Genomic DNA, 56695 nt, shown 5'->3' with positions numbered 1-56695 from the left:
GCCGTCGTCGGCGTTTCCGGGTTCGCTGCCGGCGTTCCTCTGCTCGGAATCATCGCCACTGCGGCCGCTCTGGTGGCGGCCTTCCTCAACGCCGCCTTCGGCATCTGCCTGGGCTGCCAGCTCTACCCGCTCGTGACGCACCTGCGTAACCAACCGAAAGGATCCACACCATGGCACGCTCCGACGTCCTAGTCTCGACTGACTGGGCCGAGAGCAATCTCGACGCCGCTAACACCGTCTTCGTCGAAGTAGACGAAGACACCAGCGCCTACGACACCGGTCATATCGCCGGCGCGGTCAAGCTGGACTGGCGCGACGATTTGCAAGACCCGGTCCGGCGCGACTTCGTCGACGCCCAGCAGTTCTCCAAGCTGCTGAGTGACCGCGGTATCTCCAACGACGACACCGTAATCCTCTACGGCGGCAACAACAACTGGTTCGCCGCCTACGCCTACTGGTACTTCAAGCTGTACGGCCACGACAAGGTCAAGCTGCTCGACGGGGGTCGCAAGAAATGGGAGCTCGACGGTCGTCCGTTGACCGCCGACGCCGTGAAGCGTCCCGCAACGTCCTACACCGCCAAGGCCCCCGACAACTCGATCCGGGCGTTCCGCGACGAGGTCATCGACGCCATCAACGCCAAGAACTTGGTCGACGTCCGTTCCCCCGACGAGTTCTCCGGCAAGATCCTGGCGCCGGCCCACCTGCCACAGGAACAAAGCCAGCGGCCCGGGCACATCCCGAGTGCGATCAACGTGCCGTGGAGCAAGGCGGCCAACGAGGACGGCACCTTCAAGTCCGACGAGGACTTGGCCAAGCTCTACGCCGACGCCGGCCTGGACGGGTCGAAGGAGACCATCGCCTACTGCCGGATCGGTGAGCGGTCATCGCACACCTGGTTCGTGCTGCAGGAATTGCTCGGACATCAAAACGTCAAGAACTACGACGGCAGTTGGACAGAATACGGCTCCCTGGTTGGGGCCCCGATCGAGTTGGGAAGCTGATATGTGCTCTGCACCGAAGCAAGGACAGACGTTGCCGGCCAGCGTCGACCTGGAGAAGGAGACGGTGATCACCGGTCGCGTCGTGGACGGCTCCGGACAGGCGGTGGGCGGCGCGTTCGTGCGTCTGCTGGACTCCTCTGACGAGTTCACCGCCGAGGTTGTCGCATCTGCCACCGGTGACTTCCGGTTCTTCGCCGCACCCGGATCCTGGACGCTGCGTGCGCTCTCGGCTGCCGGCAACGGCGACGCGGTGGTGACGCCGTCGGGCGCGGGCATCCACGAGGTCGACATCAAGATCGCCTGACGCCCCTTATTTTCCTGGGCGAGCGTGCGTGTTCCAGTGGCACGCGGATAATCACCGGGTTTGCGCACGCTCGGCGCGCGGGCGGACTCCCCGCCAGTCGGGGCGCACGGAAGAACTAGACTCGTCGCCGTGGTGCTGTTCTTCGAGATCATGTTGGTCACGGCCGTCGTGGTCATCACCTGGTTCGCGCTCTATGCGCTGTATCGGCTGATCACCGACGAGTCGTGAGCGATCGGGCCGGCTCGGGTGACCGTGCGGTAGCCGCGGCCGCCGAACGCGCCAAAGTGACCGCGTCGCGCAACATTCCCGTCTTCGACGACCTGCCCGCGCCGGCCGACACCGCCAACTTGCGCGAAGGCGCCAATCTGCACGATGCGTTGCTGGCGCTGCTGCCGCTGGTTGGCGTGTGGCGTGGTGAAGGTGAGGGTCGCGGAACCCAGGGTGACTATCGCTTCGGCCAACAAATCGTGGTGTCCCACGACGGGGGCGACTATCTGAACTGGGAGGCCCGATCTTGGCGGTTGACCGACTCCGGTGACTACGCCGGACATGACCTGCGAGAGACCGGTTTTTGGCGCTTCGTCGACGACCCCGGCGATCCCAGCGAATCGCAGGCCATCGAGTTGCTGTTGGCCCACTCCGCGGGCTACGTCGAGTTGTTCTACGGGCGGCCGCGCACCCAGTCGTCGTGGGAGTTAGTCACGGATGCGCTGGCACGCAGTAAGTCGGGCATGCTGGTCGGCGGCGCTAAACGGCTTTACGGCATCGTCGAGGGCGGTGACCTGGCCTACGTCGAAGAACGGGTCGATGCCGACGGCGGATTGGTGCCGCATTTGTCCGCCCGGCTCTCCCGGTTCGCGGGCTGAGCTGATGCTGACGCCCAGCGTCACGCTGGAGTGACAGTCGCCACGAGTCCAGAGATGGGACGGCCCCCGAGCCGTAGTTCCAGGTTGGACTGACCGGAGGCTCGGGGGCCGGGTGACTGCGGGGAATTCGCCAGCGCGCGCCGAAGATTCCTCGCCTGTGCGCTGCTTAGCGCGCAGCCACCTCACATGTCCATGACGCTATCAATTCGCGGACCACCTCCTTCCTTGTGTACGGCCGACGCTACCTGTTAATCGGCCGGGGAGACAACCGAATTCACCGGTCGCTGACGATGGCGGCGTCGACCAGCCCGGTGAATTCCGCGGCCATCGGCGAACGCCGCAAGGCCTTGCCGTCCAACGTGTGCACGCGCGCGGCCAATGTCATGCTCGACACGAGCCAAACCCCCTGCGCGGCAAGCAGGTCCGCCACCCGCAGGGCACGGTAGTCGCAGTCGTAACCCTTGGCCCGGGCGACCTCGAAGAGAGCCTGCTGGGTGGTGCCGCGCAGGATCGGATACCACGGCGGCGGCGTCAGCAGGCACCGATCGTCGGTGGCGATCACCACGGTCGAGCGCGGCCCCTCCAGGATGTAGTCATCGGAGCTGACGAAGATGACGTCGCCGGCACCTTGCCGGGCGGCATGCCGCAGCGCGGCCATGTTGAGCGCGTACGACAGCGTCTTGGCGCCGGCCAGCAGCCACGGCATCGCATCCACGCCGGTGGCGGGCAGCCCGCGCGGCAGCGTCACCGCGGCCACCCCATCGCGGCGGGCGTAGGCCACACGGTCGGCAACTGCGTTGACGGTCACATACGCCGTCGGCGCCGAGCCGCTTTCGCGGCCGCGGCTGTAGACCAGTCGCAGCGCGCCCTCGTCGGTGGTATCGGCCGTCCACTGCCGCGCCGCGATATCGATTGCGCGTCGCCAGGCCGGCAGATCGGGCTGCGCCAGGTCCATCAATAGCGCCGAGTGGGTCAATCGGCCCAGATGCGCCTCGACCAGGCAAGCCCTGCCATCGCGAACCAGCAACGTCTCAAAGACGCCGTCGCCGCGCACCGCGGCGAGGTCATCGGCGAACAGCAGCGGTGCCTCTGACGCATGTATCTCGCCGTCGAGCGTGACGACCACACCCGGGTGGCGTGCCATGGACGAAGAGCCTAGCTAATCGCCTGAGTGTGAAGCCAGGTTCACCTTCGGCGGCGAGCGTGAACCTGGTTTCACTTTGGGCGAGGTAGCTGGCCTCGCAACCGGACGTAGAGTTGACACGTGACTGCAGTTCCCGCTCCCGCGACGGGCCCGGATGCCGGCGCGATCTGGCATTACGGCGACCCCCTGGGCGAGCAGCGCGCAGCAGAAACCGACGCCGTGGTGGTGGACCGGTCGCACCGCGCGGTACTGACCCTGACGGGTGCCGATCGACAAACCTGGCTGCACACCGTCTCGACTCAACATGTCAGCGAGTTGCCCGAAGCCGCGTGCACCGAAAACCTCGTCCTGGACGGGCAGGGTCGCGTCGAGGATCACTGGATCCAGACCGAACTGGGCGCAGTGACATATCTGGACACCGAGCCGTGGCGCGGCGAAGCGCTACTGAACTACCTGCGCAAGATGGTGTTCTGGTCGCAGGTCAGCCCCGCTGCCGCGGATTTGGCCGTGCTGTCGCTGCTGGGCCCACGGCTGGCTGACCAACCAGTGCTCGACGTGATCGGCGTCGACGAGTTGCCCGCCGACATGACGGCGATGCCGGTGCCCGGCGGCGGCTTCATCCGCCGGATGGCCGGCGCACCGGAGGACCCGATCGAGCTCGACCTGCTCGTCCCGCGCGATCAGGCCGCCGATTGGCAGCGCCGTTTGACCCAAACCGGAATTCGTCCGGCAGGAGTGTGGACCTACGAAGCCCACCGGGTGGCCGTCGTACGGCCGCGGCTCGGTGTCGACACCGACGAGCGCACGATCCCGCACGAAGTGGGCTGGATCGGCGGTCCGGGATCCGGCGCCGTGCACCTGGACAAAGGCTGCTACCGCGGGCAGGAGACGGTCGCGCGGGTGCACAACCTGGGTAAACCGCCCAGGATGCTGGTGTTACTCCAGCTGGACGGCTCCGTCGATCGGCCCGCGACAGGTGATGCGGTGCTGGCCAACGGTCGCTCGGTGGGCCGACTGGGAACCGTCGTCGACCATGTCGATCTGGGCGCGGTGGCCCTGGCACTGCTCAAGCGCGGGTTGCCGGCTGACACCGCCTTGGTTACCGGTGGGAACGCCGACGTCGCCGCCGTCATCGACGCCGATTCGGTACCGCCTCCCGACGCGGTTGGGGCCGGGCGGGCAGCAGTGGAACGGCTGCGCGGCACCACCCGATGACCACGCTCACAGCGGACAGGCCAGGCCGACATGCCATGACCGGGCACGGTAAACTGTCGGCAGGACAATAAATTCACTGACAGATCGGAGCCGCCTACTCATAGGCCGCTCCGTTATTGCGCGAGGGGGTTCCCCCATGGGCCGCGGCCGGGCTAAGGCGAAGCAGACCAAGGTTGCTCGAGAACTGAAGTACAGCTCCCCTCAAACCGATTTCGAGCGGCTTCAGCGCGAGTTGTCCGGGTCGAGCGCTGACGACTCCGACCAGCTGGACGACGACGACCAGCTTCCCGACGACACGTGGGGCGACGAAGGCGCGTGGCGTCGCTGAGGTTCAGAACCGGGGGTGCTGCCCGACCAGCTTGGCTCGGGGGCTTTCTTTTCCGCCCTTGCTGACGGTGCCCAGCACCCAGCAGTCCAGGTGCCGCGCGGTCAGGATGGCCAAGGCACGATCGGTGTCCTCCGGAGCGACGACGGCGACCATCCCGACACCCATGTTGAAGGTTTTCTCCATCTCGACCCGCGTTACCCGGCCACGCTGCGCGATCATCGCGAAGATCGGCGCGGGCGTCCAGGTTCCGCGGTCGACCTCGGCCACCAGACCCTGCGGGATAACGCGTTCCAAATTGCCGGCCAACCCACCGCCGGTGATGTGGCAAAACGTGCGGACATGGGTTTCGGCGGCCAGCGCCAAACAGTCCTTGGCATAGATGCGGGTCGGCTCTAGTAGCTCCTCGCCCAGGGTGCGGCCGAACTCTTCGACATAGCCGGCCAGGTTCATCCGGTCGATTTCCAGCAGGACGGCGCGGACCAGAGAGTATCCGTTGGAATGCAGGCCGGAGGAGCCCATCGCAATGATGACGTCGCCGGGCTTCACCCGTTCGGGCCCGAGCACATCGTCGGCCTCGATGACGCCGACGGCCGTGGCCGAGATGTCGTAGTGGTCCGGCTCGATCAGACCGGGGTGTTCGGCGGTTTCGCCGCCGAGCAGTGCACAGCCCGCCCGCATGCACCCGTCGGCGATGCCGGCGACGATCGCGCTGAGCCGTTCGGGCACGATTCGGCCCAACGCGATGTAATCCAGGAGAAACAGCGGCTCCGCACCGCAGACCACCAGGTCGTCGACCACCATTGCGACCAGATCCAGTCCGACGGTGTCGTGCTTGTCCATTGCCTGGGCGACGGCCAGCTTGGTGCCCACCCCGTCGCTGGACGCGGCCAGCAGCGGCTCGCGGTAGTCGCCGCGCAGAGCGAACAGTCCGGCGAATCCACCGAGCTTGCTGCGTACCTCGGGTCTGGTGGCCTTGGATGCCAACGGCTTGAACAGCTCTACGGCTCGGTCACCGGCTTCGATGTCCACTCCGGCCGATGCATATGTGACACCCTGATTGCCCGGGTCTTTTCCGGAGTCTTTCCCGCGCTCGGTCATCGCGATAAAGGCTACCGGTCGATGCCGAGCCCCGGGCTAGGGATGCCGCAGAACGGAGGCCTGCTCCTCCTCCGCAGACACCTCCGGGGCCGAAAGCTCGGTTGGCACACCGGCGCCGCGCGCCGCGTTGGCCAGCATGTGCTCGATGACGTTCTTACCCAGCGCGGTCTCGCTGGGCAGCTCGATCGGATACTTGCCGTCAAAGCAGGCAGCACACAGCCGGGAGGCGGGCTGCTCGGTGGCCGCGATCAGACCCCGCAGCGAGATGTAGCCCAGCGTGTCGGCGTTGATGGCATGGCGCACCGCTTCGAGCATCTCGCCCTCGTCCTCGACAGCGTTGGCGATCAGCTCGGCCGGGGACGGGAAGTCGATGCCGTAGAAGCAGGGCCACTTCACCGGTGGCGACGCGATGCGCACGTGCACCTCGACGGCGCCGGCCTCCCGCAGCATCCGGACCAGGGCACGCTGGGTATTGCCGCGGACGATCGAGTCGTCGACGACGATGAGCCGCTTGCCCCGGATGACTTCTTTGAGCGGGTTGAGCTTGAGCCGAATGCCCAGCTGGCGGATGGTCTGTGAGGGCTGGATGAAGGTACGTCCGACGTAAGCGTTCTTCATCAGGCCCTGCCCGTAGGGAATGCCGGATTCCTGGGCATAACCGACTGCGGCCGGAGTCCCAGATTCGGGAACCCCGATCACCAGGTCGGCGTCGATCGGGCATTCGCGGGCCAGCCGACGACCAATCTCCACCCGGGCGCCGTGCACCGACCGACCGGCGATCGTGCTATCCGGGCGGGCCAGGTAGACGTACTCGAAGATGCAGCCCTTCGGGGTCGGGTTGGCGAAGCGGGTCGACCGCACGCCGTCGGCGTCGATCGCCAGGAGTTCGCCCGGCTCGATGTCGCGCACGAACGAGGCGCCGACGATGTCCAGTGCGGCGGTTTCCGAGGCAACCACCCAGCCGCGGTCCAACCGGCCCAAAGACAGCGGCCGCACCCCGTGCGGGTCGCGGCATGCGTAGAGGGTGTTCTCGTCCATGAAGGTCAGGCAGAACGCTCCCCGCACCGTCGGCAGCAGCTCCAGCGCGGCCTGTTCCAGGCTGGAATCGGCGGCGCCGTGGGCCAGCAATGCGCCCAGGATGTCGGAATCGGTGGTGGCCGCGCCGGGCAACCTGGGATTAATCAGCCCCGCCTCGCGGGCCCGCGTGACCAGTGCGGCGCTGTTGACCAGGTTGCCGTTGTGGCCCAACGCGACACCTGTGCCGGCGGCGGTGGTACGGAACACGGGTTGGGCATTTTCCCAGGTGGTATTGCCGGTGGTCGAATAGCGGCAGTGCCCGATGGCAACATGACCCTCCATGGCCGCCAGCGTCTGCTCGTCGAACACCTGGCTGACCAGACCGAGATCTTTGAACACCAGCACCTGCGAACCATCGGCGACGGCGATGCCGGCGGCTTCCTGGCCTCGGTGCTGCAATGCGTAAAGGCCGTAGTAGCTGAGCTTGGCAACATCCTCGCCGGGAGCCCAGACGCCGAACACCCCGCACTCTTCGCGGGGCGGGTTTTCCTGAACCTCGAGGGGTTGCGGCTGCTGCACGGTCACGATGGGCGGCTCCCTGTGGGCGCGAGTGGTGACGGTAACGGAGTCTACGGAAACGACGGTCAAGACGCCGAATCGGGCAAGCGTGTTGCGTACACGGGCAACAGTTTTTGACCCGCCATCATTCCCACTGGAGTTCAGCATTCACGCAGGTCACAGAAGCCACTCCAGTCACCCCATTCGGGTACCGGCCGCCGCCAGATCGTCGAGGACCAGGTACCCAGCGTTGTACCCCGGCGTGAAGGTGATGCCGGGCCCGCCGTGACACCCCGCGCCCGCGGGGTTGCGGGCGTCAACCGGTCAAGCTCACCAGTGGGAGCCACATCTCGATCTCGCCTGCCCGCGAGCCCGAAAGCTGCAGCGCTCCAACGGATATGGCGTCAGCGAGCTGCATCAGTCCGGTAGCCAACAACAACCAGGTGCGCGGATCGGTTTCGATGACGTTGGGCGGGGTGCCCCTGGTGTGCCGCGGCCCCGAAACACATTGGACGGCAACGAATGGTGGAATGCGGACTTCGACGCTGGAACCGGGCGCTTGCCCGGCCAACGTGCGAGCGGTGAGCCGGACTGCGGCCGCCAATTGGGCGCGGTCGGGAGGAGGACAGGTCTCGTCGCGCAGCCATTCCTCGACGGCCAGCACCGCCGCGCGGGTCTGAGCCGCATCAGCACTCTGCCGGGCGGCCATGCTTAGCCGAACCGCCGCTTGATCGTCAGCGCCGCCACCGCGCCGGTCTCGTTGATCGCCAGGTGCGCCAGCATCGGCGCCGCCAAGCTGCCGGATTGCTCAGCCAGCCAACGAAATACCCAGCCGGCGACACCCGTGGCCAACACAGTCGGCACTACCGGTTCGCCGGTGGCCCGGGCGTCAGCGATGTGGGAGAGACCGAAGGCGGCGGCTTGCAGCAGTCGACCGCCGGAGTCGCCGAACGCGGAGGTGGCGACGGTGGCCAATGCCGCACGGTACGCCGCTTCCTCGCTCCATACCGTGCCCAGCGGTATCCGCCACAACAACCAGACCGGCGCGGGAGCCGGCAATTCACGGATCGACATCGAGAACCGCACCACGGGCACGGCTGTCGTCGCCGCTACGGCCGCTGCCACGGCGGCACCCGCCGCCAGCCCGAGCCGCAACCCCGTCCACAACCGCGGCGGACGCAGACCCAACTGTGCCCCAGTCAGCAGCACCAGCAGCCGGGCCAGTCCGGCCTGCACCGGCGCCCGCCACGGCATCGGGATACCGGTACTGACAAAGCTCCAGCCGACCAACGATGCGGCCAGCGCAGCCGCCGACGCCTGACGAAACATCCTGTGCCGCATCAATGCTCAGGTCCGTCAGCGCCCTCGGTGTGTTTCAGCGCAACCCGTATGCGCTCAGTGTCGTCGGCTGTCCACCCGTCGGGTGGAGCGACGGCGGCCCAGCCGTCTAGCACCATGTCGCCGTAGTTGTGGCCATGTCCGCCCGGCATGCCCTCGGCGTTGGTCAGGTCAGCGCTGACCTGCCAGAACGTGACGATTGGATACCAGCGCATCGACGCGCTGCGATCCTGGCCGGGCGGTTCAACCAGCCAGTCCGGGCGGCTGAACAACAAGTCCGGTGACCACCAGACCACCGGGTCGGACGGATGCTGCAGAAACAGCACCCGGGCCCCGTCCCACGGCGGCGCGGCAATACGGGAGATGTCGGCCGGCGTCACCGCTTCGGAGAACCGAACGGTTCGCCCGTTGTCGTAGCGCGGCTGCACCGCAGGAGTGCCCGGATCACGCCGCACCAGCAGCGCATGCCATAGCGAGCTGTCCTGCGGCGGGCCGACCCACAGCACGCCGCTGAAGCCCAGCCGGGAAATGTCGGGCAGATAGTCGAAGGCGCTTTGCCCGGCCATCGAGCCCAGGCTCTCGCCGTAGAGCATCAGCTTCGGCCGCTGACCCGGTTCCAGCTGCTGCCAACGGTCGTGGATTGTGTCGATCAGCAACCGCCCGGAATCCATCGACTTCTGCTTGTCGGCCAGAAAGGAGATCCAACTCGGCAGATAGGAGTACTGCACGCCGACCATCGCGGTGTCGCCGTTGTACATCATCTCGATCGCACGCGCCGCCACCGGGTTGATCCAGCCGGTGCCGGTGGTGGGGACGATGATCAACACCTTGCGGCTGAATGCCTGGGTGCGCTCCAGTTCGTGAATCAGCACCTTCATCCGCCCCTCGTCGTCGTCGGCGGTATGCAGCCCGGCGTACACCCGAATGGGCTCCCTGGCGAGCCGGCCGTTGACCCGGGTCAGCTCGGCGGCGTGCGGGCCGGTGGCGACGAAGTTGCGACCCTGATAACCCAGGGAATCCCAGGGCGCCAACGATTCTGGGCTGCCGGACCTCTCGGGCAACAGCGGTTGGCTAATCCCGGCGCGAGTTTCGCTGTTCTGCGGTTGGAAGGCGGCGTTTGCCCCGGCGAAGAATCCGCGGATCAGCACGCCGTTGATCAAGGTGACCAACACCACCACCACGATCGCGGTGCCGATGAACAGCGCCGTCTCGCTGTGCAGGCGCCACCGCCTGATCAGCATCCGCGCCACCAGCTTGATGGCGTCGATGAGCACCCGGAAGACCGACACCACCAGCGCGCTGACCGCGACTGCGACAAGCAGCGTGCGCAGGTAGGACCCTGTGCTCGGTCCGTCGATACCCATCAGTGCCGAGACCTGCCGCTGCCAGGAGGCGGCCGGGATGAGCATCAGTACACACGCCGTCGGAGCGGTAGCCACCACGGCCGCCTTCACCCAGAACAGCGGCCGCGCCGGCGGGGGCCACCAGGCGGCGTTGCGAAGGACGAAGCGGTGCACGGCCTTTCCGATCACCACACCCAGGCCGTACCCGAATGCGGCGTTCACACCGCCGATCAAGCCTTGAAACAGCCAGTCATGCGGTAACAGCGAGGGCGTCAGCGACAGACAGAAGAACAACGCACCGAACGCAGTCCCGACGAAGTTCAGCCGCAGCAAGCTCCATGCCCAAATCAGCAGCGGGTGGTGGCCGCGGGTCGCGGTCTGTGGCGGGGCCGACTCACCGGTGACGTCGTCGACGGGGGTGCTCATGTCCCTATCCGAAGAGCCGCGGCAACACACCCTCAAAGGTGCTGCGCAGTTCGTCCAGGGACACCGTGAACAAACCCTGTACCTCCACCGAATCCGAACCTTGGTCGACGACACCGATGCGGGTAGCAGGCAGCCCCCGCGCTTCACACATCGAGACGAACCGGCTCTCCTCGGTGCGCGGTATCGCCACCAATACTCGGCCCGCCGATTCGGAGAACAACATGGCAAATGGGTCAGCATCGTCGGGAAGCACTATGCGGCAACCTGTTTCGCCCGTCAGCGCCGATTCCACCACGGCCTGGGCCAGCCCGCCTTCGGACAGGTCGTGGGCCGCGGATACCAGACCGTCTCGCGAGGCGGCGCTCAACACATCGGCCAGCAGCTTTTCACGGGCCAGGTCCACCGCAGGGGGTAATCCGCCCAAGTGGTCGGCGGTCACCTGCGCCCAGATGGAGCCGTCGAATTCGTCCCGGGTGTCACCCAGCAGCAGCAACGTCTCCCCCGGCTCGGTGCCCATGCCGGTGGGCAGGCGCCGACCCACGTCGTCTATGACGCCCAAAACACCGACGACCGGGGTTGGCAGGATGGCCGTCGACCCGGTCTGGTTGTAGAAGCTGACATTGCCGCCGGTCACTGGAATACCCAGTGCTGCACAGCCATCCGCGAGCCCGCGGACCGCCTGCGCGAATTGCCACATCACGCCCGGGTCTTCCGGTGAGCCGAAGTTCAGGCAGTTGGTCACCGCAACCGGCGTGGCGCCGGTGGCCGCCACGTTGCGGTAGGCCTCGGCCAGCGCCAGTTGGGCACCGGTATAAGGATCCAGCAGGGTGTAGCGCCCCGACGCATCGGTCGATACCGCGATGCCGCGGCCGGTGGCCTCGTCGACGCGCAGCATGCCACCGTCGGCGTACTCGGCCAGCACGGTGTTGCCGCGCACGTAGCGGTCGTACTGCTCGGTGATGAATGCCCGGCTGCACAGGTGCGGACTGCCCAGCATCGTGAGCAACGTCGCGCGTAATTCGTCGCCGGTGGCCGGACGGAGCAGCGTGCTGGACCGGTCGGCGTTGAGCGCATCCTGTGACTCCGGGCGGGCGACCGGACGCTGGTACACCGGACCTTCGTGGGCCACCGTGCGGGGCGGCACCTCGACGACGGTCTCGCCGTGCCAGGTGATCTTCAGCCGGTCGCCGTCGGTGACCTCGCCGATCACGGTGGCCAGCACCTCCCATTTACGGCACACCGCCAAAAATGCGTCGACGTTCTCCGGCGCGACCACCGCGCACATCCGCTCCTGGGACTCGCTGCAGAGCACCTCGGCCGGGGTCATGTTCTTGGCCCGAAGTGGAACCGAGTCCAGTTCAACGGTCATGCCGCCATCACCTGCGGATGCTAATTCCGAGGTGGCACACGCTAATCCGGCTCCACCAAGATCCTGGATGCCCACCACCAAGCCGGCGGCGTACAGCTCCAGGCAACACTCGATGAGCACCTTCTCCATGAACGGATCGCCGACTTGCACCGAGGGCAATTTCTTTCTGTTCTTGCTGCCGTTACCCGACTCGTCGCCGCCGAAGGTCTCCGAGGCCAGTACCGACACCCCGCCGATACCGTCGAGCCCGGTCCGCGCACCGAACAGGATGATCTTGTTCCCAACGCCCGAGGCAAACGCCAGATGCAGGTCCTCTTGCCGCAGCACCCCCACACACATCGCGTTCACCAGCGGGTTACCCGCGTAGCAGGCATCGAAGACGGTTTCACCGCCGATATTCGGCAAGCCCAGCGAGTTGCCGTAGCCGCCGATACCGCGCACCACCCCGTCAAGGACGCGGCGCGTGTCGGGCGCGTCGGCCGCGCCGAAGCGCAACTGGTCCATCACCGCGACCGGTCGAGCGCCCATCGCCATGATGTCGCGCACGATGCCGCCGACCCCGGTGGCCGCGCCCTGATAGGGCTCGACGTAGGACGGGTGATTGTGTGACTCAACCTTGAACGTGACCGCCCAACCATCGCCGATGTCGACGACACCGGCGTTCTCCCCGATGCCGGCCAACATTCCGGTCCGCATCTGCTCGGTGGTGGTCTCACCGAAGTAGCGCAGGTGAACCTTCGACGACTTGTAGGAGCAGTGCTCACTCCACATCACCGAGTACATGGCCAGCTCCGCGTCGGTGGGCCGACGCCCGAGAATGTCACGGATCCGCTGGTATTCGTCGTCTTTGAGACCCAGCTCGCGGAACGGTTGAGGCAGATCAGGGGTGGCTGCGGCCTGCTCGACGGTATCCACCGCTTGGGTGAGCCCGGATGTCACGCAGACAGTCTAGATTCCGCGCTCCTGCCAGACCCTTGGAGCGCGCGTCCAGACTGCGGTCATGGCGCCGAGACTGCGCCCAGATCGTTGACCAACATGATTTCTCGCACTGGCCGCAGTGTCGATCAACCAGGAGACAAGAACGCTTGAAGCGCCGCGGCGTAGGCGGGCAAGTCGTGGGCGCCCATCAGTTCACGCGCCGAGTGCATCGCCAGCTGCGGGGCGCCGACGTCGACAGTCGGGATGCCGGTCCGCGCCGACGTCATCGGGCCGATGGTCGAGCCGCACGGCAGGTCAGCGCGATGCTCGTAACGCTGTAGCGGCACCCCAGCCTGTCGGCAGGCCAGCGCGAATGCGGCGGCCGTGCGGCCGTCGGTGGCGTAGCGCAGGTTGGGCTGGACCTTGAGCACCGGCCCACCATTGATCGCGATGAGGTGGCCGGGCTCGTGGCGGTCCGGATAGTTCGGGTGCGTGGCGTGCGCCATGTCGCCCGACGCCACCATTGACCCGGCAAGGCGGCGCAGCAAATCCTCGCGACCACCGCGTGCGGCCAACACGATCCGTTCCAACGTGGTCAACAGCAGTTCGGAGTTGGCGCCGTGATCGGAGGTGGAACCAACTTCCTCGTGGTCGAACAGCGCCAGCACTGGTACGTACTCGCGTGGTTGGGCGGCCAGGAATGCTTCGGTCCCCGCATAGCAGGTCGCCTGGTTGTCCAGCCGCGCGGCGCTGACGAACTGGCCGCCGACACCCGACAGTGTCGACGGTGTCAGGTCGTGGGTCATCAGGTCGAAGCCGAGCACGCTACGGGCATCGACGCCGGACTGGTCGGCGACGTAGTCCAGAAACGAGCCGGCAATCTCGCCGGCTGCCCACACCGCGTTGACGTGGCGTTGCGGGTCCAGCGCGACCGCCTTGCGGTCCTCGGCCAGGTGAATGGCCAGCTGCGGCACCCGCAGAATCGGCTCGTCGATGCGGACCAACCGGTGAGCAACGCCAGCGCAGTCGGCCACCGACAGCCGTCCGCTGATGCCCAGGTCGCGATCCAGCCACGAGTTCAGCCAGGCGCCGCCGTACGGCTGTAGCGCCACCACCTGCCACCCCGCCACCTGGCGGTCGGGGTATTGCTTGACACGCAAATTCGGGCTGTCGGTGTGGCCGCCGACGATCCGAAACGGCCGTTCCGTGTCACCGCTGCTGTCCCAGGCCACCAGCGAGCCGGCCCGGACCGTGAAGAACTTGCCGCCGGTGCTCGGCCAGACATCGACCTCGGCGAGTTCGGAGTAGCCGGCACTGCGCAGCCTTGCCGCCACGGTGGCGCAGACGTGAAACGGCGACGGAGATGCGTCGATGAACTCGCACAGGCCTTGTGCCGTGGCCGCCATGCCACTCATCTTTTCATCACCGCGACGGCTGGCACGTTAGGGTCGAAACCGTGACCGATGTCCAGCCACAACCGGTTCTCGCGCCGTTGACACCGGCCGCGATCTTTTTGGTGGTCACCATCGACAAGGGCGGCGAGGCGACTGTGCACGAGGCGCTGACCGACGTCTCCGGGCTGGTACGCGCGATCGGATTTCGGGATCCCACCAAACGCTTGTCGGTGATCGCCTCGATCGGATCCGACGCTTGGGACCGATTGTTCAGCGGAACCCGGCCCGTCGATCTGCATCCATTCGCGGAGCTTTGCGGGCCGCGGCACGCCGCCCCGGCCACTCCCGGCGACGTGTTATTCCACATCCGCGCCGAGACGATGGATGTCTGCTTCGAGCTGGCCACCCGACTGGTCGACGCGATGGCCGATGCGATCACCGTCGTCGACGAAGTGCATGGGTTCCGGTTCTTCGACAACCGCGATCTGATGGGATTCGTCGACGGCACCGAGAATCCCGACGGGCCAGTGGCCGTGAGCTCCACCCAGATCGGCGACGAGGACCCCGTGTTTGCCGGCGGGTGCTATGTGCACGTGCAGAAATACGTCCACGACATGGCCGGGTGGAATGCGTTGTCGGTTACGGAGCAGGAACGAGCCTTCGGGCGAACCAAGCTGGAAGACATCGAATTCGACGACGACGACAAGCCGGCCAACTCGCACCTCACGCTTAATGTCATCGAAGACGACGAGGGCAACGAGCTCAAGATCGTGCGTCACAACATGCCGTTCGGCGAGGTCGGCAAGGGCGAATACGGGACGTATTTCATTGGCTACTCGCGTAATCCGGCCGTCACCGAGGAGATGCTGCGCAATATGTTCCTCGGCGACCCGCCTGGGGTCACCGACCGCATCCTTGACTTCTCCACCGCGATCACCGGCGGAATGTTCTTTTCCCCTACCGTTGACTTCCTCGACGATCCGCCGCCGCTGCCGGATTCACCGCCGGCAGCGCCGGCAACGGATGCGGCACCCGGAGACGGATCATTGGCGATCGGCAGTCTGAAAGGAAAATCCTGATGAACAACCTCTACCGCGACCTAGCGCCGATCACCGAAGAAGCTTGGGCTGAAATCGAATTGGAGGCGACGCGGACTTTCAAGCGTCATATCGCCGGGCGTCGGGTGGTCGATGTCAGCGAGCCCGGCGGGCCGGTGGCGGCGGCGGTCAGCACCGGTCGACTAACCGATGTGACGGCGCCCACCGATGGAGTGGAGGCGCACCTGCGTGACAGCAGACCTCTTGTGCGGCTCCGGGTTCCGTTCACACTGTCGCGTTCGGAGATCGATGACGTGGAACGCGGCGCGCAAGACGCCGACTGGGATCCGGTCAAGGTAGCGGCCAAGAAGCTGGCGTTCGTGGAAGACCGGGCGATCTTCGAGGGCTATCCGGAAGCGTCGATCGAGGGCATCCGCAGTGCGAGCTCCAACCCTGCGCTGACCCTGCCCGAGGATGCCCGCGACTTCCCGGACGTGATCACCCAGGCGCTTTCGGGCCTGCGGTTGGCCGGTGTCGATGGCCCCTATTCCGTGCTGCTGTCGGCCGACGCATACACGAAAGTCAGCGAGACCACCGAACACGGCTATCCGATCCGCGAGCATCTGCACCGGCTGGTCGACGGCGACATCATCTGGGCCCCGGCGATCGACGGCGCATTCGTATTGACCACTCGCGGCGGCGACTTCGATCTGCAGCTGGGTACCGACGTAGCGATCGGCTACCTATCCCACGACGCCGACACCGTGCAGTTGTACATGCAAGAGACCATGACGTTCCTGTGCTACACCGGCGAAGCCGCGGTCTGCCTCGGGACATAACCCCTCCGCGCGAGCGTGCGTGTCCCCGGGCGACACGCCGAGCGTGTCGCCGGATCCACGCACGCTCGCGGCCATCGCTATGTTGCTTGCTGCCTAGCGAAGACGGTCTCAGCCAACATGCGCCGACACCATGTCCTATAAGCGTCCGTGCTCCACCCGTCGCGGTGAGTGATCCGCAAGTACGTTTCGACACTGCAGAGCACCCCGCAGGTCTCGACAATCTCGTCGAACGGAACATCAACACGAAGCCATCCACGCTCACTGAACACGCTTAGGACTCGCCGGGCCTGCGCGTTGATCCCGGCGATGAACTCGTTCAGGTACCGATCCAGGTCCGGGTCGGAAGCGGCGCCGCCGAACAGCGCAGGGGCCAATTTCGCCGTCCGCTGGTGCACGTCCGTCACGGCCGTGACAAGGAAGTCGAGCGACTCCTGAGGGTCGGCGATCAGTTGACGGCCGACATCCAGGTTGAGCAGATTTTCTTCGCCGCTCACCCCCAGCCCCGCGTATTCGATCGCGGCGATCAGCAGCACGGCCTTGGGCCCTTGACTCTGGACGGTTTCGGCGGACACACCGGCCGCAGCGGCGATCTTGGCCAGCGTGGTGCGTGCATAACCCTGGGCGGCGAAAAGCTCCGCCGCAGTTGCCACGACTCGCGACCGGGTCGCCTCCGCCTGCTGCTGACGTAACTCGGACCGATATGCCCGCGGCCGACGGACTATTGACTTGGGTGACACAGTAATGAATACTACATTACCAAGATAGACTGCGGGTCGCGGGAGGCGCAATGTCATCAATCCTGATCGCCAGCGTCCCTGCGCCCGGTCATGTGACGCCATTGCTAGCAGTTGCGGAAAACTTCGTCATGCGCGGTGACGACGTACGATTCATCACCGGTTCTCTGTTCGCCGAGAAGGTCGCCGCAACCGGCGCGTCGTATCTGCCGCTGCCCGCCGAAGCCGATTTAGACCACCGAACTCATCTGCAGAACTTTCCCGAGCGCGCAAAGCTGAAGGGCGTCAAGGCGATCGCTTTCGACGTCGAACACGTCTTTGCCCGCCCCGCCAAGGCGCAATACGACACGATCGTCGCTGCGCTTGCAGCGCATCCCGCCGATGCGGTGCTCGCCGAGCCCGTTTTTCTCGGCGCTGCGTTCCTGCTCGAGCACCCGCGTTCGGCGCGTCCGCCAGTCGTCATGTGCGGAGTCGTTCCATTGGCCATCGAGAGCCGCGACACCGCGCCATTCGGCATGGGACTGCCGCCCGCCCGGTTCCTCAACCGCCCGCGCAACGTCGCGCTGACTGCTCTGAATCGTCGAGTCCTGCAGCGCGCCAACCAAGCAGTCAACGACCTGCACCGGGACGTGCACGGCAACGATATGCCGTGCACGATGGCGGGCTGGGGTCGCCGGGCAGATGCGCTCGTACAGTTCGGTGTTCCCTCCTTCGAATACCCGTTGTCCGATGCGCCGCCCGGCCTTTACTTCGCCGGGCCGCTCTCGGCTGCCGGCTCGCAGGCCCCACTACCGGAGTGGTGGTCTGATCTCGACACAACCCTGCCCGTCATCCACGTCACCCAGGGCACGGTTGCCAACACCGACTATGAGCAGCTCATCGCGCCGACGCTGCGTGCGCTCGCCGACGAGGATGTTCTGATCGTGGTGGCGACGGGCGGTCGCCCGCTGGAAACGCTGCCCCCGCTGCCGGCGAACGCCCGGGCGGCGATGTACCTGCCCTACGACGAATTGCTGTCGCGCACTGCGGTTTACGTGACCAATGGCGGCTACGGCGGCGTGCAGTACGCCTTGCGCTACGGCGTGCCGGTCGTCGCCACCGGCGGCAAGGAATACAAGCCCGAGGTCGGTGCTCGCGTCGCCTGGTCCGGCGTCGGTCGCCGGATTCGAAGTGAGCGACCAACACCACGTGCGCTGCGCCGCGACATTCTCGCTGTGCTGAATCAACCGAGATACCGCCATGCCAGTCAGCGGGTGGCAGCCGATATGGCTGCGGCTCCCGGCTTCGCCGGCCTGGCCGGCATCGTTGACGGATTGGCCGCCGGCTCAGCAGGAGTGGCTGCCTACCCGGCAAACTCGAAATTGCACTGAGGATCGTGGTTTTCGCGATATCACAACCGTCAGCGCAATCTGAATGTCCGCAACCGCGTACCGCCGATGGTGTCCATGAAAACATCACCGGAGCCAGTCAACATGACGAACGAGGCGTCTTGTTATGCAGGTTTCCGATAGCGCCCATAATCGAGTGCAAATATCGCTGCCGCGAACACGCTGCGCACCAACAGCTTTGTCAGACTTATGTACGATAACGGGGTGGCGCGCGTCGATACGCATCGCTGATGGCGACGATAAGCTCTATCGATAGTCGAACGGGCGAGGCTTGGTAATGGAATTGCGGAGCTCACTGCTTTCGTCGCAGTCATCGAAGAACAATGCATGTCGGCTTTGCATCTCAGCCGGTCGGCGCTGTCACGGACAATCAGCGCCACTCGAGCGAAAGCCCGGAGCCAAGCTGGTAGTGCGTAGCAGCGTCGGCGTCAGTCCGACTGCGGCGGGAGAGGCGTTGCCGAAACCCTATCGAGATTTGCAGCCGACTGCCCCGATGCGCGAATTGTGCCGCATCGCCTGTACACCGCCGCACAGGTCGCCGCGTTGCGTACGACGAACTCGATATCGGTCTGGTGCGGGAGGGTCAGGTTGAACCTGAGTTCGACGCAATGGGAGGCTGGGCGTTCTTATCAGTGCTGAAGTTGCGGACAGGTTTCGCGGCCCGCATGGTCTTGCACTCGACGCGCTGGCGGGACGGATTGGCTCGGATTTCCCCGCACCGGGTCCTACGCCTGGTACGACGAGTTGACCGCGGTCCTTCGCGGCGCACGAGATCAACGTCGGCCACCTCGTGGCCACCTTTGAGGTCGCCGATGTCTAGGCTAAGCACTTCTGTTCTAGTAGACCGGAATTGTCCAGCGGACATCGCATAACTGGGTAACCGAAGAGAGGGTCTGGGGACATGGCACCACCTGAAACAGCTCCTGCGCCAATGCAGAAGACGAATCCAGCCAACAATTCCTATGACGTTATCGTGCTCGGAGCCGGGCCGGTTGGGCAGAATGTCGCAGAGCGGGCGCGCGCGGCCGGCCTCGGTGTCGCGGTAGTCGAGCGGGAACTTGTCGGCGGCGAATGTTCGTACTGGGCCTGCGTTCCCAGCAAGGCGCTGCTGCGTCCCGTTATCGCCGTCGCCGATGCCCGCCGCGTCGACGGTGCGCGTGAAGCCGTCACTGGTGTTATCAGCGCCGCGAGAGTTTTCGGCCGACGCGACCGCTATGTGAGCAACTGGGACGACGCCGGCCAGGCCGACTGGGTCGCCGGTATCGGGGCGACCCTGGTACGTGGCCATGGGCGGCTGGACGGGACCCGTCACGTCGCTGTCAGCACACCGACCGGCGAGGTGGCGGTACTCGGTGCCCGACATGCGGTTGTGGTGTGCACCGGAAGCCGTGCGGTCCTTCCCGATTTACCCGGTATCGGCGAAGCCCGGCCGTGGACCAACCGCAAAGCCACCGACAGCAGTTCGGTGCCTGACCGCCTCGCCGTCGTGGGTGCTGGTGGCGTCGGCGTAGAGATGGCTACCGCCTGGCAAGGGTTGGGCGCGTCGGTGACATTGCTGGCGCGGGGATCCGGCTTGCTGCCGCGAATGGAGCCGTTCGTCGGCGAAGTGGTCGAGCGCGGTCTCGGCGACCTCGGCGTAGCTGTGCGCGTTGGCGTCTCGGTCACCAAGCTGCGCCGCCCCAGCGCTGACGGACCGGTGACACTTGAACTGGACGACGGCAACGAATTGGAAGTTGACGAGGTGCTGTTCGCGACCGGCCGGGCGCCACTCACTGACGACATCGGCCTGGACAAGGTGGGTTTGTCGCCGGGTAGCTGGTTGGATGTCGACGACACCTGCCGGGTGCGCAACATCGACGACGGCTGGCTCTATGCATGCGGTGACAGCAACCACCGAGCCTTACTCACACACGAAGGCAAATATCAAGCACGGATCGCGGGCGCCGCGATCGCGGCGCGTGCGGCGGGCCGGTCGCTGGACACCTCGCCGTGGGGTGCACACGCGACCACCGCAGACCACCACGCGGTGCCGCAGGTCTTTTTCACCGACCCGGAAGCCGCCGCAGTCGGGATGACGGCCGAGCAGGCCAAGCAGGCCGGCCACCGGGTGCGGGCGGTCGATGTCGAATTCGGTGACACGGTCATGGGAGCTAAGCTCCACGCCGACGGCTACACCGGCCGGGCCCGGATGGTGGTCGATCTCGATCACGGATACCTCCGGGGCGTGACATTCGTCGGTCCGGGTGTTGCCGAGTTGCTGCACTCAGCAACCATCGCCGTCGCCGGGCAGGTTCGAATCGACCGGTTGTGGCACGCTGTGCCCTGCTTTCCGACGATCAGCGAGGTATGGCTACGACTTCTGGAGGCCTATCGAGACTCCGACGGAGCTCAGGCCGTGAGAACAGAATCCAACGCGGAATAGAAAAGACCCAACCCGTCGTCAGAGGGGCCGGTCAGTGCTTCGATGGCATGCTCGGGATGCGGCATCAGCCCGACGACGCGACCGTCGGCCGAGCTGATTCCGGCGATATTGCGCAACGAGCCATTGATGTTGTCGTGGTAGCGAAACGCTACTCGCCCTTCGCCTTCCAACTCGTCGAGCACATCCGCCGAGGCTACATAGCGGCCCTCGCCGGACTTCAACGGAACCAGCAGATCAGCCTGCGGCTCGAAACGCGACGTCCATGCCGTCGTCGTCGACTCCACCCGCAGCCACACATCACGGCAGACAAAATGCAACCCGGCGTTGCGAGTCAGCGCACCGGGCAACAAGCCTGCTTCACACAGCACCTGAAAACCGTTGCAAATCCCCAGAACCGGCAGACCGCGGCGCGCTGTGGCCACGACTTCACCCATCACCGGTGCGAACCGCGCGATCGCGCCGGCCCGCAGGTAGTCGCCGTAGGAGAACCCACCAGGCACCACCACCGCATCAACGCTCTTGAGATCAGCGTCGGCGTGCCACAGGTTGACCACCTCGGCGCCGACAAAGCGAGCCGCCCGGGCCGCGTCGACGTCGTCGAGTGTCCCGGGAAAGGTGATGATCCCGATCCGCGCCTTCACTGCGCCTCCCGGCTCACGGTCCAATCCTCGATCACCGTGTTGGCCAACAGCGACTCCGCAATCTCGGCGAGCTGCGAGTCATCGATGGTGTCGTCGACTTCCAGCTCAAATCGCTTGCCCTGCCGCACATCTGAGACGCCGACATGGCCGAGACGCCCCAATGCGCCGACAATCGCCTGACCTTGCGGGTCAAGAATCTCGGCCTTGGGCATCACATGCACAACCACCCGGGCCACCGGCGGTCCTCCTTAGCGTTGTTTGCTCGACGCCAACTCTACCGGTGCTACCTCACCCACAGGATCCGATATAGGCGGCGCACAGCGGTGCGGTCATCGCGTCCAGAACCTGATCGTCGGAGATCACCGGCCATGGCAGCTGTGGAGGGGCCGCCGCCCAGAGGGTGAGTTCGCTGATGGTGCTGCTCTGCGGGTGAGCGACCAGATAGGTGCGCATGATCACCGGGCCGCTGATCACTGCGGCCAGCCGGTTGGGCCCCTCGGCCGTCACCGACGGCGACTGCGCCGGTGAGCCCAGTTGACAGCCGCGCAGCGCGGCGGCAGCGATGTGGAACACCGAGGAGGCGTTCTGGCCGCCGCGTGCGGTGTCGCCGCGCCAGTGCAGAATTTGGGCCTGCAGCTGCCATTGACCCTGCGGGTTGAGCACGGTCGCGCGGCTGGCGACGGTGGAGTCCCGGCTGTCCTGCGGGAACGGCGGGGTGGCGCACAACTCTTCGAACCGGAAGCGTGGCGTTGTACCCGTCAAGGGCACCGCGATACCGGCAAGTGACGGCCAGCGATAGGTGGTGTGCAGCGGCACGGCGCGGGTTTGGATCCAGGCGGTATCGGGGATCGTGTCGCACACCGGCGGGCAGGTCTCGGGATCCGCATGTGCGGTTCCCGCCGGCCCCGGGCCAACAACGAGACCGCCTGCCAGCAGCATCGTCGCCAGGATCACCCGCACAGCACATACCCCCTGCGCGCACAATCGTAGGCATGGAACTCACGCATTTCGGCCATTCCTGTCTGCTTGCCGACTTCGGCCATACCACTGTGTTATTCGACCCGGGTAATTTCTCGCATGGTTTTGAGGGAATCACCGGCTTATCGGCCATCGTGATCACTCACCAACATCCCGATCACGTCGACCACACCCGTTTGCCCGCGCTGTGCGAAGCCAATCCGGATGCCGCGCTATACGCCGACCCGCAAACCGCCGCGCAACTCGGTGAGCCGTGCACGGTGGTGCAAGTCGGTGACGAGCTGTCCGTTGGCGAACTGACCATCCGGGCCCTCGGCGGTCAGCATGCGGTCATCCACCCGGAAATACCCGTTATCGACAACATCTCGTATCTAGTGGGCGACGGCGACCATCCCGCGCGGCTGATGCACCCCGGCGATGCGTTGTTCGTCCCCGACGAGCCGGTGGACGTACTGGCCACCCCGGCGGCGGCGCCGTGGATGAAGGTTTCCGAGGCGGTGGACTATCTGCGGGCCGTGGCGCCGGCCCGCGCGGTGCCCGTCCACCAGGGCATCATCGCGCCCAACGCCCGAGGCATCTACTACGGCCGGCTCAGCGAGATGACCGACACCGACTTTCAGGTGCTGCCCGAAGAAAGCGCAGTCACCTTCTAGGCACCCCGCCACCGGCGAGCGTGAAGTTACGTTCACGTTCGTCGCCGAGAGTGAACCTAACTTCACGCTCGCGGCCACGGGCGAACTAGGCGATGTCACCGGCGGCGCCGCGCCCCGCGGCACGTCCCGAGAAGATGCAGCCGCCCAGGAACGTTCCCTCCAGCGCCCGGTAGCCGTGCACGCCGCCGCCGCCGAAGCCGGCTACCTCGCCGGCCGCATACAACCCGTCGAACGGGCTGCCGTCGGCTTTGATCACGCGCGAGTCGAGGTCTGTCTCCAACCCGCCCAACGTTTTTCGGGTGAGGATGTGCAGCTTGACCGCGATCATCGGCCCGGCTTTGGGGTCGGCCAGGCGGTGTGGGGCCACCACCCGGCCCAACCGGTCGCCTAGGTAGCTGCGGGCAGCACGTATCGCGGTGATCTGACTGTCCTTGCTGAATCGATTGGCCACCTCGCGGTCGCGCGCGGTGACTTCATCGGCGACAGTCGAGTAATCCAGCGGCAGCACGTCCGGAAGGTGGTTCATGGCGGACACCAACGCACGCAACGATTTCGCGCTGACGAAATCCACGCCCCGGTCGACAAAGGCCTGCACGGGGCCCGGTGGCCCCGACCGCGCCCGCGATACCAGCAACTCGCGCACGCTACGACCGGTCAGATCAGGGTTTTGCTCCTGCCCCGAGAGTGCGAACTCCTTCTCGATGATCTTGGCGTTCAAGATGAACCAGGTGTAGTCGGAGCCGGATTGGGCGATGTACTCCAGCGTGCCCAGAGTGTCGAAGCCCGGATACAGCGGCGCCGGCAGCCGCTTGCCCTTGGCGTCCAGCCACAGCGACGACGGTCCGGGAATGATCCGAATACCGTGCCGTGGCCAGACCGAGTCATAGTTGGTGATGCCTTCGGTGTAGTGCCACATCCGGTCGCGGTTGATGACCCGGGCCCCGGCCTGCTCGGTGATGCCGATCATCCGGCCGTCGACGTGGGCCGGCACTCCGCTGAGCAGTTGATCGGGTACCCGACCCATCCGCTTGGGCCAGTTCGCCCGCACCATATCGTGGTTGCCGCCGATCCCGCCGCTGGTGACAATCACCGCCGAAGCCCGGAACTCGAACTGCGACACCACCTCTCGTGTCGATGCCACGCCGCGTGGTTCTGCGGACGGTGCCAGCACGCTGCCGCGAACGCCGGTGACGGCGTCGTTGTCGACGATCAACTCGTCGACTTGATGGCGGTGCGCAAAACGCACAGACGACCGGTCCCGCAACCGCCGCGCGAAGATCTCGACCAGTGCGGGCCCGGTGCCCCAGGTGATGTGAAAGCGTGGCACTGAATTGCCGTGTCCCCGCGCGTCGTAGCCACCGCGCTCGGCCCAGCCCACTAACGGAAAGATCTGCAAGCCCCGGGCGCGCAGCCAGCTGCGCTTCTCCCCGGCTGCGAAATCGACGTAGGCATGCGCCCATTGCCTCGGCCAGTAATCCTCGGGCCGGTCGAATGCGGCAGTGCCGAGCCAGTCCTGCAGCGCCAGTTCATGGCTGTCGCGCACACCCAGGCGGCGTTGTTCGGGACTGTCGACAAAGAACAGGCCGCCGAACGACCAGAATGCCTGCCCGCCGAGATTGGCGCTGTTCTCCTGGTCCAGGATCAGCACCCGCATGCCGCGATCGACCACCTCGCAGGCGGCCACCAGGCCAGCCAGTCCCGCTCCGACGATGATGACGTCAGCGTCCATGGCGCTAAAGAGTAGCGACCCGGGGTGGTCAGGCCGCGCCGAGTATCACCCGATCCGGTCGCCACCGATACATCGACGGTTCGCAGCCGTGCAGCAACGCCAGGTCCGCGGCATCCAGCATCGCCTGTAATGGCCCGGGCTTGCGCAGTTGGCGACCGTCTACCGCAAGCCGCACAACGCCGTCGCGCCGCGCGATGCGCTCAGCCGACAGCACCAACATCCGGCACCACCACGGTTCGGTCAGGAAACCTTCGCCGATCCCGAGAACCCGCGCCCGCTCGGTGGTGTGGCGGACCAAGTCGGTGACTCCGTGCAAGTCGGCCAGCAGTCGAAAGCCATTGCGCGGCAACGCGGTGACGGCCCCCTGCGAGACGGCCCACCCGGGCGCGGCGAACAACCGCGTGCGTAGTCCGAGGTGCTCGAGCACCCGGTCCGCCGCCATCAAGCGCAGGTTGGCTTCGTGGGCGGGCAGTGTCGCAAATTCGCCGCGGCGCTTCTTGGTGGCCGCCTCGTCATAACCGTGCAACACGATCGCATCGCCGCAGGCGCGCCGGCCGGCTAGCCATTCCACGGTGTGCGGATCGCGGTCGAGACGGTAGTCACCCTTGAGGCGTGGGGACACCAGCAACGACACCGGCACCCCGCGGGAATCCATCTGCCCACAGAATGCCGCGACGTCGGCCAACGTGCGGTCTCCGATCCCGGAGACCGAAACGATCAGCTTTCCAGACACACCGTCAGTGTGCCGATCGCAGGTGTCCAGACGGTGAAGTCCACGCAGCTAACGGGCATCGATCCAGCTGACCAGCTAATTGGGCAGCACAGACTCGATGGCGGCGACGACTTCCGGCGCATCGGGCGCCGTGCGTGGCCGAAACCGATTGACCACGGCTCCGCCGGGCGCGATGAGGAACTTCTCGAAGTTCCACTGCACATCGCCCGCCTCACCGGCGGCGTCGGACGTCTTGGTCAGTTCGGCATACAGCGGATGCCGGCCAGGACCGTTGACCTCGGTTTTGGCGAGCAGCGGAAACGTCACACCGTAGTTGGTGGAGCAAAAGGTTTGGATTTCCCCGGCGGTGCCGGGTTCTTGGCCCATGAACTGGTTGCAGGGCACCCCGATCACGGTCAGTCCGCGCTCGGCGTAGTCCTGAGCCAGTTTTTGAAGCGCGCTGTATTGCGGCGTCAAGCCGCATTTCGAGGCAACGTTGACGACGAGCACGGCGCGATCGGCATAGTCGGCCAGCGACGTGGGGCGATCGTCGAGAGTGGTCAACGGGATTTCGGTCAGCGTCATGCTGCGAGACTACGTCAGCATCCGCAAAGTAGGTTGGTCATCTAGCTAGTTGTCGTTACGCTGGTGTCCGTGCTGCGCTCCCGCCAGTCGACCAGCAACGAACCCAGCTATCCGGACAGGCTCGACCCGGGCCTGCTGCGGATAGCCGGTGTGTGCGCCGTGGCCGTGGTGATGGCGATCATGGACGCCACAGTCGTCGGAGTCGCGCAGCGCACGTTCATCACCGCGTTCGGGTCCACCCAGGCCGTTGTCGCCTGGACGATGACCGGCTACACGCTGGCGCTGGCCACGGTGATCCCGCTGGCCGGCTGGGCCGCCGACCGATTCGGCACTAAGCGGCCATTCATGGCGTCCGTACTGGCATTCACAGTGGGCTCATTGTTGTGTGCACTGGCGCCAAACATCAGTGTTCTTATCGTATTTCGAGTGCTACAAGGTCTCGGCGGCGGCATGTTGATGCCGCTGGCCGTGACCATCTTGAGCCGCGAAGCAGGTCCAAAGCGGATCGGCCGTCTGATGGCGGTGTTGGGTATTCCGATGCTGCTCGGCCCGATCGCCGGACCGATTCTCGGTGGGTGGCTGATCGACACTTACAGCTGGGAGTGGATTTTCGGGATCAACGTGCCGATCGGTGTGGCCGCATTCGCTCTGGCCGCGATGGTCTTTCCACCGGATCGCGCGACCCCGTCCGAGGCATTCGACGTCATCGGCATGCTGCTGCTATCGCCGGGTCTGGCCGCGCTGCTGTACGGGGTGTCGTCCATCCCGGGTCGCGGCACGGTCGTCGACGAGCACGTGTGGATACCGGTAGCGGGCGGCCTAGTGATGATCACTGGGTTCGTTCTGCATGCGCTGTACCGGGCGGACCACCCGCTGATCGATCTGCGGCTGCTCAAGAATCGCGAGGTCACCGCTGCCAACTCAACGTTGTTGTTCACCGCGGCAGCTCTTTTCGGCGCCGGACTGCTCCTGCCGAGCTGCTTTCAGCAGATGTTGCTCCAGACGCCGCTGCAGTCGGGAGTGCACATGATCCCCGAGCGGCTCGGTGCGCTGATCGCCATGCCCGTCGCCGGAGTGTTGCTGGACAAGCGCGGCCCGCACAAGATCGTGCTGGCCGGCATCACGCTGATCGGCGCCGGCATGGCCGTCTTCGCCTATGGCGTCTCGACGCAGGCCAGCTACCTGCCCGTGCTGCTGACGGCACTGACGCTGATGGGCATGGGGCTGGGTTGCACGACGATGCCGCTCGTGGCCGCGGCCGTACAGTGCCTGGCCCCCCATCAGATCGCGCGCGGTTCGGCGCTCGTGCACGTCAATCTCCAAGTGGCAGCGTCGATCAGCACCGCACTGATGTCGGTGATCCTCACCAACCAATTCAACGACAGCGATAACATTTCACACGCCTACACCGCGGTGTTCGTCGTGGCCGCCGCGATGGCTTTGTTGGCGTATATCCCCGCGGCGTTTCTGCCCAAGAAGCCGATCGCCGCGGTAGCCGACCGGCCGCCGACGATGGCCCACTGACCTCGGCTAACTGCCCGCGTCGCACCCGTCTACCCGCGCGTACCGCTGAGCAGGTCGTCTACCTGACCGCTGCCATAGTGGTCATGATCTGCGGCAGCCAGCAGCCAGGCGTACTGGAATGCGACTTCCTTCCACCGCTCGTAACGACCGCTGATACCGCCGTGGCCGGCGCTCATCTGAGTTTTCAGCAACACCGGATTGCCGTCGGACTTGGCGTGCCGCAACGCCGCAACCCATTTCGCCGGCTCCACGTAATAGACCCGGGTGTCGTTCAGCGAAGTCATCGCGAGGATGGCCGGGTACTTCCTTTTGTCGACGTTTTCGTACGGAGAGTAGGCCTTCATATACGAGTAGACGGCTTTGTCCTGCAACGGGTTTCCCCATTCATCCCACTCGGTGACAGTCAGCGGCAACGACGGGTCCAACATGGTCGTCAGCGGGTCGACAAAAGGCACCACTGCCAGGATGCCGGCAAACAGATCCGGTTCCTGATTGGCCACCGCGCCCATCAGCAGACCACCTGCGCTGCCGCCCATTGCCACCAGGCTCTGCGGTTGAGTCAGCCCGGAGCCAACCAGATGTCTGGCCACCGCGGCGAAGTCGGTGAAGGTGTTCTTCTTTTGCAGCAGCTTGCCGTGCTCGTACCACAGCCGGCCCATCTCACCACCGCCGCGGACATGGGCGACGGCGAACACCATGCCCCGGTCCAGTAGCGACAGCCGCGCGATCCCAAACTGCGGATCCTGACAGATCTCGTAGGCGCCGTACCCGTACAGCACTGTTGCAGCCGGGAATTCGATGCCGGCCCGGTGCACGATCGACACGGGAATTCGGGTGCCGTCGTCCGCCAGTGCCCAGTCGCGTCGTTCGACGTAATCCTCGCGCCGGAAGTCGCCGAGCACGGGTTGCTCGCGCAGCAATGTGCGCTCCCCGGTGGCCAGGTCGAGGTCGTAGATCTGCACCGGCGTGACAAACGATCCCGCACCGACACGCAGCTTCGGCGAATTCCACGTCGGGTTGGGTCCAAGACCTGATGACATCAGCTCCGAGTCGAACGAAATCTCTTCGGGACTGCCATAAACGCCGTCGTCGCCGATGGGCCACAGCTGGATCCGCGGCAGCGCTTCGCGTCGATAGCTGAGCACCAAATGGCGTTCCAACGCATCCACGGCGTCGAGTCGCACGTCATCGCGGTGGCCGACGAGCGTACGCATCGTGGCTGGATCACTGACCGGCGTTTCGACGAGCGTAAAGTTCACCGCGCCCTCGTTGTGCAGGATCAAAAACCGATCCTCACCGCCGACGACGGCGTGCTCCACCGAGTATTCGACGCCGTCTCGGCGCGGCCACACGGTCACGAATTCGGCTTCAGGATCGGCGGCATCGGCGTAGCGGACCTCCGATGTGATCGCCGATCCGGCGGCAATCAACACGTAAGCATCGCTGCGGGTGCGGCCCACCGCCAGCCAGAACCGTTCGTCCGCTTCGTGATAGACCTTCGCGGCGGGCAGGCCCGAACCGATTCGATGCCGCCACACCGTGTCCGGACGCCAGGCCGCATCCACGGTGACGTAGTACACGGTGCGGTTATCAGTCGCCCAAGTCGCTCCGGCGCCGATTCCGACGATCTCGTCGGAATACCGATCGCCTGTGCGTAAATCTTTGAATCGCAAGGTATAGCGCTCGTCGCCGACGATATCGACGGAATACGCCAGGACGTTGCCGTCGGGGCTGACACTGGCGGCACCCAACGCGAAGAAGTCGTGGCCGTCGGCCTCGACGTTCTCGTCGAGCAATATTTGCTCGCCCGGAATCTCGGTGTGCTCGTCGAACACCGGCGGCGTCCAGTCGTCCGGATCGGTGACCGGGCAACGGCAGTGCACGCCGTATTGCTTACCTTCGAAGCTGCGGGCGTAATACCACCACTGGCCACGCCGGGTAGGCACCGATAGATCGGTCTCTTTGGTACGTGCCTTGATCTCGTCGAAAATGCGCTGCCGCAATGGCTCCAGCTGGGCGGTCGACTGGTCGGCGTAGTCGTTCTCCGCCTCCAGGTAGGAAATCACGTCTGGATTGGCCTTGTCCCGCAGCCATTCGTATGGATCGACGAACACGTCGCCGTGGAATTCCCGTCGACTCTCGACCCGTTTGGCGACCGGCGGCGCAGGCGTAGCGGTCACGCTCCCGGCCCGATCCAGTCGTCGAACCGCAGTCCGGAAATCCGTTGGTAGGCATCGACGTAGCGGGCGCGGGTGGCGTCGATGATGTCGTCCGGTAGCGGCGGCGGTGGCTGCGAACCCGCGCGGTCCCAGCCGGACTCGGGGCCGGTGAGCCAGTTGCGGACGAATTGCTTGTCGAAGCTAGTCTGCACTACCCCCGGCCGGTAGTTGTCAGCCGGCCAATAACGTGACGAATCCGGAGTGAAAACCTCGTCGGCGAGCACCAGGTCGCCCTGATTGTCGATACCGAACTCGAACTTGGTGTCGGCGATGATGATTCCCTTCGTCAGGGCGTGGTCGGCGGCCTGCACATAGGTCTGCAGCGTACGGTCGCGCAGTTGGTTGGCCTGCACCGCACCCACCATCTCGGTCACCCGTGCGAACGAGATGTTCTCGTCATGCTGGCCCAGCTCGGCCTTGGTCGCCGGGGTGAACAACGGCGTGGGAAACTTGCTGGCCTCCACCAAACCCGGTGGCAGCGCGATACCGCAGAGGCTGCCGCTGACCTGGTAGTCCAGCAAGCCCGAGCCGGTCAGGTAACCGCGGGCCACACACTCCACCGGAAGCATCTTCAACTCGCGCACCACCAACGCGCGGCCGAGAACCTCGTCGGGAATCCGCGGATCGTCCGGCGGTCCGGCCAGGTGATTGGGCGCCTCGACGAAGTCGAAGAAGAACACGCTCATTGCGGTCAGGATGCGACCCTTGTCCGGAATCGTGCTGTCGAGCACGTAGTCGAACGCCGAAATCCGGTCGGTCGCGACGAACAACAGGTGCTCGGCGTCGATGCGGTAGAGCTCGCGGACTTTGCCGCTGGCCAGATGCCGGTAGTCGGACAGGGCGGGACGCATCGGGTCAGCTTAATGGCGATCGCAAGCGCGGCGGAGCCGGGCGCACTACGCCGGCGCGCGATTATCGGGCAGCTGAGCACTGCTGCTGTGCTGGGATCAGGGCTATGAAATCGAGGTTCGTACCTTACGCCACTACTCCTGCGCGACTGTTGGGGCAGTTGTTCAGCGATGCCGTCGTCGTTGTGTGGACTGCCGTATGGGTATTCGTCGGCTTGGCCGTGCACAGTGCGGTGTCGACGATCGCCGAGGTGGGACGGCAGGTCGACGGCGGCGCGCGCGGCATCGCCGGCAACCTGTCGTCCGCAGGGCATAACGCCGACCGCGTACCGCTTATCGGAGACGCCCTCAGCAAGCCGCTCACCGCGGCCAGCAAGCCGGCCCTGGAGATTGCCGAGGCCGGGCACAACCTGGACACCACCGCCAGCTGGTTGGCCGTCGTCTTGGCGCTGGCAGTTGCGGCGCCACCGATTTTCGCGGTGGTGATGCCTTGGCTGGTGTTGCGGTTGCGGTTCTTCCGTCGCAAATTGACCGTGACCGCGCTGGCTGCCACACCGGCCGGCGAACAGCTACTGGCGTTGCGGGCATTGGCGAATCGGCCGCTGCGGCGGCTCAGCGCTGTCAGCGCCGATCCGGTCAGCGCGTGGCGGCGTGAGGATCCCGCGGCCATTCGCGGCCTGGCCGCCCTTGAGCTGCGGTCGGCGGGCCTCATCCGTTGGAGATCGGGCCCTTAGTCGGCGAGCTGCGTCTGCTGGTAGAGCGCCAGCTTCCAGCCGTCCTCGGTGCGGTGGTACATGCTCGACATCGCGCCGACGAAAGTCGGCTCGTCCCCGGCACGGTATCCAGTGCCGATATACACCAGGGCTGCGTTGTTGTCGTCGATGCTGATCAACCGCACCTTGGCGATGTCGTAGGTGCGCCAGGGCGGCGACTCCGACAGAGCCGAAACCACGGTGTCGCGGTCCATCACCATGCCGTTGGCGAGCACCATGACAGCGTCGGGCAGCATCACGCCGCCGTAAAACCGCGCACCCCTACCCGAACAGAGCGAATCCCACCCCGCGCGTTCGAGTTGCAGCAAGAGATCGAGCACAAGGTTGTCGGTCATGCGAAATCAGGTACCCGTTTTTGTGTCTGTTGACGACCGGATCCGTCGCCAAATTCGCAGCAGCCCGGCGACGACCACAATTACCCACGCCGCCAACGCGTCCCAGAAGAACACCAACGAAATCGTATGCAAGGATCGCAGACCGAGCTCGACCGCCATCGCGTCAGTGGCGGCGGAGTACATGCCCAGTGGAAATACCAGCGTCCACCACACCCCGGTGAATTGCAGGACCTCCGGACGCTGACTAATGCGATGCAAGCCGAAATAGATCAGCGGCGGTATCCACAGCGTGGCCGCCACCCAGGTGACCACCGTGACAGTGCGGACGCCGCCGGCCAGCCAATGCGGGGCCTGTTGATGGATGTAATCGCCGGCCAGCGTTGCGATCGCCAACCCGCCCATCAGGATCCAGGTGTCGGGCTCGAACCCGTCGCGATCCTGTCGTTCGGCAATCGCGCGCCAAAGCATCAGCCAGGTCATCAAGCAGTAGATGGCGATCGCCGCCAGCCAAATCGGTAGGGCAACCATCAACCACCAGCGGTGGCCGGTGTGGTGAGCCGCCTGAGCGGCAACAATCGCCAATCCGGACGACCCGACGCTGGCCAGCTCCCACGCGCCGTGCACTCGGTCGCGTAGGGCTGCCCAGCCGTGCCCGGTCATATTCCGCGCGGTGAGCACGATCAACACCAGCCACGACACCGAGGCGATCGCGCCGAGTACTCGCACCACAATTGGATGGGCCACCAGCCGGGAGTCCAGCACCGCGCACGCCGCGACGAACGTGAACAATCGCAGGGTGATATCCGGATCGCGCAGATCCCACGGCAGGATCCGGCGTTTGGCGACGACGCCGGTGATAACCAGCATGACGAGGACCAGCAGGCCGAGCGACGCGAGGATGCCCAATGTTCCGCTGACCCACGGGTAGTGGTGGTTCCGTGCGGCGATCGACACGATCCCAGTAGCCATCACCGCCGAGAAGACGTCCGGCGTCAGCGTGACGGCACTGAGTCGAATCCTCACCCCGCACCGAGTAGTTTCACCACGAGGTGGCGGATACCGGTGTGGCGGTTGCTGCGAGTCCATTCGACGGGTGCGACGAGCTGCACGCCGTCGAAGCGCGTCAGCAGTTCCTCGAACAACACTCGCAGTTCCAGCCGGGCCAGGTTGGTCCCCAGACAATAATGAACACCCTGGCCAAAGCCTAAGTGCGGATTGGGTTTACGCGTGATATCGAATTGGTCAGCGTGGTCGAATACGGCGGCGTCGCGGTTGGCCGAACCCTCCCAGATCTGAACTTTCTGACCGGCCGAGATCGACTGTTCGCCGAGTGTGACGTCGCAGGTGGCTGTGCGTCGTTTTGACGGCGACGGTGACGTCCATCGAATTATCTCCTCCACCGCCGTCGGCAGCATGCCCAGATCTGCACGCAGTGCCTGCAATTGGTTCGGGTGATCGGCCAGCGCCAGCAACCCACCGGCGACCGCGTTGCGCGTCGTCTCTGCGCCCGCGCTGAACAGCAGACTGAAGAACAAATACACCTCGAGGTCCGATAGAGCCGGCCCCCCTTCAGGTTCGTCCAGCTCTGCGTTGGCCACCACCGACAACATGTCGTCGGTCGGCTGGGCGCGTTTCGAGGCGATCAACTCCTGCCCATAGGTGTACATCCGCGACCCGGCCTCCTCGACCGAGAGCTGCGAAAGGGACGCTTTGCGAGCACCGCCGAAGTCGAACTGCGGCTCGATCGCCTCGAAGAGCCAATGCCGGTCGGACTCAGGCACTCCCAGCAGGATGCAGATCATCTGCATGGGCAGTTCGGCAGCGATGTCCACCACGAAGTCGAACGGTTCTCCCGGTACGACGGCGTCCAGCAGCCGGCGCGCCCGGCCGCGCAGGTCGTCCTCGACGCGACGGATCATCCGGGGCGTCAAACCGGAGCTGACGAGTCGCCGGATCTGCGAATGCCGCGGGTCATCCATCATGTTGAGCACTTGGCCCGCGATGGCCAGGTCCTGCAGCAGCGTGCCGCCGAACGGCCGGTCGCCGCCAGTGACAGACGAGTACGACTCCGGATCTTTCAGTACCTCAAGCGTTTCCGGGTAAGTCGCCACCGACCAAAAGCCCTCGCCGTCGGGGGTGTGCTCGGTGGGCTCATGCCAGTACACCGGCGCTTCTCGCCGGTGGACAGCGAACATTTCGTGCGGAAAGCCGTTCGCGAAGTTGTCCAGATCGGTGAAGTCGATTCCCGAGAGGGCGTCGGCGAGGGTCATAGGATCGCACCGGGCGTGTATTTGCCCGCCTCCGGGTAGCGCGCCACCAAGGCGTCCACCGCTGCGACCACCGCGTCGACCTGGTCGCCGGCCGCGCCGGTGAACGCTTGTTTGTCGGCCAGCGCTGCGTCGATAGCGGCGCGGTCCAGCGGCAACCGCGGGTCTGCCGCCAACCGCGCGAGCAGATCGGGGTCGGCGCCTTCCCGCATCGCCAGCGCGGCCGCCACTGCGTGCTCGCGGATCACCTCATGCGCGGCTTCTCTACCCATCCCGGCGCGCACCGCCGCGATCAGCACCTTGGTCGTGGCCAGGAACGGCAGATAGCGGTCCAATTCCCGGCCGATCACCGCCGGGTACGCGCCGAACTCGTCGAGCACGGTCAGCAATGTCTCGATCTGCCCGTCGACGGCGAAGAAGCTGTCCGGCAACGCCACTCGGCGCACCACCGAGCAGAACACGTCACCCTCGTTCCACTGCGCGCCGGCGAGTTCGGCGGCCATCGACGCGTAGCCGCGCAGCACCACTTGCAGGCCGTTGACCCGTTCACAACTGCGGGTGTTCATTTTGTGTGGCATCGCCGAGGATCCGACCTGCCCCGGCGCAAAGCCCTCGGTGACCAGGTCATGCCCCGCCATCAACCGAATGGTGTGCGCCAGCGACGACGGGCCCGCGCCGAGCTGTACCAGCGCCGAGACCACGTCGTGGTCCAACGACCGCGGATACACCTGGCCGACACTGCTCAACACCGTTGTGAATCCGAGGTATTCGGCGATGCGCTGTTCGAGTGTGGCCAGTTTCGCTCGGTCCCCGAGCAAATCGAGCATGTCCTGGGCAGTGCCCATCGGGCCCTTGATGCCGCGCAGCGGATAACGGTCGATCAGCTCACGCAGCCTCGTCAACGCCAGCAGTGTCTCCTGTGCGGCCGAGGCGAACCGTTTGCCCAATGTGGTCGCCTGGGCGGCGACGTTGTGGCTGCGTCCGGCCATCACCAGGTCGCGGTAGGCCACCGCCCGCTCGGCCAGCCGCGCCACCACCGCCACGCCGTGGCAGAACACGAGTTCCATCGACCTGCGGATCTGGAGTTGCTCGACGTTCTCGGTCAGGTCACGGCTGGTCATGCCCTTGTGCACGTGCTCATGGCCTGCCAGCGCGTTGAACTCCTCGATGCGGGCTTTGACATCGTGGCGGGTCACCCGCTCGCGGGCCGCGATGGAGCCCAGGTCGACGTCGTCGAGCACCCGTTCGTAGTCGGCGAGCGCCTGTTCGGGGACCGGCACGCCCAGCTCTGCCTGGGCTCGCAGCACCGCCAGCCACAGCCTCCGCTCGGCGACAACCTTGGCCTCCGGCGACCAGATCGACACCATCTCGGCGCTGGCATACCGGGCGGCCAGCACATTCGGGATGTTCACAACGTCACAGCTTACGGTCGCAATGCGGCAAGCTGAGCGGATGTACTTCGTCGGTGTCGACCTTGCCTGGGGCGAAATCAACCAGAGCGGTGTCGCGGTCGTCGACGCCGACGGCCGGCTTCTGCATGTCGGGGTAGCGCAGGACGACGCCAGCATCGACAACGCGCTGTCGCCCTACACCAGCAACGAATGCCTGGTCGCCATCGATGCGCCGCTGATCGTGAAGAACCCGACCGGACACCGCCCGTGTGAGAAAGCGCTCAACCGCGATTTCCAGAAGTTCGAAGCGGGTGCGCGGCCGGCGTACACCGGCAGGCCGGAGTTCGCCCGGGGCCCCCGTGGCGCAAGGCTGGCCGACGTGCTCGCCCTCGATATGGACCCGCGCACCCAAGCGAGCCGGCGAGCCATCGAGGTGTACCCACATCCGGCGACCGTGGTGCTTTTCGGCCTGGATCGCACGCTGAAGTACAAACGCGGCGCCTTCGACAGTCGCCAGCGCGCGTTGCTGCAGCTGATGACGCTGATCGAAGGGCTAGACGAGGCGACGCCGCGACTGCGGGTCAACCACCACGTGGCCTGGGTCGAGCTGCGCAATAGGGTGACCGCGGCAACTCGACCGGTACAGCTGGATGGGGCCGAGGATGCCATCGACGCCGTCGTCTGTGCCTACATCGCGCTGTACTGGTACCAGTGCCCTGAGGACGTGACGATCTACGGCGATTTCACGACCGGCTACATCGTCACACCGTCGCTTCCGCCTGAACTCGCCGCGCCGGAGCGGCCGCCTGACCCCGACGACGTGGAACAGCGGCTCGCGCGCGTCAGCGCCCTGCTCGAGGAAGCACAACTCGAGTTGGCGGCCCTTCGCGCACTGTCCGGTGACCGGCACCCGTAATTGGAGTAGCGCACTACCCTACTCGATGCAGAATTGCCGCTATGAGTGTTGTTTTGGTGCATGGCAACCCAGAGACCGCGGCAATCTGGGGCCCGCTGATCGCTGCCCTCGGCCGCGACGACGTGGTGTGCCTGTCACCGCCCGGGTTCGGCGCTGCGCTACCCGACGAGTTTCCGGCGACCTACCTCGCATACCGCGACTGGCTCGAAGACCAGCTGGCCGAATTCGACGAACCGGTCGATCTGGTCGGGCACGACTGGGGTGGCGGCCATGTGATGAATGTGGTGATGCACCGGCCCGAGCTGGTGCGCAGCTGGGCCAGCGATGTCGTCGGGCTCTTCGATCCCGACTACGTCTGGCATGACCTGGCCCAGGTGTGGCAGACCGCGGAGGAGGGCGAGAAGCTGGTCGACACCATGCTCGGCAGCACCGTGCACGAACGGATCGACCAACTCGCCGCGCTCGGCATACCGTGCGACATCGCCAGCTCCATCGCGGCCGCCCAGGATGAACAGATGGGTCGGGCGATCCTGCTGCTGTACCGTTCGGCGCGCCAGCCGGTGCTGGCCGAGGCCGGGCGCGGGCTGGAAGCGGCCGCTGCCCGGCCGGGACTGTCGCTGCTGGCCACCGAACTTTAATCCGGCGCGTCGGCCAGGTGCGCGGCGTCGGTGATGCCGGCATCGCGAATGTCGAACTGACGCTTGATGACAACGGTGAGCAGCGACAGCACGACCCCGCTCATGACCAGAATGCCGGCCAGCAGGTACTCCTGACCTTCCCGGCCGGACAGCGGCGTCACCAGAAATAGCGAGGCCGCAAATCCGATGACTGGCAATGCAGTCGGCGTCTTGAAGTGGCGCCGATTTCGGCGGACATCGCGGCGCAGCACCAGCACCGCGACATTGACCGTGGCGAACACCGCCAGCAACAGCAGCGACGTAGTGCCGCCGAGGACCTCGATCGCGTCGGTGTTGGCGACCGCGGTGACATAGAGGATCAGCGCGAAGGCGACCGCGGTGGTGAACAGGATCGCCACCCACGGCGCCCGCTTGGTCGGGCTCACGACGCCCAGCACGGGGGGCAAAACCTGCTGCCGCGACATCCCGTAGATCAACCGGCTGGCCATGAGCATGCTGATCAGCGCAGTGTTGGACACCGCGATCATCGAGATGAACGGCAGGATGGTTTTGATCGGCAGCCCCGGCGCCCCGATACCGACGACATCGATCAGCGGAGTATCGCTGACTTTCAGCTCCCCGACCGGCACCAACGCCACGGAGATGATCGCCACGAAGATGTAGACGATGCCCGCGATGCTCAGCGCGGAGAGCAGGACCTTCGGGAAAGTTCGCACCGGGTTCTTGATTTCTTCGGCCATGTTGACCGAATCCTCGAAGCCCGTCATCGCGAAAAACGCCAACGATGTCGCGGTCGTGACGGCCAGAAACACGTTCTTGTCGGCGGCGGTGTCGAACGCGACCACCCGCGCGAAGTCGACATGCTGGCCCACACCGAACGCCCACAGGCCGACGAGGATCACCAGAACCAGCCCGGTGATTTCGATGCTGGCCAACACGACGTTGAGCTTGACGCTTTCTCCCACGCCGCGCAGGTTCACCGCGGCCAGCGTCGCCATGAAGAGCAACGCGACCACGACGACGCCCACCGAACCCCAGCCGATATGGAATGCGACCACAAAGTTGGCGGCGAAAAACCGCGATGCCATCGATGCGGACGTAATTCCCGCACACATCACGACGAAGGCCACCAGAAACGTCACGAACTGATTGCCGAACGCCTTTTGCGCATACAGCGCCGCACCCGCGGCCTGCGGATATTTGGTCACCAACTCCAGATAGCTCAAGGCGGTCACGGCGGCGATCAAGAATGCCAGCAGAAACGGAACCCACGCTGCCCCACCGACTTCGGCTGCCACATCGCCGATCAGCGCATACACCCCGGCGCCCAAGATGTCACCCAGAATGAAGAACAGCAGCTGCGGCGGCCCCATCACCCGGCGCAAGCGGGGCTGGCGCCCGTAAGCCGCAGGCACGTCTGCGGCGCCTCCCGGAAACCGGCCGGCCACCGAAACCGGTGCAGGATCAGATCTGCACTGGCCGAAGTTCGAACGGCGCCAGCACATCGATGACGTCCATCACGGTCGCCCTGGCGGCAGCCCGCGGGTCCTGCTGGTCGTCAACCAGCGCGGAGACCACAGCACCGTCGACGGCGCAAATCAACGCCGAGACCAGCTCGAGTCGCACCAAACGTCCCGACCGTTCGATGGCGTCCGCGACCGCGTCGACGCGTTGACGCAGGTTTCGGCGCTGGATATCGCGCAGCGCCGGGAGCCGGGCGCAGGCGATGTAGCGCTCATACCGCGAGATCAGCTGTTCGATCAGCCGCGGGCCGGTTTCGTCGCCGACGAGCAGATCGACGAGGACGTCGGCGGTGGTCTCCGGGCCGCGGCGACGCCGGGACAGGCTCGCCACCCGGGAACGCAACTGGGCCACCTCCAGCATCCCGACATGGGAGACCGCGCTGGCGATCAGGTCGTCGAGGCAGGAGAAGTAGTAGGTGGTCGATGCCAGCGGCAGGCCCGCCCGCTGCGCCACAGCCCGGTGCCGCACCGCTTCAAACCCGCCTTCGCACAGCAGCTCGGCGGCCGCGCTGATCAGCGCGTACCGCCGGCGTTCCCCCTTAGGAGTGACTGCTGCCGTCACGTTTGACATGCTGCCAGGCAGGCAGGGGCAGTATTGCCCTTTCGGACAAACGACCGCCCCGTTGACATCGCGCCGACGTCGAGGAGCGGCGCACTTTATCGCGCCGGCGACGATGCAGAGCGAGCGATGCGATGAGGAGGAGCGGCGCACTTTATGATGTCCGGCATGCCGGACCTGAGCCGTCGTGCGGTGCTGCGCCTCGGGGCCAACGTGGTCGCCGGCGCCGTCGGTGCCTCTGCGTTGGGCACGCTGTTTCCGGCACAGCCGTCGGAGGCCGCACCGGCGCCGATGACCGGTCGCGGCGTTCCGTTGGTTCCGCCGCCACTGGAACCGGCGCCCGCGCCGGTCGCCGCCCCGACGATGGCGACCGGTTCGTTCGTGTCAGCGGCGCGCGGAGGGGTGACGACCAACTGGGCGATCGCACGTCCGCCGGGCCAGACCAAGGCCCTGCGACCGGTGATCGCGCTGCACGGCAAGGGCAGTGATGCCGCCACCGTGATGGCCGGCGGGGTCGAGCAGGGCCTGGCGCAAGCCGTCGACGCCGGCCTCCCACCGTTTGCGGTGGTCGCCGTCGACGGCGGCGGAAGTTATTGGCACAAGAGGGCTTCCGGCGAAGACTCGGGCGCCATGGTGTTGAACGAACTCATCCCGATGCTGGATAAGCAGGGGTTGGATACCTCACGCGTGGCGTTCCTGGGCTGGTCGATGGGAGGCTATGGCGCGCTGCTGCTCGGCGGCCGGCTCGGGCCGGGGCGTACCGCGGCGATCTGCGCGGTGAGCCCGGCACTGTGGCTCTCGCCGGGGGCGACCGCACCGGGCGCCTTCGACGGCGCCGACGACTGGTCGGCCAATTCGGTGTTCGGAATGCCTGCGCTGGCGTCGATTCCGATCCGGGTGGACTGCGGCAACAGCGATCCGTTCTATGCAGCTACCAAGCAGTTCGTGGCGCAGTTGCCCAATCCGCCGGCGGGCGGCTTCTCGCCGGGCGGGCACGACGCATCGTTCTGGAGCGCGCAATTACCCGCCGAGCTGACCTGGATGGCACCGCTACTGACGGCGTAGCCGGATTACACCTCGATGACGACCGCGCCGCCCTGGCCACCGCCCGCGCACATCGCGGCCACCCCGATCCCGCCACCGCGGCGGCCTAATTCGTGTACCAGCGTGGTCAGCATCCGCGCGCCAGTGGCCGCGATCGGATGGCCCAGGCTGCACCCGCTGCCGTAGATGTTGACCCGATCCTCGTCGAGACCGTACTCACGGCACGCGGCGATCGGAACTGACGCGAACGCCTCGTTGATCTCCCACAGCGTGACGTCGGCGGGCGACAGCCCGGCGCGGTCGAGCACTTTGCCGATCACCCGGACCGCCCCCAGTCCGGTGTCCCGGGGTTCGACGCCGACCGATGCCCACGTCTTGACCGTCCCCAGCACGGTCAGCCCGGCCGAGCGGGCAAAGCCGTCGTCGGCCAGGGTCAAAGCGGCTGCTGCGTCGTTGGTGCCGCTGCTGTTACCGGCGGTGACGGAGAAACCCTCGATCTCGGGGTGCAACACCTTCAGTGACGCCAACTTCTCCAGGCTCGTGTCGCGGCGCGGATGCTCATCGACACTGAACTCCACGAGCGCATCCTGAGGTCCTTGAATTTTCAGCGGCACGATCTCGTCGACGAACGCGCCACCGTCGATCGCCGCGACCGCACGCTGGTGTGACCGCAGCGCCCAGGCGTCCATCTCTTCGCGGGTGATGCCGACAGCTTGTGCGGTGTTCCAGCCCACCGTGATGGACATGTCGCGGGTGGGCGCATCGGGCGTCTCCACGTGGGTCGGCGGCATCCACCGCTCTTCGAACTCCAGGGTCGGACCCGGGATGCGCCAGTTCATCAGCGGACCCGTCGACAACGACTGCACTCCGCCGCCCACCACTACCCGCTCGACGCCCGAACCGATGTGGGCGGCGGCGTTTGCGACCGCTGTCAGACTGCCTGCGCAATGCCGGTTGACGGCCTGGCCGGGCACCGAAACCATATCCGAGGCTGCAGCTGCGTAACGTGCCAAATCGCCACCGCCATAATGCGACTCAGCAAAGATCACGTCATCGATGACACCTGGCTCGACACCGGATCGCCGGACCGCTTCGGCCAGCACGGTGGTGGCGAGCGCTTCCGCGGGAGTGTTGACCAGCGAGCCTTTGAACGACGTTCCGATTGCGGTCCGGACGGCACTGACGATGACGGGCGTGGGCATGTGGTCAACCTTCGGTCGCGAATTCGAAGCCAGCGTAGAAAGACTAATCGTATCAACTACCGTAGTGGCGACGATAACCTGGGCACCACCGTGAGGCTTACGATCCCACAGTGACCGTGCCCTTCGATTGGGACTTGCCTTACGACTGGCCGCGCAAGCCTGTTCTGGCGCGCAACGCGGTGTGCACATCACAGCCGCTGGCCGCGCAGGCCGGACTTCGGATGCTGGCCGACGGCGGTAGCGCCGTAGACGCGGCCGTCGCCGCGGCCATCAGCCTCACCGTGGTGGAACCGGTATCCAACGGCGTCGGATCGGACGCCTTCGCGATCGTCTGGGACGGCCGGCGGCTGCACGGATTGAACGGGTCGGGCCGCTCTCCTGCAGCGTGGACGCCGGAATACTTCGGCGGCAACGGTGTGCCCGCATTCGGCTGGAACTCGGTGACCGTCCCCGGGGCGGTGTCAGCCTGGACCGAATTGCACGCCCAGTTCGGGAAACTACCGTTTGGCCGGCTCTTCGAGCCGGCAATCTCCTACGCCCGCGAAGGTTTTCTGGTGTCGCCGACGGTGGCTGCACACTGGGCGATGCAGCTCCCATTCTTCAAGTCCCAGCCTGGGTTTGCCCAGTACTTCATGCCCGGAGGCCGCGCACCGGGCCCCGGTGAAGTTGTCAGCTTTCCCGATCTTGCGGCCACGCTGGAGAAGATCGCGGCCAGCAATGGCGAGGCGTTCTATCGCGGAGAACTGGCGGCTCAACTCGAGGCGCATTCGAGCGCTCACGGTGGCGCAATGCGAGTCAGCGACCTGGCCGCCCACCGGGCCGATTGGGTGGGCACCATCGGCCGCGACTACCGCGGCTACACCATCCACGAGATCCCGCCCAACAGTCAGGGGATCGCCGCATTGATCGCGCTCGGCATCCTCGAGCAGTTCGACATGACCGCCTTGCCAGTAGATTCCGCCGACAGCGTGCATTTGCAGATCGAAGCGATGAAGCTCGCCTTCGCCGATGCTCAGGCCTACGTCGGCGACATCGACCACATGCCGTTGCGCCCCGAGAACCTCCTCGACGAGGAGTATCTGAAGGAGCGGGCGAAGAGGATCGATCTCAAGCATGCACAGCCTGTCACCGCCGGCGCGCCGAACGGCGGCACAGTGTATCTCGCCGCAGCCGACACCGCAGGGATGATGGTATCGATGATCCAGTCGAACTACGTGGGATTCGGGTCCGGTGTGGTGGTGCCCGGCACTGGGATCTCGTTGCAGAACCGCGGCGTGGGATTCGTTGTGACGCCGGGACATCCGAACCGAGTCGGGCCGAATAAGCGTCCCTACCACACGATTATCCCCGCCTTTATGACCAAAAACGGTGCTCCGGTCATGAGCTTCGGCGTCATGGGCGGAACCATGCAGCCGCAGGGTCACCTGCAACTTGTGGTGCGCATCGTCGACCACGGCCAGAACCCCCAGGCGGCGTGCGATGGCCCCCGGTTCCGCTGGCTGCAGGGCAGGCAGGTGAGCTGCGAGCAAGGGTTTCCGCCGTCCACCCTCAATGAACTGCAGCGGCGTGGCCACGAGTTGGCGGTCGTTGACGACTACAACCAGTTCGGCAGCTGCCAAGCCATCTGGCGACTCGACGACGGCTATCTGGCGGTGAGCGATCCGCGCCGCGACGGCCAGGCGGCAGGGTTTTAGGCGCGGACCTTATCAATCTCGCAGCTGGTGGCACTGCCGCGGGTGGACAAACACTGCTGTCCGCTCACATCACGTGGGCACCGCAACATGTCGGAGGCCTGGCCGCAGCCAACGGGAACGACCTGCATAGGCGGGAACGTCACGTCAGCATTCTCGCGGGTCGGGTTGGGACGAAACGTCCGATGCATGGCGTGGTTGTGCAAGGACTGACCTTAAAGCTGTCGCAACAACATCGCCGTCGTGCCGCTGTTCGCCGCACCGACCCCGACGGCGGCCAGGGCCGCACCGTCGACCTGCCGGGCGCCTGCTTCGCCGCGTATCTGAAGACACGCTTCGTGCAGATGCCCGAAGCCGTGCAGGCGTCCGCCGGAAAGCTGTCCACCCGCGGTGTTGATCGGCAGCTCGCCACCAAGCGAAATGCGTGCGCGATCGGCGACGAATTCACCGGACTCGCCGACCTTGCAGAACCCGAAGTCCTCCAGCCAGCACAGCACGAACACGCTGAACCCGTCATACAGTGAGGCGTAATCAACGTCGGCGACGGTGAAGTCGGTGCGGTCCCAGATCGTCGACCAGCGTGAGCTGATGCGGGTGATGTCTTCGCCGGCCTCCCAGAGGAACCGGTCGTGGTGGGCGCAATCCAACGCTTCGACGGTGACGGCCGGATGATCCAGGGCACTCGCGTGATCGCCACGGGATACCACGAACGCGGTCGCCGCGTCACAGGCGATGTCGCAGTCGTACATGCACAGCGGGTCGGACACCATCCGTGCCCCCAGATAGGCGTCCAAATCGAGTGGCTCGGAGTAGATCGCCGACGGGTTGAGGGCTGCGTGCGCGCGCTGCGTTATCGCGACGGACGAAAGCTGTTCGCGGGTAAGCCCGTAACGCAGCATCCGAGCGCGGATCTGTAAGGCCGCCAGGTTTGCCGCGGTGGCTCCGTATGGTAACTGCCAGGCAAGTTGCCCGCCTGGGCGCCCGTCCGGCGCGCCGTAGCCCTTGCGCCTGCCGGACCCTTGGGCGCTGCCCTCCCAGATGCTGCGCCATACCAGCACATGGTTGGCCAGGCCACCCGCGACGGCCAGCATGGCGTCGACGACCGCCCCCAGCTGACCGGCCAACTCGACTCCGCCGGCGACCCAGTTCGGCTTGATGCCCAGCAGGTCGTGGATCTCGCGCAGCGACGCGCCAGAAAAGCCCGGTCCTGCCGATGACGCCCCGGGATAGGTCGTCAAGCCGTCGATGTCGGCGAGGGTGAGGCCGGCGTCTCCGACGGCGGCAATGCATGCATCGGCGGTGAGCTGCAACGGATCCCGGTCCAGCCGTCTGCCGATTTCTGACTGTCCGACACCACTGATCACGATCGAACCGGCGAGGGAAGCGGTCATCACAGTTCCGGCTCGAAGAGTGGAACAAATATCTCGTCGTCGCCGTCGACACACCTTTCGAAGGTGACCCGGACTCCCATCGCCGGGGTGACGTCGTCGGGATCGACGTTCACCAAGTTGGTCAGCACGCGAACGCGAGCGTCTTCGATCGGATTGACGAAGGCGATGACGTACGGCGGCGTGAAGCCGGGGAACCAGGGATGCTCATTGGTGGTCCAGGACTCCACCCGCCCCCGGCCGCTGAGCGCCACGTACGTCGGCACGCCGTGGTCGTAGGGGCAGCGCAGCGCGGGTGGATGAACGAGCCGCTCGCAGGCCGCGCACTGCTGCATGCGCAGCACCCCGTCGGCGCCCGAAGTCCAGAACTTCCGGTTGACAGCGGTAAGCAGCGGGAGCGGCCGCGCGGCGTCGCTCACCGGTCGTCGATACCGAAGAGGAACCGGTCAGCGATCCGATGCTCGTTACGGATCGACATCTCTTGAGCCGTGTTGAGCCACAAGCCATCAAAGCCCTTCGAATGCATGCCGGCGTGGATGGCACCGATATTCTTCAGATCCTGGGTCGGCAGCTCACCCCAGCCGTCGTGGTCCTGCCAGCGCTCGAACTCCTGCCAGCTCGTCTCCGGCACCTCGCCGGGAGCGAAGTGCTCCAGCGAGAACATCTCGAACGTGCACCAATTGGGGTCATCGGCGTGCGGCAGCATCCGATAACCCAGCAGGCACGACTTCTCGACCAGAATCACCAGCGTCGGAAAGACATGCCAATCACCGTTACCCGCGAAGTACTGCTCCATCGACATCCGTGGGAAGTCGACACCTTCGGCACGGGCAAGTTCCTCACACATCTGGTGGTAACGGACGAACGGCGGAACCTCGCTCGGCTCCATCGTGGCCAGCGCCAGAGCCGCCCGATAATCCCGCTCGGTGACCAGCGATCCGACCTCGAGGTAGTTGTACTGCATTGAGCTGGCGAATACTTCGGGCCGGGCCGCCTGTTGCTGGCGAGCACTGTCCCGGTCGGCCGTGTCGGGACGTTGGGTGTAGACGAACCGGGAGTGATTCTGGTACGTGATCGTCGGGGTGTAGGGGGCGTAGATATATTCCTGCGGCTGCGCGGGTTCCGCCGAGGGCCGCGGCCCCTGCGTGGCCCGCATGGTCTGCGGGTGGGTGCCTGGGGTGTGGTAGCCCTCGATGAATGCGTCGACCACGGTTTTGTAGTTGGCGGGCAGGCAGGTTCGCTTGCGCCATCGGTAGCGCATGTCCTGCAGGCGGAACGGCTCCAGCGCGGTGGGCATCGGTTCGAGCCATTCCAGCAGGTCCGGCGGATCGTCGGCCATTGTGATGAACACCCAGCCACCCCACGTGCCGACCTTGATCGGGGTGAGTCCCCACTTTTCGCTGGGCCGCGGGGCGAACTCGTCACGGCACGGCACAAAAGACGAGCGTCCGTCCAACTTGTAACGCCAGCCGTGGAATTCGCATCGCAGGGTTCCGTCGGAGGCGCAGCCGGTCCCGCGCACGACCTTCATTCCGCGGTGGGCGCAGGTGTTGTAGAAGGCTTTGATACCGCCGTCTTTCTGGCGCACCACTACTAGCGACTGACGACCGACCGAGTACTCGCAGTAACACCCCGGATCGGGAATCTCTTCTTCGCGGCAGGCGGCCTGCCACACCTGAGTGAACAACCGATCGAGTTCGATTTGAAGGAATTCCGGGTCGATGTAGCGGCTCTTGGGAACGAAAGTCTCACCGCAGGCGAATTTTTCGGGCACCCGCTGCGTCGCTAGTTCGGACACTTTCACCTCGCTGCTCTGATCAGCCGGCAGGTGGCTTGTCGAAGATGTTCGGCCACAGCACCGCTTCCTTGAACGCCGTTTCGATCTCGGCGAATGCGGTGGGAATGTCCCAAGTGCCAGAAGCAGATACGATCTCGCGCTCGACGACCGGATTCGACATCAAGCTGATCCGGCCGTTGCCCGCGAAGATGACCCGACGGTTAAGCCAATCAGACTGAGCGCTGGCCAGATAGACCACCGGGGGCACGCAGTTCTTCGGCGCAAGACGGACGTTGGCATCCGAGTAGTCCATGCTTCCACCGCCCTTGATGCCTTGCGTCATACGGGTTCCCGCGATCGGCGCGATGGCGTTGGACCGCACCCCGTAGCCTTTGAGCGCGTTCGCGCAGGAGAACGTCAACCCGACGACGCCCATCTTCGCCGCGGCGTAGTTCGGCTGGCTGGGGGCACCTTGCAGGCCCGACATCGACGTGAAGTTGATGAGTCGGTACTGGCCGCCGCGATTCTCCCGCCACCATCCGGCGGCATGGCGAGTGATGTTGAACGTGCCCTTGAGGTGCACTGCCACCACCGCGTCCCAGTCTTGCTCGCTCATCTTGAACACCATGCCGTCGCGCAGAATCCCCGCCGCGTTAACCACGGCATCGAGACCGCCCAAGGTCTGTGCGGCCCGGCCGATCAAGTCGGCGCAGGCGGCGAAATCGGTGATATCGGTGCCGTCGGGAAATGCTTTGCCGCCGCGTTCGTTGATCGCCGAGGCAACCGTTTCGGCCGGACCGCTGTCATGCCCCGTACCGTCGACGCTGACACCGGCGTCGGACACCATAACCGTGGCGCCTTCGGCGGCTAACCCCTCGGCAACCGCCGCCCCGATGCCGCGACCCGCGCCTGTCACCAGCGCGGTACGTCCGTCCAGCACACCCATCGTCTCTCGCTTTCGTACCGGTTACACGCCCAGCATACAGAACAAACGTACAATGACTGTATACTTGTATTATCTACTCAAATCCCCACTCGGCATAACGGCGCTCGAGTTCCGCCAACGTTTCGCGCCCCCCGCGCGCGCTGCGCTCCTTCATGAAGTTGAACTCGTCGTCACGCCAGGACAAATTGCTGAACACGCTGTGCGCCATCGGAACCCAGTCCCCGAACTGCGCCATTCCTACCGCGTGCCAGAACGTGATGAGCGCATGCTTGCCGATCATCAAGCCATCGGCGGAATGGTGCGCGATCGCCCTGGCGTACCGCAGCGCCTCATCGTGCAATCCTTCGGCCGGTACAACCGATGCGGCCACTCCCCAGTCCCGCAACTCGGCGGCCGGCACCTTGCGACCGGTGATCATCGCCTCATAACCGCGGTTGGGTCCCAGTTTGAGCAGCGCCAGCGGCATCGCAGTGGAGAAGCCGGCGAAGCCGATCCGGGCTTGTGGCCGGGCCAGATACATGTCGTCGGAGACAACGAGGATGTCCGCGGCGAGAGCCAGGTTCATCCCGGCCCCTAACGTCGCACCTTGGCACGCGGCGATCACCGTTTTGGGAAACTCCAGCCAATTCGCCAGGTGGCGGTGTAGCCGGCGCGCGTTGCCGAGCCGAGCCGTCTGCGGCAACCGCTTGCCCTTCTTGAGGCCGGCCGCCTCGACCGGCAACCGACGAACGTCGTCGCCGCTGCAGAAATTCTTGCCCTCGGCGGCGAGCACGACGACCTTCACGTCGTCGTCCTCTTCGGCCCGGTCGAGGCGATCCTTCAACAGCACATGCATATCCGGCGATAGGATCGCGTTGCGGCGGTCCGGCCGGTTGATGGTGATCTGCGCGATGTGCGGTTCGATGACGGCGTAGCGGACCCAATCCTCGTCGACCTCGATGTCGAGGCCGGCCTGCTCGTCGGTGCTCATGTCACCTCTGTTTCGGTGCCCTCAGCGACGGCACATAAGAACACTTGCCGATCAATTGTTACACGAGATGGTACGTTCGCTGCATGGCCACGATGACCGTCAGCAAGCGTATTGCCGCGCCGGCAGAAGCCGTGTGGGCGATCCTGGCCGATTTCGGCAGCGTCGGCTGGATCCCTGTCGCGGGCGACGTTCAGGTCGAGCGCGAGGGCCCTGGTATGCGGCGCATCATCGGTGGCAGCGGGGGAACACCCACCGTCGAGACGCTGATATGGGTCAAGCCCGAGCAGAATGCGCTGTCGTATGAGATAACGGACTCCCCGCTGCCGGTGAGCCGGTTTCGGGCCGTCGTCACGGTGACGAACGACGGCGCGGCCGATGCGGGTTCGATGGCCACCTGGGACATCGACTACGAGCCGGTCGGCGACGACGCCGGCGCCCGGGGCGGAATCGAGCTGATCTACAGCACCATGGCCGGTTGGCTGGCGGACGCGGCCGCGCCCGTCAATGGTTAAGGCGATGGAACACTTGTACATATTCTGTTCACAAGTCTAGGATATTTCCGGTGATCGATCCACTCGACCTCGTCCTGATCAGCGTCGACGACCACACCGTCGAGCCGGCCGACATGTTCAAGGGCCGGGTACCGAGCCGGTTTGCGGACGACGCGCCCCGGATCGTCGAAGACGAGCATGGCGTGTGTTACTGGGAATACGCGGGCCTGCAGATGCCTAACATCGGGCTCAACGCGGTTGCCGGCCGCCCCAACGACGAATGGGGTTTTGAGCCCTCGCGATTCGAGGACATGCGCACCGGCTGCTACGACGTCGATGCCCGCGTCGACGACATGAACGCTTCGGGCGTTTTGGCGTCGTTGTGCTTCCCGTCGTTCCCCACCATCTCCGGTGCCCTGTTCACCTACCGCGGGGACCGCGACGTCTCCGAAGCCATGGTGCGCGCCTATAACGATTGGCACGTCGAGGACTGGTGCGGCCGCCATCCCGACCGGTTCATTCCGCTGGGAATCCTCCCGCTCTGGGATCCCGTGCTGGCCGCGGGTGAGGTCAGCCGCCTGGCTGCCAACGGCTGCCAGGCGGTGACGGTGCCCCAGCACATCGGTAGCTATGGACAGCCACCGTGGCAGGACCCGCAGTGGGATGCGCTGTGGGCGGCGGTGTGCGAGCACAACACCGTCGTCAACATCCACATCGGCACCGGCGGCGGGGTTCCGGTGCCGTCGGACCAGACCACCTACCTCGCGTACAACTCGATGCTGGCCATCGACACCATGCGGTTCACCGCCGACCTGCTGTTCTCGCCGGTTGTCACCAAGTTTCCGACGATCAAGTTCGCGCTGTCCGAGGGCGGCATCGGCTGGATTCCATTCCTGCTCGAACGGTTCGAGGACATCTACTCCCGCCAGCGCGCCTGGACTGGCGACGACCTCGGTGAGAACCGCACGCCCACCGACGTCTTCCGCCGCAATTTCATGTCATGTTTCATCCGCGACCGGGTCGGTATCGAGATGCGCGATCGGATCGGCGTTCAAACCATTTGCTGGGAAATGGATTATCCGCATTCCGACAGCAGCTGGCCCGACGCGCCGGAGCAGCTCGCCGCGCAACTGGAGGGCTGCTCGTCCGATGAGGTCGAGGCGATCACCTGGCGCAACGCGGCGCACGCCTTCGGCTACGACGCCGTCGAGCGGTTGGGCCGGCAAGCCTGCACCGTTGCTGCCTTGCGCGACAAGATAGTCGGGCTCGACCTGGCCGCACCGAAGGTCGACGCCGGCCGCGCACCCAAGGCCGGCATAGCCGCGATCACCTACGGTGAGATGAAGGAGCGGATGGCCTCGATCATCCGCGGCGGAACGTGACCGACCCCGATTACGGGATCACGCTCGATGACCGCGATCGGGCCTTTCGCGACGAGATTCGCGGCTTCCTCGCCTCGGCGCTGACTCCCGACCTCGGCCGCACCGACGGCAGCGAGGGCGACAAGCTTGCCCGAATGCGGCTATGGCAGAGCCGACTTCACGATGCAGGACTGGCCGCCATCTCGTGGCCGGTCGAGTTCGGCGGGCGCGCCGCCACAGCGACGCAACAGTTGATCTTCAACGCTGAGATGGCCGCCGCCCGGGTACCCGAACCTATCAACCGCAGCGCCATCAACCAGCTCGGCCCCACCATGGTCCAGTGGGGCACCGACGCCCAGCGCAGTCACTACCTTCCTCGGATTCTGTCCGCCGAAGACGTTTGGTGCCAAGGTTTTTCCGAGCCTGAGGCCGGCAGCGACCTCGCCTCGCTGAAGACCAGAGCAGAAATTGACGGCGATCACTTGATCGTCACCGGCCAGAAGATCTGGACTTCCAAAGCGCAGTATGCCGATTGGATCTACATCCTGGCGCGTACCGATCCCGGCGCCGACAAGCACGAGGGAATCAGCTACCTTCTGGTCGAGCTGGCCACGCCCGGAATCGAGGTGCGGCCGATCCGACAGATCACCGGGCGCGCGGAATTCAACGAGGTGTTCTTCGACTCGGTGCGGGTGCCCCTGGCGAATGTGCTCGGCCCGTTGCACGATGGCTGGAAGGTGGCGAAATCCACCCTCGGCTACGAGCGGGTGGGACAGAGCCGCACGCATCGCGTCGAACGACGATTGGCGATTTTGGCCAAGATGGCTGGGGAGCCAAACACGTTGACGGATAACGGGTTACAGGACACCTTTGTGGCCGACACGATGGTGCGCTTCGCGGCTCAGGTAGAAGCGCTGCGGCAAATCGCGGCGCAGGCCACCGCCGCAGGTATCCGCGGTGTCAGCCCCGGACCCGAAGCATCGGTGGCCAAGCTGCTGACCTCCGAGGTCGACCAGGCAATGGCCAACTTCGGCCTGGACCTGGCGGGTCCCGCAGGCACCCTGGAGCGGGGATCCGCCGGCAGCGCCAAGAGCGGCAACGTCGCGCAAAGCTACCTGCTGATGCGAGCCGCCACGTTTGGCGCCGGGACGTCGGAAATCCAGCGCAACGTCATCGCCGAGCGACTCATGGGCCTGCCTCGTGACGCGTGAGTCCATTACCGCTCTCAGCGAGATCGCCGACACCGCCGCGGAACTCGCGCAGTTGCGCGAATCCGCAGATGCGGTACTCGACAGGGCGTGGTCGGTCGAGCGGTGCCGTAAACTTCTCGACGGCCCCGGGCCGGCGTTCGACCACGACCTGTGGCGCACGATCACCGAACTGGGCTGGCCCGCTGTCTTGATCAGTGAAGCCGCCGGCGGAGGTGGTGGCAGCCTTCGTGAGTTGACTGTGCTCGCCGAAGCGACCGGCGCTGCTGCGGCGCCCGTTCCATTAGCCGCCGCCGCGGCCGCGGGATGGTGCGAAAACAGGTGCGGCGACGGGATCGCGCTGCTGCTGGACGCACCGGCCGCCCTGACTGCATCGGACGTGTCGGGAAGCTGGCCGGTGGTGCCCTACGGTGCGGTGGCCACCAGACTGCTGGTGCTGGCGACCGGCGACAAGACCGTCCTCGGTGTCGTCGACCCGGCCGGACCCGGCGTGCAGCGCGAGCCGCTGTGTCCGCTCGACCACAATCCGGCCGCACGAATCACACTGCAGGGTGCGCCGATTCAGCTGATCGCCGAAGGCGAAGAGGCGATGCGGCGCCACGATGACGCGATGCGGCGGGCACGCGTCGCGCAGGTCGCGGAGCTGGTCGGCATCGCATCTGCGGCCAACGAAGCGGCCACGGAGTACGCCAAGGTGCGCGTCGCGTTCGGACGGCCGATCGGTTCGTTCCAGGCGATAAAGCACCGGCTGGTCGATCACCGCGCCGCGATAGAGGTAGGCCGGGCCCTGGTCAACCGGGCCGCCGACGCCTGCGAACACGACCATCCCGAGCGTGCGGCGCTGGTGTCGCTGGCGGTGTTCTGGGCGATCGACTCGCTGCGGGCAGTACCGGAGGGTGCCATCCAGGTTTTCGGTGGCATCGCCTACACCTGGGAACACCGGGCCCATGTCCACCTCCGGCGCGCGGCGTGCGTCGCCGCGATGCTCGGGCCGCGCGCCGGCCACCGTGCAGTAGTCACGGAATGGCTGGCAAGCAGATGACTCGTTCGCCGTTTCTGGCTGGAGTGTCGGTTCTCGAAATCGGCGGCGGAATAACCGGATCCGCCGCGGCGGCCATGCTGGCCAGCCTGGGAGCCGACGTCACCAAGATACCGTCCGACGGCGCCGACCTTCGGCGGGCAGGGCTGATCATTGCCACGACCGCCGGGCCGGTGCCGGCCGTCGACCTCACGCTAGACCGCGACAAAAGGACCCTCGATTCCCCGTCGGCGGCGTCGACGCTGATCGGCCAGGCGGACATCGTGGTCATCGACGGCACCGCTCCCCTCGACCACAGCGGAGACGGCGTCGTCGTGACCATCAGTCCGTTCGGTCTGGACGGCCCGCGGTCGTCTGATCCTGGCGGTGAGCTCGTCGCCCAGGCCAGCGGGGGCATGCTCGCCACCATCGAGGGGGCCGACGGGACGCCGGTTCCCGCACCGGGTTACATCGCGCTCAAGGCGGCCGGCGCGATGGCCGCGCTCGCCGCACTGCACGGGCTCGATCGACGCAATGCACTTGGCGAAGCCGTGCATATCGACTTCTCGGTGCAAGAGGCGGTGGTGTTTACCGCGGCACTGCCGGAATGCGCGCACGTGCTCTACCAATGTCCCGGGCGGGCCGGCAGCGGACGTTACCTCGCTCCTTCCGGGCTGTTCGGTTGTCGCGACGGCCTTGTCCGGATCACGGCCGTCGAGAACCACCAATGGAAAGGTCTGCTGGTTGCTCTCGAAAACCCGCACTGGGCAGTAGGTCTCGACGAACGCTCCGCGCGGATCGAACACGCCGACCTGATCAACGAACATGTCTCGGCCTGGGCGGCCACCCGCGACAAGGCGGCCTGCGCTTCGCTGCTTCAGGCCAACGGCGTGCCGTCGACGCCGGTCAACTCGCCCGATGAATTACTCACCTCGCCCCAATTCCTCAACCGCGGCTCGGTTTTCGAGACAGCCCTGGGCGGTCGCTCCGTCACCGTCCTCGGCAACCCCTGGGTTGTGCAACCTGGCCGGCCGGCCGGCCGGCCGCGCACCGGTCGCCTCGATGAGCTCCGGATCACCGAACTCACACACGTGCTGGCGGGTCCGATTGTCGGCGCGCTGCTCGGTGCGATGGGCGCAAAGGTTGTTCGGCTCGAATTCCCCGATCGCCTCGACATCTACCGGCGCACCGGGCCTTTCGCGGGCGGTCAGGCGGGCGTGGAACGCGGAGCCTACTTCGCGGTGGCCAACCACTCCAAGCAAAGCGTGCTGATCGAGCCGGGCGACGCAGTGCAGGACGTCGGTGGCATGATCGCCGACTCCGACGTACTTATCGAGAACGTCGGGTCTTCACGGCTGGCCCGTCTCGGCGTGCACCCGGCATCCGTCGCGGACTCCGGAAAACTCGCGGTGCGGGTGTCCGGGTTCGGGTCGGCGGGCCCGCTCGGTGGATATCGGGTGTACGCCAACAACGTTCAGTCCTACGGCGGGTTGGCCGGCCTCACTCGCGATGCTGACGGCTCACCCGCGCGGCTGGGAACCGTCGTCGCCGACCCGCTGTCGTCGGTGGTCGCCGCAGTTGCCACTGCCGCATGGGCAATCGGGCCCGCGCGTGACACCGGCGCCGTGGTCGACCTGTCGATGGCCGAGGTCGTCGCGTCGACCGTCGCCGAGTTCGTCGCCGCCGCATCCATCGAGGCTCCGGTTGGTGATTCCGATGTACACCGCGGGGTGTACCGCAGCAGTGACGACCGGTGGGTAGCTGTCGAGTTGCTCGACGCCGCCGACTGGAATCGTCTGGCGCAGGCCCTCGACAGCGCCCCGTTGTCGACGTCGGCAGACATCGCGCTTGCGGTGGCGAGCATCGCGGGCGCACAAGCGGTCTCGCGATTGACGGGCCATGGCGTTCGCTCGGCGCTCGTGCAGCGCGCCGAGGACTTGGTGGACGATCCGCATCTCGTCGCACGGGGTTTCTTCCCCGAAGTCACGCATCCCGACCCCGAGATCGGGACAGCGCGATTGGTCGGCCTGCCATGGCGGTTCGTGGGACAGGGACCGATCCCCCTGCGACCCCCGCCGGCGCTCGGCAACGCCAACGCCGCCTTCGAGAGGATGACCAATGCCCGCTGATCACCCGGCGACCGTTTGGGCCTCCACCTTCGTTCCATCCAAGTCACCGCTGGCCGACTTCGGGCAGGACGGTTACAGCGTTGCCTGGATCGACACCGCCGACGGGCGTCGCCAGGTCCTGGTTTCCGGACCCCGGCCTGCCCCGGGAACAACGGGTCGCCTCATCGAATCGACTCTCGGCGATACCGAGGTCGAGCTGTTCGTGGCGGATCCCGCATGACCGGTGTCCATATCGCGGGCATCGGGGCCACCGCGTTCAGCAAGCATGGCGGGACGCCCCTTGCCGATCTCGGCGTCGCGGCCGCCGAAAAGGCGCTTGCCGACGCGGGTGTCGGCTACGACACGGTCGGCGAGGTGTTCACCGCCTCCGCGCTGGCCCCTCCGCAGACCGGGCTCAAGGTGGCACATAAGCTGGGCCGCACCGGAGTTCCGGTCACTGCCACCGAAAGTGCCTCTGCGGGTGGGATGGTCGCGCTGCGGCACGCCGTCTGGGCGGTAGCGTCGGGCCGCTGTACCACCGCGCTCGCTGTGGGCTATGAGAAGACGACAGCTCTGGAGCCGGGTGGGGTGATGCCGGCGGCGACCAGCTTCTGGGAGCGGTTTCCGCCGCAACTGCACTACGCCATCGAAGCCGCCAGATGGCTGCACGACGCCGGTTGCGACGCCGACGTGATCGCCGCGGTAGCCGCGAAGTCATGGAACCAAGCACGCCGGAACCCGCTGGCCGCCAGGCGAAACGACGAAGAGGTCACGGTCGAGGAGATCCTGGCGGCCCGTATGGTGGCCGAGCCGCTGACCAAGATGATGTGCCATGCGTCCGTCGACGGCGCGGCCGCGGCGGTCATCACCGCCGAGGCGCGTCCGCGGTCGGTGCCGGTGCTCGCAATAGAGCAGACCAGCTGGCCCGAGGATCCGGCCTGGCCGCTGGTGGGTCCGGTCGTCGGCCCGCCGTCACAGATCACGCACACCGCTCAGCGCGCTTACGCCGCCGCGGACGTACGTCCCATGGACGTGGGTGTGGTTTCCCTGCATGACATGTGCGCGAGCGAGGAGATCACCGCGTTGATCGCCCTGGGCCTCACCGACACCAAGGGCGTGATCGACTTGGCGTTGTCGGACGGCCTCACCTCGAAGGGGCGGCTGCCGACGAACACCGACGGTGGATGTATCGCGCGCGGTCATCCGATCGGGGCGACCGGACTCGCACAAACCGCGGAAGTAGTCAGTCAGCTACGCGGAGAGGCGGCGTCGCGTCAAGTCCAGCAGCCACGAATCGGGCTCGCTCAGGCCGTCGGCGGTGGGGGCTCCTGCGTCGTCGCGCTGCTCGGCCCGGCGGCGTAGCGCTCAGGCGATCGCGCCGGCATCCTTCAGCGCGGTGATCCGGTCCCAGTCTCCGCCGAGTTCGAGAATCAGCGCCTCCGTGTGCTCGGCGAACTGCGGCGATGGACCGAGCGTCAGCGGTGTTTCATCGAACAACACCGGGCTGGCCACCAGATCGAACGATTCCCCGTCGTGCTCGATCCCGACGATTCCGCCGTTCGCCCGCACCTGCGGATCGGTAGCCACCTCCGCGGTGTTCAGCGCCGGCGCCCACTGCCCCTCGAACCCGGTGAGCGCCTCGCGCCAATGCGCCAGGGGCTGCTCGCCGATCGCTTTCCGCAGAATCTCGGTGGCCGCGGCGGCGTTCTGAGCGAGCAGTTCGTGCGTTGCGAACCGCTCGTCGGCGGCCAGGTGTCCCACCCCGACCCGCTCGCAGAAGTCCGGCCAATACCGGAACGCCTGCAGCATCGACAATCCGAGGAAGCGGTTGTCGCTCGTGCGGTAGAAGCCGACCAGGGGATTGTGCGGGGTCACGTTTGCGCCGGTCGGATTCGCCACCCAGGGCTCACCGCTGACCAGCGCCGCGTTGACGGCCACCCCCATCGACCACACGCCGACTCCGAGCAGCGAGATGTCGACAACCCTTGCCGTGCCGGTCCGTTCGCGTTCGAACAGCGCTGCCGCGATCCCGCCGGCGATGGTCATTCCGCCGATCGAGTCGCCGTAGGCCGGTCCCGGCTGGGCGATGACACCGTCAAGGTCGCTCGGTGTTGCGCTGGCCGCACCGCCGGCACGGCTCCAGAAACCGGTCATGTCATAGCCGCCGGTGCCGCCCTCGTCGCCCAGTGGGCCAAAGGCACTGCCGCGCGCATAGATGATGTCCGGATTTGCCGCGCGAACGTCGGCCACGTCGATCTTCAGTTTCGTGCGCGCGCCGGGCAGGAAATTCGTCAGGAACACATCGCTGGTGCGGGCGATATCCATCAGCAACTCGTGGCCTTCGGGTGTCGAAATATCCACCGCGATCGACCTTTTACCGCGATTGGCGTGCTCCATCACCGGGTTGCGGCGACCCTCGACCTTGACGTTGCCGAGCTGCCGCAGCCCGCGCTGCGAG

General features: G+C 65.9%; 53 protein-coding genes and 1 pseudogene (2 of these 54 running past the window's edge). 24 read left to right on the top strand and 30 right to left on the bottom strand.

The features are described 5' to 3' along the window. The 4 genes from AC5Y5W_RS01445 to AC5Y5W_RS01430 form a co-directional block, all read left to right on the top strand. Positions 1 to 192, top strand: the end of a protein-coding gene (locus AC5Y5W_RS01445) for a DUF4395 domain-containing protein (RefSeq protein WP_500008724.1). It extends 297 nt beyond the left edge of the window; the window shows 192 of its 489 coding nt (coding positions 298-489); its start codon lies off the left edge, out of view; the stop codon is at positions 190 to 192. Then, positions 171 to 1004 (top strand): sulfurtransferase, encoded by an 834-nt coding sequence (locus AC5Y5W_RS01440; RefSeq protein ID WP_500008723.1) that lies wholly within the window; start codon positions 171 to 173, stop codon positions 1002 to 1004. The genes AC5Y5W_RS01445 and AC5Y5W_RS01440 overlap by 22 nt, the downstream gene beginning before the upstream one ends. A gap of 1 nt (position 1005) precedes the next feature. Then, positions 1006 to 1308, top strand: coding sequence for a DUF1416 domain-containing protein (locus AC5Y5W_RS01435; RefSeq protein WP_500008722.1), 303 nt, complete (start codon positions 1006 to 1008; stop codon positions 1306 to 1308). A 224-nt stretch (positions 1309 to 1532) separates the two neighbouring features. Further along, entirely contained in the window at positions 1533 to 2174 is a 642-nt protein-coding gene (locus AC5Y5W_RS01430; protein WP_500008721.1) for a heme-binding beta-barrel domain-containing protein, read from the top strand. A gap of 274 nt (positions 2175 to 2448) precedes the next feature. Here AC5Y5W_RS01430 and AC5Y5W_RS01425 read toward each other — a convergent pair whose 3' ends face one another. Further along, positions 2449 to 3300, bottom strand: a complete 852-nt coding sequence (locus AC5Y5W_RS01425; protein WP_500008852.1) for an aminodeoxychorismate lyase — start codon at positions 3298 to 3300, stop codon at positions 2449 to 2451. Positions 3301 to 3438: 138 nt separating this feature from the next. Between AC5Y5W_RS01425 and ygfZ the strand changes: the two genes are divergently transcribed. Together ygfZ and AC5Y5W_RS01415 are read left to right on the top strand one after the other, a co-directional pair. Next, positions 3439 to 4533, top strand: coding sequence for a CAF17-like 4Fe-4S cluster assembly/insertion protein YgfZ (gene ygfZ, locus AC5Y5W_RS01420; protein WP_500008720.1), 1095 nt, complete (start codon positions 3439 to 3441; stop codon positions 4531 to 4533). A 136-nt stretch (positions 4534 to 4669) separates the two neighbouring features. Beyond that, positions 4670 to 4861 (top strand): DUF3073 domain-containing protein, encoded by a 192-nt coding sequence (locus tag AC5Y5W_RS01415; RefSeq protein WP_499890602.1) that lies wholly within the window; start codon positions 4670 to 4672, stop codon positions 4859 to 4861. Between the two features lie 3 nt (positions 4862 to 4864). Here AC5Y5W_RS01415 and purM read toward each other — a convergent pair whose 3' ends face one another. The 7 genes from purM to AC5Y5W_RS01380 all read right to left on the bottom strand — a co-directional run bounded on the left by purM (position 4865) and on the right by AC5Y5W_RS01380 (position 14334). Continuing rightward, a complete protein-coding gene (purM, locus tag AC5Y5W_RS01410; RefSeq protein WP_499890598.1) occupies positions 4865 to 5959 on the bottom strand; it encodes a phosphoribosylformylglycinamidine cyclo-ligase in 1095 nt (364 codons plus the stop codon). 36 nt (positions 5960 to 5995) lie between these two features. Next, complete coding sequence (gene purF / locus AC5Y5W_RS01405) at positions 5996 to 7561, bottom strand: amidophosphoribosyltransferase (protein ID WP_500008719.1); 1566 nt, start codon at positions 7559 to 7561, stop codon at positions 5996 to 5998. 289 nt (positions 7562 to 7850) lie between these two features. Then, positions 7851 to 8243 (bottom strand): sterol carrier family protein, encoded by a 393-nt coding sequence (locus tag AC5Y5W_RS01400; protein WP_500008718.1) that lies wholly within the window; start codon positions 8241 to 8243, stop codon positions 7851 to 7853. Between the two features lie 2 nt (positions 8244 to 8245). After that, positions 8246 to 8875, bottom strand: a complete 630-nt coding sequence (locus AC5Y5W_RS01395; protein ID WP_500008717.1) for an Rv0804 family intramembrane glutamic endopeptidase — start codon at positions 8873 to 8875, stop codon at positions 8246 to 8248. After that, the gene (locus tag AC5Y5W_RS01390; RefSeq protein ID WP_500008716.1) at positions 8875 to 10641 is read right to left on the bottom strand and encodes an alpha/beta hydrolase; all 1767 of its coding nucleotides are present in this window, start codon (positions 10639 to 10641) and stop codon (positions 8875 to 8877) included. The genes AC5Y5W_RS01395 and AC5Y5W_RS01390 overlap by 1 nt, the downstream gene beginning before the upstream one ends. A 4-nt stretch (positions 10642 to 10645) precedes the next feature. Then, positions 10646 to 12925 (bottom strand): phosphoribosylformylglycinamidine synthase subunit PurL, encoded by a 2280-nt coding sequence (purL, locus tag AC5Y5W_RS01385; RefSeq protein ID WP_500008851.1) that lies wholly within the window; start codon positions 12923 to 12925, stop codon positions 10646 to 10648. Between the two features lie 149 nt (positions 12926 to 13074). Then, positions 13075 to 14334: a M18 family aminopeptidase gene (locus AC5Y5W_RS01380; RefSeq protein ID WP_500008715.1), complete on the bottom strand. Its 1260-nt coding sequence runs from the start codon at positions 14332 to 14334 to the stop codon at positions 13075 to 13077. A 50-nt stretch (positions 14335 to 14384) separates the two neighbouring features. Between AC5Y5W_RS01380 and AC5Y5W_RS01375 the strand changes: the two genes are divergently transcribed. Together AC5Y5W_RS01375 and AC5Y5W_RS01370 are read left to right on the top strand one after the other, a co-directional pair. After that, positions 14385 to 15401: a Dyp-type peroxidase gene (locus tag AC5Y5W_RS01375; RefSeq protein WP_500008714.1), complete on the top strand. Its 1017-nt coding sequence runs from the start codon at positions 14385 to 14387 to the stop codon at positions 15399 to 15401. Further along, positions 15401 to 16198, top strand: a complete 798-nt coding sequence (locus tag AC5Y5W_RS01370) for a family 1 encapsulin nanocompartment shell protein (RefSeq protein WP_500008713.1) — start codon at positions 15401 to 15403, stop codon at positions 16196 to 16198. Before AC5Y5W_RS01375 ends, AC5Y5W_RS01370 begins: the two co-directional genes overlap by 1 nt. A 77-nt stretch (positions 16199 to 16275) precedes the next feature. Here the strand turns inward: AC5Y5W_RS01370 and AC5Y5W_RS01365 are convergent, their stop codons facing one another. After that, the gene (locus AC5Y5W_RS01365) at positions 16276 to 16848 is read right to left on the bottom strand and encodes a TetR/AcrR family transcriptional regulator (RefSeq protein ID WP_500008712.1); all 573 of its coding nucleotides are present in this window, start codon (positions 16846 to 16848) and stop codon (positions 16276 to 16278) included. Positions 16849 to 16985: 137 nt separating this feature from the next. Here AC5Y5W_RS01365 and AC5Y5W_RS01360 point away from each other — a divergent pair, with 137 nt between their 5' ends. Beyond that, entirely contained in the window at positions 16986 to 18302 is a 1317-nt protein-coding gene (locus AC5Y5W_RS01360; protein WP_500008711.1) for a glycosyltransferase, read from the top strand. Positions 18303 to 19251: 949 nt separating this feature from the next. After that, positions 19252 to 20742 (top strand): dihydrolipoyl dehydrogenase family protein, encoded by a 1491-nt coding sequence (locus AC5Y5W_RS01355; protein ID WP_500008710.1) that lies wholly within the window; start codon positions 19252 to 19254, stop codon positions 20740 to 20742. Here the strand turns inward: AC5Y5W_RS01355 and purQ are convergent. Genes purQ through AC5Y5W_RS01340 form a run of 3 tightly spaced genes read right to left on the bottom strand, consistent with a single transcriptional unit; the run spans position 20709 to position 22343 of the window. After that, a complete protein-coding gene (gene purQ, locus AC5Y5W_RS01350; protein ID WP_500008709.1) occupies positions 20709 to 21383 on the bottom strand; it encodes a phosphoribosylformylglycinamidine synthase subunit PurQ in 675 nt (224 codons plus the stop codon). The two genes, AC5Y5W_RS01355 and purQ, sit on opposite strands and share 34 nt — an antisense overlap. Beyond that, entirely contained in the window at positions 21380 to 21619 is a 240-nt protein-coding gene (gene purS / locus AC5Y5W_RS01345; RefSeq protein WP_065012978.1) for a phosphoribosylformylglycinamidine synthase subunit PurS, read from the bottom strand. Before purS ends, purQ begins: the two co-directional genes overlap by 4 nt. A gap of 52 nt (positions 21620 to 21671) precedes the next feature. Further along, on the bottom strand, positions 21672 to 22343 hold the full coding sequence (locus tag AC5Y5W_RS01340) for an ATPase (RefSeq protein WP_500008708.1): 672 nt from the start codon (positions 22341 to 22343) through the stop codon (positions 21672 to 21674). 32 nt (positions 22344 to 22375) lie between these two features. On the opposite strand from AC5Y5W_RS01340, the gene AC5Y5W_RS01335 reads away from it, so the two are divergent. Then, positions 22376 to 23014 carry an MBL fold metallo-hydrolase gene (locus AC5Y5W_RS01335; protein ID WP_500008707.1) on the top strand — a complete coding sequence of 213 codons (639 nt, stop codon included), beginning with the start codon at positions 22376 to 22378 and terminating at the stop codon, positions 23012 to 23014. 85 nt (positions 23015 to 23099) lie between these two features. Here AC5Y5W_RS01335 and AC5Y5W_RS01330 read toward each other — a convergent pair whose 3' ends face one another. The 3 genes from AC5Y5W_RS01330 to AC5Y5W_RS01320 form a co-directional block, all read right to left on the bottom strand. Continuing rightward, positions 23100 to 24743 (bottom strand): FAD-binding dehydrogenase, encoded by a 1644-nt coding sequence (locus tag AC5Y5W_RS01330; protein WP_500008706.1) that lies wholly within the window; start codon positions 24741 to 24743, stop codon positions 23100 to 23102. Between the two features lie 28 nt (positions 24744 to 24771). Next, positions 24772 to 25476 carry a DUF2334 domain-containing protein gene (locus AC5Y5W_RS01325; RefSeq protein WP_500008705.1) on the bottom strand — a complete coding sequence of 235 codons (705 nt, stop codon included), beginning with the start codon at positions 25474 to 25476 and terminating at the stop codon, positions 24772 to 24774. Between the two features lie 75 nt (positions 25477 to 25551). Next, positions 25552 to 26040 carry a glutathione peroxidase gene (locus tag AC5Y5W_RS01320; protein WP_500008704.1) on the bottom strand — a complete coding sequence of 163 codons (489 nt, stop codon included), beginning with the start codon at positions 26038 to 26040 and terminating at the stop codon, positions 25552 to 25554. Between the two features lie 63 nt (positions 26041 to 26103). On the opposite strand from AC5Y5W_RS01320, the gene AC5Y5W_RS01315 reads away from it, so the two are divergent. Continuing rightward, a complete protein-coding gene (locus tag AC5Y5W_RS01315; protein WP_500008703.1) occupies positions 26104 to 27564 on the top strand; it encodes a DHA2 family efflux MFS transporter permease subunit in 1461 nt (486 codons plus the stop codon). Between the two features lie 29 nt (positions 27565 to 27593). On the opposite strand, the gene AC5Y5W_RS01310 is transcribed toward AC5Y5W_RS01315, so the two are convergent. Continuing rightward, positions 27594 to 29744: a S9 family peptidase gene (locus tag AC5Y5W_RS01310; protein ID WP_500008702.1), complete on the bottom strand. Its 2151-nt coding sequence runs from the start codon at positions 29742 to 29744 to the stop codon at positions 27594 to 27596. After that, on the bottom strand, positions 29741 to 30634 hold the full coding sequence (locus tag AC5Y5W_RS01305; RefSeq protein ID WP_500008701.1) for a phosphoribosylaminoimidazolesuccinocarboxamide synthase: 894 nt from the start codon (positions 30632 to 30634) through the stop codon (positions 29741 to 29743). Before AC5Y5W_RS01305 ends, AC5Y5W_RS01310 begins: the two co-directional genes overlap by 4 nt. 104 nt (positions 30635 to 30738) lie before the next feature. Between AC5Y5W_RS01305 and AC5Y5W_RS01300 the strand changes: the two genes are divergently transcribed. Next, on the top strand, positions 30739 to 31365 hold the full coding sequence (locus tag AC5Y5W_RS01300; RefSeq protein WP_500008700.1) for a hypothetical protein: 627 nt from the start codon (positions 30739 to 30741) through the stop codon (positions 31363 to 31365). Here the strand turns inward: AC5Y5W_RS01300 and AC5Y5W_RS01295 are convergent. The 4 genes from AC5Y5W_RS01295 to purB are packed head-to-tail and all read right to left on the bottom strand — an operon-like array spanning position 31362 to position 35418. Further along, positions 31362 to 31739, bottom strand: a complete 378-nt coding sequence (locus AC5Y5W_RS01295; protein WP_500008699.1) for a nuclear transport factor 2 family protein — start codon at positions 31737 to 31739, stop codon at positions 31362 to 31364. The genes AC5Y5W_RS01300 and AC5Y5W_RS01295 overlap by 4 nt on opposite strands. Positions 31740 to 31745: 6 nt before the next feature. After that, entirely contained in the window at positions 31746 to 32762 is a 1017-nt protein-coding gene (locus AC5Y5W_RS01290; RefSeq protein WP_500008698.1) for a tellurite resistance/C4-dicarboxylate transporter family protein, read from the bottom strand. After that, positions 32759 to 34009, bottom strand: coding sequence for a cytochrome P450 (locus AC5Y5W_RS01285; RefSeq protein WP_500008697.1), 1251 nt, complete (start codon positions 34007 to 34009; stop codon positions 32759 to 32761). The genes AC5Y5W_RS01290 and AC5Y5W_RS01285 overlap by 4 nt, the downstream gene beginning before the upstream one ends. Next, entirely contained in the window at positions 34006 to 35418 is a 1413-nt protein-coding gene (gene purB / locus AC5Y5W_RS01280; protein WP_500008696.1) for an adenylosuccinate lyase, read from the bottom strand. The genes AC5Y5W_RS01285 and purB overlap by 4 nt, the downstream gene beginning before the upstream one ends. Before the next feature lie 22 nt (positions 35419 to 35440). On the opposite strand from purB, the gene AC5Y5W_RS01275 reads away from it, so the two are divergent. Together AC5Y5W_RS01275 and AC5Y5W_RS01270 are read left to right on the top strand one after the other, a co-directional pair. Then, positions 35441 to 36313 (top strand): DUF429 domain-containing protein, encoded by an 873-nt coding sequence (locus AC5Y5W_RS01275; RefSeq protein ID WP_500008695.1) that lies wholly within the window; start codon positions 35441 to 35443, stop codon positions 36311 to 36313. A 41-nt stretch (positions 36314 to 36354) separates the two neighbouring features. Further along, a pseudogene (locus AC5Y5W_RS01270) lies at positions 36355 to 36945 on the top strand (alpha/beta fold hydrolase); the annotation flags it as partial. A 2-nt stretch (positions 36946 to 36947) separates the two neighbouring features. Here AC5Y5W_RS01270 and AC5Y5W_RS01265 read toward each other — a convergent pair. Both AC5Y5W_RS01265 and AC5Y5W_RS01260 read right to left on the bottom strand, forming a co-directional pair. Continuing rightward, on the bottom strand, positions 36948 to 38324 hold the full coding sequence (locus AC5Y5W_RS01265) for an APC family permease (protein ID WP_500008849.1): 1377 nt from the start codon (positions 38322 to 38324) through the stop codon (positions 36948 to 36950). A gap of 91 nt (positions 38325 to 38415) precedes the next feature. Then, positions 38416 to 39045: a TetR/AcrR family transcriptional regulator gene (locus AC5Y5W_RS01260; RefSeq protein ID WP_499889234.1), complete on the bottom strand. Its 630-nt coding sequence runs from the start codon at positions 39043 to 39045 to the stop codon at positions 38416 to 38418. Between the two features lie 144 nt (positions 39046 to 39189). Between AC5Y5W_RS01260 and AC5Y5W_RS01255 the strand changes: the two genes are divergently transcribed. Then, positions 39190 to 40098 carry an alpha/beta hydrolase-fold protein gene (locus tag AC5Y5W_RS01255; protein WP_500008694.1) on the top strand — a complete coding sequence of 303 codons (909 nt, stop codon included), beginning with the start codon at positions 39190 to 39192 and terminating at the stop codon, positions 40096 to 40098. Positions 40099 to 40103: 5 nt separating this feature from the next. Here AC5Y5W_RS01255 and AC5Y5W_RS01250 read toward each other — a convergent pair whose 3' ends face one another. Then, the gene (locus AC5Y5W_RS01250; RefSeq protein WP_500008693.1) at positions 40104 to 41279 is read right to left on the bottom strand and encodes a thiolase family protein; all 1176 of its coding nucleotides are present in this window, start codon (positions 41277 to 41279) and stop codon (positions 40104 to 40106) included. A 110-nt stretch (positions 41280 to 41389) separates the two neighbouring features. On the opposite strand from AC5Y5W_RS01250, the gene AC5Y5W_RS01245 reads away from it, so the two are divergent. Next, positions 41390 to 42973 carry a gamma-glutamyltransferase family protein gene (locus tag AC5Y5W_RS01245; RefSeq protein ID WP_500008692.1) on the top strand — a complete coding sequence of 528 codons (1584 nt, stop codon included), beginning with the start codon at positions 41390 to 41392 and terminating at the stop codon, positions 42971 to 42973. Positions 42974 to 43185: 212 nt separating this feature from the next. Here AC5Y5W_RS01245 and AC5Y5W_RS01240 read toward each other — a convergent pair whose 3' ends face one another. From AC5Y5W_RS01240 to AC5Y5W_RS01220, 5 genes are all read right to left on the bottom strand, one after another. Next, positions 43186 to 44361 carry a thiolase family protein gene (locus AC5Y5W_RS01240; RefSeq protein ID WP_500008691.1) on the bottom strand — a complete coding sequence of 392 codons (1176 nt, stop codon included), beginning with the start codon at positions 44359 to 44361 and terminating at the stop codon, positions 43186 to 43188. Next, on the bottom strand, positions 44361 to 44777 hold the full coding sequence (locus tag AC5Y5W_RS01235; RefSeq protein WP_500008690.1) for a Zn-ribbon domain-containing OB-fold protein: 417 nt from the start codon (positions 44775 to 44777) through the stop codon (positions 44361 to 44363). Before AC5Y5W_RS01235 ends, AC5Y5W_RS01240 begins: the two co-directional genes overlap by 1 nt. Beyond that, positions 44774 to 46156, bottom strand: coding sequence for an aromatic ring-hydroxylating oxygenase subunit alpha (locus AC5Y5W_RS01230; protein WP_500008689.1), 1383 nt, complete (start codon positions 46154 to 46156; stop codon positions 44774 to 44776). Before AC5Y5W_RS01230 ends, AC5Y5W_RS01235 begins: the two co-directional genes overlap by 4 nt. 19 nt (positions 46157 to 46175) lie before the next feature. Continuing rightward, entirely contained in the window at positions 46176 to 47081 is a 906-nt protein-coding gene (locus AC5Y5W_RS01225) for an SDR family NAD(P)-dependent oxidoreductase (RefSeq protein ID WP_500008688.1), read from the bottom strand. A gap of 73 nt (positions 47082 to 47154) precedes the next feature. Continuing rightward, complete coding sequence (locus AC5Y5W_RS01220) at positions 47155 to 48051, bottom strand: enoyl-CoA hydratase/isomerase family protein (protein WP_500008687.1); 897 nt, start codon at positions 48049 to 48051, stop codon at positions 47155 to 47157. A gap of 83 nt (positions 48052 to 48134) precedes the next feature. Between AC5Y5W_RS01220 and AC5Y5W_RS01215 the strand changes: the two genes are divergently transcribed. From AC5Y5W_RS01215 to AC5Y5W_RS01185, 7 genes are read left to right on the top strand one after another with little or no spacing between them, the layout of a single operon-like run. After that, complete coding sequence (locus AC5Y5W_RS01215) at positions 48135 to 48563, top strand: SRPBCC family protein (protein WP_500008686.1); 429 nt, start codon at positions 48135 to 48137, stop codon at positions 48561 to 48563. 50 nt (positions 48564 to 48613) lie between these two features. After that, positions 48614 to 49924, top strand: coding sequence for an amidohydrolase family protein (locus AC5Y5W_RS01210; RefSeq protein ID WP_500008685.1), 1311 nt, complete (start codon positions 48614 to 48616; stop codon positions 49922 to 49924). Further along, positions 49921 to 51114, top strand: a complete 1194-nt coding sequence (locus AC5Y5W_RS01205) for an acyl-CoA dehydrogenase family protein (protein WP_500008684.1) — start codon at positions 49921 to 49923, stop codon at positions 51112 to 51114. Before AC5Y5W_RS01210 ends, AC5Y5W_RS01205 begins: the two co-directional genes overlap by 4 nt. Then, on the top strand, positions 51104 to 52153 hold the full coding sequence (locus AC5Y5W_RS01200) for an acyl-CoA dehydrogenase family protein (RefSeq protein WP_500008683.1): 1050 nt from the start codon (positions 51104 to 51106) through the stop codon (positions 52151 to 52153). The genes AC5Y5W_RS01205 and AC5Y5W_RS01200 overlap by 11 nt, the downstream gene beginning before the upstream one ends. Then, entirely contained in the window at positions 52135 to 54258 is a 2124-nt protein-coding gene (locus AC5Y5W_RS01195) for a CoA transferase (RefSeq protein ID WP_500008682.1), read from the top strand. Before AC5Y5W_RS01200 ends, AC5Y5W_RS01195 begins: the two co-directional genes overlap by 19 nt. Continuing rightward, on the top strand, positions 54248 to 54478 hold the full coding sequence (locus AC5Y5W_RS01190) for a hypothetical protein (RefSeq protein WP_500008681.1): 231 nt from the start codon (positions 54248 to 54250) through the stop codon (positions 54476 to 54478). Before AC5Y5W_RS01195 ends, AC5Y5W_RS01190 begins: the two co-directional genes overlap by 11 nt. Next, positions 54475 to 55599, top strand: coding sequence for a thiolase family protein (locus AC5Y5W_RS01185; RefSeq protein ID WP_500008680.1), 1125 nt, complete (start codon positions 54475 to 54477; stop codon positions 55597 to 55599). Before AC5Y5W_RS01190 ends, AC5Y5W_RS01185 begins: the two co-directional genes overlap by 4 nt. Positions 55600 to 55602: 3 nt before the next feature. Here AC5Y5W_RS01185 and AC5Y5W_RS01180 read toward each other — a convergent pair whose 3' ends face one another. Continuing rightward, on the bottom strand, positions 55603 to 56695 hold the 3' portion of the coding sequence (locus AC5Y5W_RS01180) for a CaiB/BaiF CoA transferase family protein (protein ID WP_500008679.1). The gene runs 128 nt beyond the window's last position; the window shows 1093 of its 1221 coding nt (coding positions 129-1221); its start codon lies off the right edge, out of view; its stop codon occupies positions 55603 to 55605.

Source organism: Mycobacterium sp. NGS51, assembly GCF_059812525.1.
The sequence above is the reverse complement of the archived record's forward strand: the minus strand, read 5'-3'. Positions and strand labels throughout refer to the sequence as shown.

Excerpts from the sequence above, each read along its gene's own strand:
- AC5Y5W_RS01440 (WP_500008723.1), top strand. The coding sequence starts at position 171 with ATGGCACGCTCCGACGTCCTAGTCTCGACTGACTGGGCCGAGAGCAAT.
- AC5Y5W_RS01435 (WP_500008722.1), top strand. The coding sequence starts at position 1,006 with ATGTGCTCTGCACCGAAGCAAGGACAGACGTTGCCGGCCAGCGTCGAC.
- AC5Y5W_RS01415 (WP_499890602.1), top strand. The coding sequence starts at position 4,670 with ATGGGCCGCGGCCGGGCTAAGGCGAAGCAGACCAAGGTTGCTCGAGAA.
- purM (WP_499890598.1), bottom strand. The coding sequence starts at position 5,959 with ATGACCGAGCGCGGGAAAGACTCCGGAAAAGACCCGGGCAATCAGGGT.
- AC5Y5W_RS01400 (WP_500008718.1), bottom strand. The coding sequence starts at position 8,243 with ATGGCCGCCCGGCAGAGTGCTGATGCGGCTCAGACCCGCGCGGCGGTG.
- AC5Y5W_RS01395 (WP_500008717.1), bottom strand. The coding sequence starts at position 8,875 with ATGCGGCACAGGATGTTTCGTCAGGCGTCGGCGGCTGCGCTGGCCGCA.
- AC5Y5W_RS01390 (WP_500008716.1), bottom strand. The coding sequence starts at position 10,641 with ATGAGCACCCCCGTCGACGACGTCACCGGTGAGTCGGCCCCGCCACAG.
- AC5Y5W_RS01380 (WP_500008715.1), bottom strand. The coding sequence starts at position 14,334 with ATGGCGGCCACGGCACAAGGCCTGTGCGAGTTCATCGACGCATCTCCG.
- AC5Y5W_RS01370 (WP_500008713.1), top strand. The coding sequence starts at position 15,401 with ATGAACAACCTCTACCGCGACCTAGCGCCGATCACCGAAGAAGCTTGG.
- AC5Y5W_RS01360 (WP_500008711.1), top strand. The coding sequence starts at position 16,986 with ATGTCATCAATCCTGATCGCCAGCGTCCCTGCGCCCGGTCATGTGACG.
- AC5Y5W_RS01355 (WP_500008710.1), top strand. The coding sequence starts at position 19,252 with ATGCAGAAGACGAATCCAGCCAACAATTCCTATGACGTTATCGTGCTC.
- AC5Y5W_RS01335 (WP_500008707.1), top strand. The coding sequence starts at position 22,376 with ATGGAACTCACGCATTTCGGCCATTCCTGTCTGCTTGCCGACTTCGGC.
- AC5Y5W_RS01330 (WP_500008706.1), bottom strand. The coding sequence starts at position 24,743 with ATGGACGCTGACGTCATCATCGTCGGAGCGGGACTGGCTGGCCTGGTG.
- AC5Y5W_RS01320 (WP_500008704.1), bottom strand. The coding sequence starts at position 26,040 with ATGACGCTGACCGAAATCCCGTTGACCACTCTCGACGATCGCCCCACG.
- AC5Y5W_RS01305 (WP_500008701.1), bottom strand. The coding sequence starts at position 30,634 with ATGCGTCCCGCCCTGTCCGACTACCGGCATCTGGCCAGCGGCAAAGTC.
- AC5Y5W_RS01300 (WP_500008700.1), top strand. The coding sequence starts at position 30,739 with ATGAAATCGAGGTTCGTACCTTACGCCACTACTCCTGCGCGACTGTTG.
- AC5Y5W_RS01295 (WP_500008699.1), bottom strand. The coding sequence starts at position 31,739 with ATGACCGACAACCTTGTGCTCGATCTCTTGCTGCAACTCGAACGCGCG.
- AC5Y5W_RS01285 (WP_500008697.1), bottom strand. The coding sequence starts at position 34,009 with ATGACCCTCGCCGACGCCCTCTCGGGAATCGACTTCACCGATCTGGAC.
- AC5Y5W_RS01275 (WP_500008695.1), top strand. The coding sequence starts at position 35,441 with ATGCGGCAAGCTGAGCGGATGTACTTCGTCGGTGTCGACCTTGCCTGG.
- AC5Y5W_RS01265 (WP_500008849.1), bottom strand. The coding sequence starts at position 38,324 with ATGGGGCCGCCGCAGCTGCTGTTCTTCATTCTGGGTGACATCTTGGGC.
- AC5Y5W_RS01260 (WP_499889234.1), bottom strand. The coding sequence starts at position 39,045 with ATGTCAAACGTGACGGCAGCAGTCACTCCTAAGGGGGAACGCCGGCGG.
- AC5Y5W_RS01255 (WP_500008694.1), top strand. The coding sequence starts at position 39,190 with ATGATGTCCGGCATGCCGGACCTGAGCCGTCGTGCGGTGCTGCGCCTC.
- AC5Y5W_RS01250 (WP_500008693.1), bottom strand. The coding sequence starts at position 41,279 with ATGCCCACGCCCGTCATCGTCAGTGCCGTCCGGACCGCAATCGGAACG.
- AC5Y5W_RS01240 (WP_500008691.1), bottom strand. The coding sequence starts at position 44,361 with ATGACCGCTTCCCTCGCCGGTTCGATCGTGATCAGTGGTGTCGGACAG.
- AC5Y5W_RS01225 (WP_500008688.1), bottom strand. The coding sequence starts at position 47,081 with ATGGGTGTGCTGGACGGACGTACCGCGCTGGTGACAGGCGCGGGTCGC.
- AC5Y5W_RS01220 (WP_500008687.1), bottom strand. The coding sequence starts at position 48,051 with ATGAGCACCGACGAGCAGGCCGGCCTCGACATCGAGGTCGACGAGGAT.
- AC5Y5W_RS01215 (WP_500008686.1), top strand. The coding sequence starts at position 48,135 with ATGGCCACGATGACCGTCAGCAAGCGTATTGCCGCGCCGGCAGAAGCC.
- AC5Y5W_RS01195 (WP_500008682.1), top strand. The coding sequence starts at position 52,135 with ATGGCTGGCAAGCAGATGACTCGTTCGCCGTTTCTGGCTGGAGTGTCG.
- AC5Y5W_RS01190 (WP_500008681.1), top strand. The coding sequence starts at position 54,248 with ATGCCCGCTGATCACCCGGCGACCGTTTGGGCCTCCACCTTCGTTCCA.
- AC5Y5W_RS01185 (WP_500008680.1), top strand. The coding sequence starts at position 54,475 with ATGACCGGTGTCCATATCGCGGGCATCGGGGCCACCGCGTTCAGCAAG.